This window comes from Photobacterium sp. Ph5 (assembly GCF_022129445.1).
Lineage (GTDB): Bacteria > Pseudomonadota > Gammaproteobacteria > Enterobacterales > Vibrionaceae > Photobacterium.
In genome coordinates, this window is the sequence record NZ_JADQAQ010000010.1 from 1 (window position 1) to 57,671 (window position 57,671).

The 57,671-nt window shown below is 39.0% G+C and carries 47 protein-coding genes and 1 pseudogene (1 of these 48 running past the window's edge); 27 read left to right on the forward strand and 21 right to left on the reverse strand.

Going from position 1 to position 57,671, the window contains the following annotated elements; translation table 11 throughout:
• Positions 1–55 precede the first annotated feature (55 nt).
• From I3259_RS05970 to I3259_RS05980, 3 genes and pseudogenes are all read right to left on the reverse strand, one after another.
• Positions 56–172: pseudogene (locus I3259_RS05970) on the reverse strand (Flp family type IVb pilin); the annotation flags it as partial.
• A gap of 320 nt (positions 173–492) precedes the next feature.
• On the reverse strand, positions 493–1,278 hold the full coding sequence (locus I3259_RS05975; protein WP_238028782.1) for a tRNA isopentenyl-2-thiomethyl-A-37 hydroxylase MiaE: 786 nt from the start codon (positions 1,276–1,278) through the stop codon (positions 493–495).
• Between the two features lie 90 nt (positions 1,279–1,368).
• Positions 1,369–2,130: a DNA repair protein gene (locus I3259_RS05980; protein ID WP_238028783.1), complete on the reverse strand. Its 762-nt coding sequence runs from the start codon at positions 2,128–2,130 to the stop codon at positions 1,369–1,371.
• 392 nt (positions 2,131–2,522) lie between these two features.
• Between I3259_RS05980 and cysB the strand changes: the two genes are divergently transcribed.
• Positions 2,523–3,497, forward strand: coding sequence for an HTH-type transcriptional regulator CysB (gene cysB, locus I3259_RS05985; RefSeq protein ID WP_238028784.1), 975 nt, complete (start codon positions 2,523–2,525; stop codon positions 3,495–3,497).
• A 118-nt stretch (positions 3,498–3,615) separates the two neighbouring features.
• Positions 3,616–4,806, forward strand: a complete 1,191-nt coding sequence (locus I3259_RS05990; protein WP_238028785.1) for a methyltransferase — start codon at positions 3,616–3,618, stop codon at positions 4,804–4,806.
• A 71-nt stretch (positions 4,807–4,877) separates the two neighbouring features.
• Here I3259_RS05990 and I3259_RS05995 read toward each other — a convergent pair whose 3' ends face one another.
• Positions 4,878–6,827 (reverse strand): EAL domain-containing protein, encoded by a 1,950-nt coding sequence (locus tag I3259_RS05995; RefSeq protein ID WP_238028786.1) that lies wholly within the window; start codon positions 6,825–6,827, stop codon positions 4,878–4,880.
• Between the two features lie 263 nt (positions 6,828–7,090).
• On the reverse strand, positions 7,091–8,305 hold the full coding sequence (tyrP, locus tag I3259_RS06000; protein WP_238028787.1) for a tyrosine transporter TyrP: 1,215 nt from the start codon (positions 8,303–8,305) through the stop codon (positions 7,091–7,093).
• A 426-nt stretch (positions 8,306–8,731) separates the two neighbouring features.
• On the opposite strand from tyrP, the gene I3259_RS06005 reads away from it, so the two are divergent.
• From I3259_RS06005 to adiA, 4 genes are all read left to right on the forward strand, one after another.
• Complete coding sequence (locus I3259_RS06005) at positions 8,732–9,952, forward strand: CinA family nicotinamide mononucleotide deamidase-related protein (protein ID WP_238028788.1); 1,221 nt, start codon at positions 8,732–8,734, stop codon at positions 9,950–9,952.
• A gap of 215 nt (positions 9,953–10,167) precedes the next feature.
• Positions 10,168–11,007 carry an META domain-containing protein gene (locus tag I3259_RS06010; RefSeq protein WP_238028789.1) on the forward strand — a complete coding sequence of 280 codons (840 nt, stop codon included), beginning with the start codon at positions 10,168–10,170 and terminating at the stop codon, positions 11,005–11,007.
• A 294-nt stretch (positions 11,008–11,301) separates the two neighbouring features.
• Positions 11,302–12,618, forward strand: a complete 1,317-nt coding sequence (gene potE, locus I3259_RS06015) for a putrescine-ornithine antiporter (protein ID WP_238028790.1) — start codon at positions 11,302–11,304, stop codon at positions 12,616–12,618.
• A gap of 64 nt (positions 12,619–12,682) precedes the next feature.
• Complete coding sequence (gene adiA, locus I3259_RS06020; RefSeq protein ID WP_238028791.1) at positions 12,683–14,977, forward strand: arginine decarboxylase; 2,295 nt, start codon at positions 12,683–12,685, stop codon at positions 14,975–14,977.
• A gap of 35 nt (positions 14,978–15,012) precedes the next feature.
• On the opposite strand, the gene yfaE is transcribed toward adiA, so the two are convergent.
• The 4 genes from yfaE to ubiG form a co-directional block, all read right to left on the reverse strand.
• Positions 15,013–15,309, reverse strand: coding sequence for a class I ribonucleotide reductase maintenance protein YfaE (yfaE, locus tag I3259_RS06025; RefSeq protein ID WP_238028792.1), 297 nt, complete (start codon positions 15,307–15,309; stop codon positions 15,013–15,015).
• Entirely contained in the window at positions 15,306–16,439 is a 1,134-nt protein-coding gene (gene nrdB, locus I3259_RS06030; RefSeq protein WP_238028793.1) for a class Ia ribonucleoside-diphosphate reductase subunit beta, read from the reverse strand. The genes yfaE and nrdB overlap by 4 nt, the downstream gene beginning before the upstream one ends.
• A 45-nt stretch (positions 16,440–16,484) precedes the next feature.
• On the reverse strand, positions 16,485–18,752 hold the full coding sequence (gene nrdA / locus I3259_RS06035) for a class 1a ribonucleoside-diphosphate reductase subunit alpha (RefSeq protein ID WP_238028794.1): 2,268 nt from the start codon (positions 18,750–18,752) through the stop codon (positions 16,485–16,487).
• 548 nt (positions 18,753–19,300) lie between these two features.
• The gene (ubiG, locus tag I3259_RS06040; protein WP_238028795.1) at positions 19,301–20,011 is read right to left on the reverse strand and encodes a bifunctional 2-polyprenyl-6-hydroxyphenol methylase/3-demethylubiquinol 3-O-methyltransferase UbiG; all 711 of its coding nucleotides are present in this window, start codon (positions 20,009–20,011) and stop codon (positions 19,301–19,303) included.
• Positions 20,012–20,764: 753 nt separating this feature from the next.
• Here ubiG and gyrA point away from each other — a divergent pair.
• The 3 genes from gyrA to I3259_RS06055 all read left to right on the forward strand — a co-directional run bounded on the left by gyrA (position 20,765) and on the right by I3259_RS06055 (position 27,160).
• Positions 20,765–23,428 carry a DNA topoisomerase (ATP-hydrolyzing) subunit A gene (gene gyrA, locus I3259_RS06045; protein WP_238028796.1) on the forward strand — a complete coding sequence of 888 codons (2,664 nt, stop codon included), beginning with the start codon at positions 20,765–20,767 and terminating at the stop codon, positions 23,426–23,428.
• A 441-nt stretch (positions 23,429–23,869) separates the two neighbouring features.
• Positions 23,870–24,952: a 3-phosphoserine/phosphohydroxythreonine transaminase gene (serC, locus tag I3259_RS06050; RefSeq protein ID WP_238028797.1), complete on the forward strand. Its 1,083-nt coding sequence runs from the start codon at positions 23,870–23,872 to the stop codon at positions 24,950–24,952.
• 192 nt (positions 24,953–25,144) lie between these two features.
• Positions 25,145–27,160 carry an EAL domain-containing protein gene (locus tag I3259_RS06055; protein ID WP_238028798.1) on the forward strand — a complete coding sequence of 672 codons (2,016 nt, stop codon included), beginning with the start codon at positions 25,145–25,147 and terminating at the stop codon, positions 27,158–27,160.
• Between the two features lie 32 nt (positions 27,161–27,192).
• On the opposite strand, the gene I3259_RS06060 is transcribed toward I3259_RS06055, so the two are convergent.
• Together I3259_RS06060 and I3259_RS06065 are read right to left on the reverse strand one after the other, a co-directional pair.
• Complete coding sequence (locus I3259_RS06060) at positions 27,193–27,717, reverse strand: lipocalin family protein (protein WP_238028799.1); 525 nt, start codon at positions 27,715–27,717, stop codon at positions 27,193–27,195.
• A gap of 141 nt (positions 27,718–27,858) precedes the next feature.
• Positions 27,859–28,284, reverse strand: a complete 426-nt coding sequence (locus I3259_RS06065) for an NUDIX hydrolase (protein ID WP_238028800.1) — start codon at positions 28,282–28,284, stop codon at positions 27,859–27,861.
• Positions 28,285–28,446: 162 nt separating this feature from the next.
• Between I3259_RS06065 and aroA the strand changes: the two genes are divergently transcribed.
• The 7 genes from aroA to pyrF all read left to right on the forward strand — a co-directional run bounded on the left by aroA (position 28,447) and on the right by pyrF (position 35,241).
• The gene (aroA, locus tag I3259_RS06070) at positions 28,447–29,727 is read left to right on the forward strand and encodes a 3-phosphoshikimate 1-carboxyvinyltransferase (RefSeq protein WP_238028846.1); all 1,281 of its coding nucleotides are present in this window, start codon (positions 28,447–28,449) and stop codon (positions 29,725–29,727) included.
• Positions 29,728–29,944: 217 nt separating this feature from the next.
• Positions 29,945–30,622 (forward strand): (d)CMP kinase, encoded by a 678-nt coding sequence (gene cmk, locus I3259_RS06075; RefSeq protein ID WP_238028801.1) that lies wholly within the window; start codon positions 29,945–29,947, stop codon positions 30,620–30,622.
• A 123-nt stretch (positions 30,623–30,745) separates the two neighbouring features.
• Entirely contained in the window at positions 30,746–32,416 is a 1,671-nt protein-coding gene (gene rpsA / locus I3259_RS06080) for a 30S ribosomal protein S1 (protein ID WP_005370867.1), read from the forward strand.
• Between the two features lie 79 nt (positions 32,417–32,495).
• The gene (gene ihfB, locus I3259_RS06085) at positions 32,496–32,786 is read left to right on the forward strand and encodes an integration host factor subunit beta (protein ID WP_008986714.1); all 291 of its coding nucleotides are present in this window, start codon (positions 32,496–32,498) and stop codon (positions 32,784–32,786) included.
• 129 nt (positions 32,787–32,915) lie between these two features.
• The gene (locus tag I3259_RS06090; RefSeq protein ID WP_005366997.1) at positions 32,916–33,200 is read left to right on the forward strand and encodes a lipopolysaccharide assembly protein LapA domain-containing protein; all 285 of its coding nucleotides are present in this window, start codon (positions 32,916–32,918) and stop codon (positions 33,198–33,200) included.
• A gap of 6 nt (positions 33,201–33,206) precedes the next feature.
• A complete protein-coding gene (lapB, locus tag I3259_RS06095; RefSeq protein ID WP_238028802.1) occupies positions 33,207–34,376 on the forward strand; it encodes a lipopolysaccharide assembly protein LapB in 1,170 nt (389 codons plus the stop codon).
• A gap of 154 nt (positions 34,377–34,530) precedes the next feature.
• Positions 34,531–35,241: an orotidine-5'-phosphate decarboxylase gene (gene pyrF / locus I3259_RS06100; RefSeq protein WP_238028803.1), complete on the forward strand. Its 711-nt coding sequence runs from the start codon at positions 34,531–34,533 to the stop codon at positions 35,239–35,241.
• A 63-nt stretch (positions 35,242–35,304) separates the two neighbouring features.
• Here pyrF and I3259_RS06105 read toward each other — a convergent pair whose 3' ends face one another.
• The 6 genes from I3259_RS06105 to pspF form a co-directional block, all read right to left on the reverse strand.
• Complete coding sequence (locus tag I3259_RS06105; RefSeq protein WP_238028804.1) at positions 35,305–36,129, reverse strand: ATP-binding cassette domain-containing protein; 825 nt, start codon at positions 36,127–36,129, stop codon at positions 35,305–35,307.
• Positions 36,126–37,127, reverse strand: coding sequence for an oligopeptide/dipeptide ABC transporter ATP-binding protein (locus I3259_RS06110; protein WP_238028805.1), 1,002 nt, complete (start codon positions 37,125–37,127; stop codon positions 36,126–36,128). The genes I3259_RS06105 and I3259_RS06110 overlap by 4 nt, the downstream gene beginning before the upstream one ends.
• Position 37,128: 1 nt before the next feature.
• Positions 37,129–38,016: a putrescine export ABC transporter permease SapC gene (gene sapC / locus I3259_RS06115; protein WP_238028806.1), complete on the reverse strand. Its 888-nt coding sequence runs from the start codon at positions 38,014–38,016 to the stop codon at positions 37,129–37,131.
• Positions 38,003–38,965, reverse strand: a complete 963-nt coding sequence (locus I3259_RS06120) for an ABC transporter permease subunit (protein WP_238028807.1) — start codon at positions 38,963–38,965, stop codon at positions 38,003–38,005. Before I3259_RS06120 ends, sapC begins: the two co-directional genes overlap by 14 nt.
• 3 nt (positions 38,966–38,968) lie before the next feature.
• Positions 38,969–40,588 carry an ABC transporter substrate-binding protein SapA gene (gene sapA, locus I3259_RS06125; protein ID WP_238028808.1) on the reverse strand — a complete coding sequence of 540 codons (1,620 nt, stop codon included), beginning with the start codon at positions 40,586–40,588 and terminating at the stop codon, positions 38,969–38,971.
• A 137-nt stretch (positions 40,589–40,725) separates the two neighbouring features.
• Positions 40,726–41,751 carry a phage shock protein operon transcriptional activator gene (gene pspF, locus I3259_RS06130; protein ID WP_238028809.1) on the reverse strand — a complete coding sequence of 342 codons (1,026 nt, stop codon included), beginning with the start codon at positions 41,749–41,751 and terminating at the stop codon, positions 40,726–40,728.
• Positions 41,752–41,960: 209 nt separating this feature from the next.
• Here pspF and pspA point away from each other — a divergent pair, with 209 nt between their 5' ends.
• The 7 genes from pspA to tyrR all read left to right on the forward strand — a co-directional run bounded on the left by pspA (position 41,961) and on the right by tyrR (position 48,244).
• The gene (gene pspA / locus I3259_RS06135; protein ID WP_005367014.1) at positions 41,961–42,626 is read left to right on the forward strand and encodes a phage shock protein PspA; all 666 of its coding nucleotides are present in this window, start codon (positions 41,961–41,963) and stop codon (positions 42,624–42,626) included.
• A gap of 56 nt (positions 42,627–42,682) precedes the next feature.
• On the forward strand, positions 42,683–42,910 hold the full coding sequence (gene pspB / locus I3259_RS06140; protein ID WP_006646015.1) for an envelope stress response membrane protein PspB: 228 nt from the start codon (positions 42,683–42,685) through the stop codon (positions 42,908–42,910).
• The gene (gene pspC / locus I3259_RS06145; RefSeq protein ID WP_005367018.1) at positions 42,910–43,296 is read left to right on the forward strand and encodes an envelope stress response membrane protein PspC; all 387 of its coding nucleotides are present in this window, start codon (positions 42,910–42,912) and stop codon (positions 43,294–43,296) included. Before pspB ends, pspC begins: the two co-directional genes overlap by 1 nt.
• 157 nt (positions 43,297–43,453) lie before the next feature.
• Positions 43,454–44,851 carry a YcjX family protein gene (locus I3259_RS06150; protein ID WP_238028810.1) on the forward strand — a complete coding sequence of 466 codons (1,398 nt, stop codon included), beginning with the start codon at positions 43,454–43,456 and terminating at the stop codon, positions 44,849–44,851.
• Positions 44,848–45,867, forward strand: a complete 1,020-nt coding sequence (locus I3259_RS06155) for a TIGR01620 family protein (protein WP_238028811.1) — start codon at positions 44,848–44,850, stop codon at positions 45,865–45,867. The genes I3259_RS06150 and I3259_RS06155 overlap by 4 nt, the downstream gene beginning before the upstream one ends.
• 85 nt (positions 45,868–45,952) lie before the next feature.
• Positions 45,953–46,453 (forward strand): hypothetical protein, encoded by a 501-nt coding sequence (locus I3259_RS06160; protein WP_238028812.1) that lies wholly within the window; start codon positions 45,953–45,955, stop codon positions 46,451–46,453.
• A gap of 252 nt (positions 46,454–46,705) precedes the next feature.
• Entirely contained in the window at positions 46,706–48,244 is a 1,539-nt protein-coding gene (gene tyrR, locus I3259_RS06165; RefSeq protein ID WP_238028813.1) for a transcriptional regulator TyrR, read from the forward strand.
• Between the two features lie 78 nt (positions 48,245–48,322).
• Here the strand turns inward: tyrR and I3259_RS06170 are convergent, their stop codons facing one another.
• Positions 48,323–48,823, reverse strand: a complete 501-nt coding sequence (locus I3259_RS06170) for a methylated-DNA--[protein]-cysteine S-methyltransferase (protein ID WP_039872396.1) — start codon at positions 48,821–48,823, stop codon at positions 48,323–48,325.
• A gap of 156 nt (positions 48,824–48,979) precedes the next feature.
• On the opposite strand from I3259_RS06170, the gene rimJ reads away from it, so the two are divergent.
• On the forward strand, positions 48,980–49,576 hold the full coding sequence (rimJ, locus tag I3259_RS06175; RefSeq protein ID WP_238028814.1) for a ribosomal protein S5-alanine N-acetyltransferase: 597 nt from the start codon (positions 48,980–48,982) through the stop codon (positions 49,574–49,576).
• 65 nt (positions 49,577–49,641) lie between these two features.
• On the opposite strand, the gene pyk is transcribed toward rimJ, so the two are convergent.
• The gene (gene pyk, locus I3259_RS06180; protein ID WP_238028815.1) at positions 49,642–51,087 is read right to left on the reverse strand and encodes a pyruvate kinase; all 1,446 of its coding nucleotides are present in this window, start codon (positions 51,085–51,087) and stop codon (positions 49,642–49,644) included.
• Positions 51,088–51,325: 238 nt separating this feature from the next.
• Positions 51,326–52,183: a MurR/RpiR family transcriptional regulator gene (locus I3259_RS06185; RefSeq protein ID WP_238028816.1), complete on the reverse strand. Its 858-nt coding sequence runs from the start codon at positions 52,181–52,183 to the stop codon at positions 51,326–51,328.
• Positions 52,184–52,555: 372 nt separating this feature from the next.
• On the opposite strand from I3259_RS06185, the gene I3259_RS06190 reads away from it, so the two are divergent.
• Positions 52,556–53,374: an NAD-dependent epimerase/dehydratase family protein gene (locus tag I3259_RS06190; protein WP_238028817.1), complete on the forward strand. Its 819-nt coding sequence runs from the start codon at positions 52,556–52,558 to the stop codon at positions 53,372–53,374.
• A gap of 721 nt (positions 53,375–54,095) precedes the next feature.
• On the opposite strand, the gene I3259_RS06195 is transcribed toward I3259_RS06190, so the two are convergent.
• Complete coding sequence (locus tag I3259_RS06195; protein WP_238028818.1) at positions 54,096–55,349, reverse strand: OFA family MFS transporter; 1,254 nt, start codon at positions 55,347–55,349, stop codon at positions 54,096–54,098.
• A gap of 862 nt (positions 55,350–56,211) precedes the next feature.
• On the opposite strand from I3259_RS06195, the gene I3259_RS06200 reads away from it, so the two are divergent.
• Both I3259_RS06200 and I3259_RS06205 read left to right on the forward strand, forming a co-directional pair.
• Complete coding sequence (locus tag I3259_RS06200) at positions 56,212–56,871, forward strand: TetR/AcrR family transcriptional regulator (RefSeq protein ID WP_238028819.1); 660 nt, start codon at positions 56,212–56,214, stop codon at positions 56,869–56,871.
• A gap of 66 nt (positions 56,872–56,937) precedes the next feature.
• A protein-coding gene (locus I3259_RS06205) for an acyl-CoA dehydrogenase (RefSeq protein ID WP_238028820.1) crosses the window boundary here: on the forward strand, positions 56,938–57,671 show its 5' portion. Its footprint extends 1,543 nt past the window's final position; only the first 734 of its 2,277 coding nucleotides appear in the window; it begins with the start codon at positions 56,938–56,940; its stop codon lies beyond the right edge, outside the window.

Here is a 57,671-nt window from a genome sequence, read left to right on the forward strand (position 1 = left end):
TTTTGAAGTATAGGAGATAATTTAACAGTAGCTGTTAAATAGTGGTAATCAGGTTAGCGAAAATAGCTGTAATTAATGCCGCCATTGCAATCGCAATTAAACCATATTCAATAGCCGTTACACCGCGTTCGTCTTTTTGAAATTTAGCGAAAAAAGCACGCATTGCGTTCATGAGAGATTCCTTAAAATTGAGAGTGCAGCCAAAAAAGTAGGGAGCCGCAAAAAAAGTGGTGAAACCTGACAGTAATTTGACACTTAAATTTTTATTCAGTATCTGTTCAGTTTCCGGAGGCGGAATATACGCATGTGGCATATGCATGTCAAATGATATGCGATTGGTTTTTATGTTACTGGTGTGGCTGTTTTTTGCATGTAAAGTGAGTGGAATACTGCACACTTGTTAATATGCATTGTGTTTTTTATTTTATATGCGCTTGATTTATTATTAAAGTATAGCCTGTGTAAAGACAGGCTATTTTATAAATCAGTAAGTTAGTGGCTGAATGGGGTGCCACTATGGAAACGGAAGGTATCATTAGGAGCGTTGATTAATTCTGCTTCTTTTTGTCCAATTTCTAAAATTCGATTGTTAATACATTTTCCTGAAATTTTTTCTGCTAACGTCAAATAATCTTGATAGTGGCGAGCTTCTGAGCGCAATAGCGAGATATAAAACTTCTTCAATTCAGGATCTAAATAAGGCGCAAGCTTGGCAAAACGCTCACAAGAACGCGCTTCAATATAAGCACCAACAATAAGCTTATCGATTAAAGTGGCAGGTTCATGAGTACGTACCGCTTTCATTAAGCCTTTAGCGTAACGCCCAGCATGCAAGTTAGAGTAGGGAATATCTCGTTTTTCCATGATCTCTAACACTTGCTCGAAATGGTGAAACTCTTCTTTAATTAAGCGCACCATCTTTTCAATCAGATCTTCGCCATAAGGAAAATCAGAACGTGCCACTAACGGTGCGGATAAACCATTTTTCTTGTTATGAAATAGTGCAGTAGAGCGGTTAGCACCACCGTAAACAAAATCTTCATACGGTTTTGCCCACGCAAGTAGCGCTTCACCACTGGCTTTATCAACGGCGTATTTACGCACCATAAACATCGCCGTTTGGCTGGCTTTGAGTTCACAATTACAGTGATCAACCAACAGTGCAGTTAGGTTTTCTGGCTTACGGGCTTCTTCAATCCAGCTATCTGGTGTTTCACATTGAAGAAATTGTTTAATGGGCGTCAGTAGCTCATTGATCATCTGTTGAGTGTTATCCATAAGGCGTATCTTTTTATTGTTATAAGACGTAAAAAAGGCCGCTACTGCGACCTTGGTAGATGAAGCTATTTTAAGCCAAAGTAAATCAAATCACCATTTACGCTTTGGCTGGAATAAGACATCGAGATCGTCTTGATCTTTATCGAGCTGCTGTTGGCGCTCTTGCTCGTAGTTCATTGATTGTTTGTTATCAATTTCATCAAGCATCATCTGCAGTTTTTCTCGAGCTTGGTTAGCGTAGTTATCATTTTTAGCTGAAAGTACATCAATGCCTTTTTTTAGCAATTGTTTTGCAGTACCAATTTGTCCTTTAATACGTGCTTCATTCGCACGCTTAACGACATTTTCAATATTAATACGCAGTTGAATAGACTCTAGACGGGCATTTTCATTAACGAAGGCTTGTGTGCCCATACGCCCTTTGCTGTGCTCACTTTTGATCACTGTTTTTAAACGTTTAACGAGTTGCAGCATGCCAATGGCTTGTTTGTCCGTATTCGGAACCTTAAAAGGGGTAATGTCGGCATTACTGTAATTCGCTTCTAAATGGGTAATTTGCTCGCTGACATTTTTAATACGTTGAGTTAGCGAGCGATCATTTGGTGATGCTTCAGACATTTGCTGCAGAGCATCAACAATACGCTGGTTTAAGCAGACCAATAATTCTTTGCTATATGGCAAATGGTGAGCATTGCTAATTAACTCTTCAGTCGCATCAATAATCGCAATATGTTTGGCTAATTCTTGTTGCTTGATCGACTCTAAACGCTGACGATATTGAATGATAACGTTGTAGCCAACAATAAGCGCAAGTAACAGGCCAATAAGGCCTATAACTAAAGGAATACTCATAAGATGTATTTATCTTCCATGCATTAATCTTGAATGTTGCAGGATACACTATCTCGAAAAAACAGCCTAGTGAGATGGTTATTAAATAGGAGCTTTGTTCAAATCGAGATGTAATTTGTGCTGTGCGACAAATTTAGGCGTAACAGAACATACCTAAAGTTGCTTGTTCTGTGCTCTTATTGAGATAGTAAGATATTTTCCCAGTATTAGATTACTGTAAAAACATTGAGTTCTGTAACTAAAAGACAAACAAATGCTATGAAATTTACTGATTTCAATATATAAAATGTTAATTACATGGTTGCACTATTATACCTGTCTCATTAAATACCATAAGGGCTTGATGGATGTGGTGTGAAAGGTAACGGATTATTGAGTAGGCAGGCGGTACCATGAAATTACAACAGCTACGCTATATTGTTGAGGTAGTTAATCATAACCTTAACGTTTCATCAACGGCTGAGAGTTTATATACGTCTCAACCCGGAATTAGTAAACAAGTTCGATTACTCGAAGATGAACTTGGCATTCAGATTTTTGAACGAAGTGGTAAGCATTTAACGAAAGTGACACCTGCTGGTGAAGAAATTGTACGTATTTCACGTGATATTTTATCAAGAGTGGAAAGCATTAAAGCGGTAGCTGGTGAACATACTCATCCTGAAATGGGAACGTTAAACATTGCGACAACTCATACCCAAGCACGCTACGCATTGCCATCGGTGATTCAAGGTTTTACTACACGATACCCGAAAGTATCCTTGCATATGCATCAAGGAACGCCATCACAAATTGCAGATGCGGTAGGTAAAGGTCGTTCCGACTTTGCTATTGCGACAGAGGCATTACATTTATACCAAGATATGATCATGTTGCCGTGTTATCACTGGAATCGTTCTATTGTGGTTCGCAATGATCATCCATTAGCAAGCAAAACAAACATTACAATTCACGATTTAGCGGCTTATTCTCTTGTGACGTATGTTTTTGGTTTTACTGGACGCTCAGAGCTTGATAGTGCATTTAATCGTTCTGGTCTAACGCCTAAGATTGTATTTACAGCAACAGATGCGGATGTGATTAAAACTTATGTACGTTTAGGTATTGGTGTTGGCGTAATAGCCAGTATGGCAATGGATCCTGAAACAGATAAAGATTTAGTTGCTATTGATGCCAGCCATATTTTTGAAGCGAGTACGACTAAGATTGGCTTTAAGAAAGGCACATTCTTGCGCACGTATATGTATGACTTTATGGAACGTTTTGCGCCTCACTTGACACGTAATGTGGTTGATCAAGCAATAGCATTAAAGACCAATGGTGAAATTGAAGCGATGTTTGCTTCTTTTGACTTACCTGTACGATAACGTTTTTGTTCTCTTATTTTAAAACCGCCACTCTTGGCGGTTTTGTTGTTTATGGCAAGACCTGTTTGGGTATACACTAGCGCCCCTTGTTTTTCATGTTCTTTGAAGTTGCTATTTTATGACTCACTATGCCAACACTTTTCACCAATTAGATACGTTATTGACGGAAAATAGACAATATTGGCAGTTTGTTCCTTTTGCTGATGAAGGGTTTATATGGCAACAGCAATACCCTGAATTTTGTCAATGGTTACAATCTATTGATGATCAAACGTTGCAACAGCTAAATCAAGATCATGATGCGCTATTAGCGGCGTTTGAACCTTGGATCCCTGATGCTATTACATTATCGGATTTAGCAAAAACGCAGTCGTTAAAGCAAACAGAATATACGTACCCTAAAAACTTTGATGCAGGTATTCCTGGGCGTAAATGGCAACAAATTACCGCGTTTAATCATGTATTACCGCGTCTGAATATTCCTTGGCTTGAATGGTGTGCAGGAAAAGGCTTTTTAGGTCGCGTATTATCGGTAACGCATCAGCAGCCAGTTACCAGTTTAGAATGGCAACAGCAATTATGTGTTGATGGTGAAGCTGCAGCGAAACAACTGGGATTAGATATCCATTTTGTTCAAGGCGATGCATTTGATGTAAGCAGTCAGCAATATATTCAACAGCAGCAACACGCCGTTGCACTTCATGCATGTGGTGATTTGCATGTTTCGCTTATTAAACAAGTTGTGGCGAAAAAAGGAAAGGCGGTGAGCCTATCTCCGTGTTGCTACCATTTGATCCGAGATTCACATTATCAACCGCTATCAACGGTTGCAAAATCGAGCCAACTCCAGTTATCTAAACATGATTTACGTTTGCCGTTGCAAGAGACCGTGACGGCTGGAAATAGGGTTAAGCAACTTCGTTTTGTTGAGGTTAGTTTTCGACTAGGTTTTGATTTGTTGCAACGTGAAATTAATCAATCTACTACCTATATGCCTGTTCCTAATGTACAAAAAGCATTACTGGGCGAAGGTTTTAAATCTTTTTGTTATTGGGCTGCTGAGCAAAAAGGGATTGTGTTACCTAATAATGTTGACTTTGATTATTGGCAAAAACAGGGTGAACAACGTTTTGCGATAACTGAGCGGATGGAATTAGTGCGTCAAATTTTTCGTCGACCACTAGAATTATGGTTAGTGCTTGATCGTGTTTGTTATCTTGAAGAATTTGGCTATGACGTATCGTTAGGAACATTTTGTAAAAAGCAAATGACACCAAGAAATTTATTGATTCACGCTGAACGTTTATGATTTTCTGTGAGATATGATAGTACTAGCGTGTAATCGTGCTAGTACTATTTATATTAATGATGCTTAGCTTGCTATTGAGTGAGTAGTGTTGAAAGAATTCCCTTTTCTAGCTCATTAACAGAGAGGGGTTTATCAAAGTAATAACCTTGGCAATAATTGAAATTACAGCTTTGGATATATTCTAGTTGTTCTTTTGTTTCTACCCCTTCAGCGACAATTTTAAGATTGAGTTTATTACAAATCGCTTTTGTTGCTTCAACAATGGCTTTTCCACTGTCATGTTCATTTTGAACAAAACTTTGGTCTAGCTTAACAGTACTGATCGGAAGGTTTTGTAGCTGTGATAATGATGAGTATCCAGTACCAAAATCATCAAGATAAAGCTCAAAGCCAAGGGCTGCAATAGCATCTAAACACGGCATTGCCTCACTGAACTCTTGCAGCATGGCAGATTCAGTAATTTCTAAAGCTACTTGAGCTGGGTCGATACTATATTCTTCGATGATTGATTTTAGCTCATCTAAAAGAGACATTTTTAGTTGTGCACGAGATAAATTAATACTCATTATTAATTTTGTATCGTATTGTTGATTCCACATCGCCAATTGTTTACAAGCGTTTCTAAGTACCCAAGATCCGATAGGAACAATTTGTCCTGTTTCTTCTGCTAATGGAATAAATTCAGCAGGAGATACATGACCTAAAGAATCATCATGCCAGCGAATAAGCGCTTCAAATCCTTTTAACTGCATTGTATTAAGATCAATAATAGGTTGGTAATACAATTTAAAATTTTTAATTTCAAGTGCCTGAGACAGGTGATGGCGCAAGGCATTTTTACGATAAAGTGTTTCTGCTAAATGGGGCTGGAAGTGATAGCTACAGTTACGACCATGCTTTTTAGCACAATGCATAGCCATATCAGCTTGAGTAATTAAGGTTTCAAAACTATTGGCATCTTTAGGGTATTGTGCTGTACCGATACTGCACCCAATAGATATTTCACCAATGTTTTTAATATAGAAAGGGCGGTTTAGAGTCGAGATTATTTCTTGGGTTAGCTGAACTAAATTAGAAATATTACGATCTTCTATCTGGATTATAAATTCATCTCCACCAAAACGGGCGACAAGTCCTCGTCCTCTTACTGTGTCTAATAATCTAATTGCAACAGCTCTTAATAATTTATCACCGATAGCATGACCATAGGTGTCGTTAATAAGTTTGAAACTATCGAGGTCAAGAAACAATAAATGGTATGGAAGTGAAAAGTGATGACTGGCTTTTAAAGCGGTGGAAATACCGCGTCGGTTCATTAGCCCAGTTAAAAAGTCGTGTTCAGCATTATACCGTTCGCGTTGTAAGTTTTCTTTTTCTTTGGTGATGTTAACAATTTGAAGTAGAAGTTGAGATTTATCAGAGAGCCATTTCGCTTCAATGCTAAACCAAATATGACTTTTCCCCGTCCAACAGAGTCGGCTATGTTTAAGGTTTTGATTATTTTTAGCGTCAGATATCCATTGCTGGGCAATATCACTGTCACCAACAAAGGCTGCTAAGTTACTCAGCTCAGCACCATATGTTTTGGTAAACACGGTATTGGCACTCACCAAGTTACCTTGCTCATTAAACAGAAGCGCTAAATTAGAATAATCAGAAAAAGCAAGTTCACGTCGAATGCTTGATTCATCACCGATAACTTCGACAAGCATTGCAATGCGTTTATCAGGCAAATGGATACCAGAGAAAATGCAGAGCAAATTTTTACTTACTTTTCTTGGGTCTAAATGCCACCATGTTTTGATCGTTTTATTTTGTTTAAATGTTTCGCGGTACTCTTCTAAGGTTGCTTCTACTGCGGCTGACATATCTTTGCCAAGATCGCGCGATCGAAGTTCGTTGTGAGATGAAGACTCCCATAAAGGAAGTGCTTTGTCGTTAGCCCAAATGATTTGTTTATGGTCAAAATCAAAAATCCAAATAGGACTTTGAAGATGATTTAAAGGCGAGTAAATATCCATCACCAATATCTTTTTAATTATTATGAGGGCTGGATTTTAACTGACATATAAACAACAGAATATAAATATTTTTATAAATACGTGATATTAGTCCACAATATTGCATTTCACATGCAAGCTTTTGTATAACAAAAGGTTGTTTTTTTAGAGTATGCTTAACTTATTGTAATGAAATGTTTTTTATTGTTTAAGTATATTCTTAATATGTAAATAAATAAGAAAGTAACAGGATTACTTTCTTATTCATGATGTTTATTTAGAGATTAACCAACCGCTGGAATTAAGCCTATCATCTGTAAAGTTTGCGCAGATATAATTAAAATACCAGCCATTGTCACAATAATTAAACCAAAATTACCACCCTTTACTCTATAAGATGAAATTTCATTTGATATATTATGCTTTTTTCTCTGAGATCTAACCATTGCAACAGGTAAAAATATCGCCAAAATAACTAATGCAATGGCTGCGTATCCCAATGCCATAATGAAGCCTTGTGGGTAAAAGATAGCAAAAGAAAGGGGAGGTAAGAAGGTAATCATACCTGTTTGCATACGACCACTCACTTTACTTGAACGCTTCAAGCTATCAGCCATAAAATCAAATAGCCCTAAACTGACCCCTAAAAAGGATGTTGCTAGTGCGAGATCTGCAAAAATAGAAACAGATTGGCTAACCATTGGGTTATGAAGTAAGTTACTTAAACTTGCGATAAAACTACCTAATGTTGTACTCGCCATTAATTCTGGTTGGCTCATTACGCCTTGGCTTGCTAATTGCCATAAAATGTAGATAAAAAGAGGCAGTGCAGAGCCAATAATCATAACTTTTTTTAGTGTTTTTATATCAATACCTATGTAACGCACGATAGATGGAATACTGCCGTGGAAACCAAAAGAGGTAAAAACAACGGGTAAGGCCGATATTATTAAGCCTTTTTGTACAGGCATTTCAACAAGGTGTTGTCCTTCAACATGCGGAACTAATAAGCCCAGCATAACGGCAAGTGCTATAATTTTTGCTGTAAAAAGTAAACGATTAACTAAATCAACCGTGTGGGTACCAACAGAAACTATCGCGGCAATTAAAAGCGTAAATAATAATGCGCCTAATTGTGGTGGAATAGAGATATCCAACCAGCCACTTAATTTTTCACTTAATTGACCACCACCACCTGCAATGTAGGCTGCACATAAAGAATAAAGCAGAAAGATCATGGCAAAATTAGCAATGATTTGTCCTTTGCGACCAAGAAGTTGTTGAGCCAAAGTATTTAATGTCGCATTGGTATCTGCATGTTGATGAACTTCAATCATCAATAAAGCTGTGTAAGTCATTAGTGCCCACATGCCAAACATGGCAACTAATGCGGTGGTAAAGCCGAGTCCAGCAGAGGCAAGAGGGAGGGCTAACATGCCTGCACCAATAGTCGTCCCTGCAATAATAAGCATACTGCCGAGTGTTTTATTTAAAGCCATTTGTGTTACTCCCAGAGGTAAATAATTAGATCGGGAGGTGGTCGGTATTGATCACCTATCGTTGCTCCCTATGAAAATAGAGGCCACAGAGGCGTATCGAGATGAGTGTAAAGTTTTAATTACATCTTGATAATAGCCACTGTGGCTATCGATAGGTATATGTTGTCGAGGTATGCTTCATTAAATTTGCTCTAATTGTTTTTTACTAGTGGATGTGTTGTTTTTAATAGCGTATTTCACTATGAAGTCACATTAACGATAGATATCTCTTCTGTCAACATTAGTTTAATAAGTGTAAAGTTATATTTACGTTTCTCTTGGAAAGAAAGCTAATATCGTTATTGATGAAAGGAAGACTGTATAACAAATGGTGTAAAGCATAGACTAAGAAGATTAAATGTTCGGTGAATGATTCAGAGGGATTGGATGCTTGAAATTACAATGATAAGTACCGGTGAAGAGGTTTTACTGGGCGATATAACAGATACCAATGCAACATGGTTATCTCGTCTTTTTTTTCAACATGGCTTTCCTATGACACGACGAATAACAGTTGGCGATCATTGTGAGCGATTAGCAAAAGAAATTGAGTCATGTAGTTTTAATAGCGATATCGTTATTGTTAATGGTGGGCTTGGACCAACAAGTGATGATTTAAGTGCTGCCGCGGCGGCAATGGCTGCAGATGTGGGGTTGGAGCAATCTGAGCATTGGGTTTTGGAGATGAAAGCAAAATATAAAAAGCTAAATCGAGAAATGCCAGCCGCTAATTTGAAACAAGCAATGTTACCTGAAGGGGCTGAATTAATTGATAATCCTGTTGGTACCGCTTGTGGTTTTTCGATTAAATTAAATCGTGCTTGGATATGTTTTACCCCAGGTGTGCCCAGTGAATTTAAGTTTATGGTTAAAGAGCAAATACTGCCATATTTACAATCTCAATATCCTCAGATCCAATCGCTACATTGTCATCGATTATTTACTTATGGTTTGTCGGAATCGGGAATAAGTGACACCTTTAAACATATTGTTTTACCGCAAGGTTATGAATTGGGGTATCGTTCTTCATTACCTTTTATTGAGGTGAAATTATTTGCCCCATCTAATGATCGCTATGCACTAGAACTATTAAATGAAATGGAGCGGTTGTTAGGCGATAACATTGTGGGTAAAAATTTAAGCTTACTTGATAACCTATCTTACCTTCTTGAAAAAAAGCAAAAAAAAATAGGATTGTTGGAGTATTCAACGGGTGGTTTTGTTGTCAATTGGCTTAATCAGCGATCTAGCTTGAGTGAATATATTACTTCAGCCACCGTGAATCATAATGCTGCAAAAGAAAAGATCAGCTCTGATATGTTAATGGCTGAAATGAATGATCAATTATCCTTTATTCATCATCAGTCAAAAGTAGATATTGGTTTATATACAGGTGTTATAAAAGGTGACTGTTTTACTGTAGGGATAATCACTTCGGAAGGTCGGTGGTATCAACAATTACAGTTTAAGCGTGAATATACACATAATGATCAACGTTGGATTATTGCAACAGTGCTTCTTGACATGCTTCGGCGACAACTTGAGGGTATCGACGTTTTTGGTCACTATGAATCGTTAAATAGGATTTTGAAAAATCATAGTCTATAACTGTTTATTAATTATAACGTTGATAAGTAAAATGCAAGCATAATATTGGTATGGGTTATAAAGATTGCACCTAATATTGAATGCTGTATTATTAGTTTGTATTGAGCAAAATTTAATTGCAAATCAGTATGCTATCTTGCTGATAGCAAAGTTAACTGAGTAACATTTTTCGTTGCTATGGTTATGATTTGAAAATCGTAAAGGATATAAGATAAATGACTTTTAAATTAAAAAAGCTAGCGTTAGCTACTTCAGTTGTATTTTCTGCATTTATGCTCCAAGCCTGTAATGATGCTGATACTGCGGCAAATCAAAACCAGCAACAAACAGCATCAACGGCGAAAACAGAGAAAGCTGAAATGAAATCATTAGATGTTAATGTTATTTACCTTGATCGTCGTATGTTACCACCAGGTGCTGTATTAAATGTTGCATTAGAAGATGTGTCTCTTGCTGATGCACCATCAACGACAATTACAAGTGAATCAATGGATGTTGCAGGTGCACCACCGTATTCTGTAACACTTCAATATGATGCAGCAAAAATCCAAGATAAGCATCGTTATAACGTACGTGCAACTATTAAGGTTGGCGATAAGTTAGTTATGACATCAACAACCAATAATGATCCATTTGCTGCTGATGTAAAACAACCAATTGAAATTAAATTAGACCGTGTTGCCCATCAACAAACTGAACCAACAGAGAAGACTGCGCTAGTTGGTCAGCAATGGAATTTAGTGACGCTTGAAGGTGAAACTGTAAAACCAGGTGCTGGTGGTAATGTTGTATTCATCCAATTTGATATGGATAAAAAATCGGCTCATGGTTTTTCTGGCTGTAATAATTTCCAAGGTGCATTTGAAACATCTAATGGCACATTAACGATGGGGCCTGCCGCTGCAACACGTAAAATGTGTATGGATGGTATGGAGCTAGAAAAGTCATTTTTAGAAACTATGCCTAATTTTGCAAGCTATGTGATTGTTGATAACGTACTTACAGTGAAAGATAAGCAAGGAAAACAGATTGCTACCTTTAAAAATGGTAAGTAATAGTTAATATAGTAAATATTAATAGCTAATATTTTGATAAAGCGTGTAAATTGTAATTTTTAATTACAATTTACACGCTTTTTTTTATATGAATTTAAGCTCTCATTGAATATCTCAAATAAGACTGTAGTTAAAACTTAATATATTTTTTAGGTATTCTAAGAATATACATCTATTCTATTATTATATTTATTTGTACGATCTTAAATTTAAATTATTACTAATTAAAAGGTTATATAAATAGTGAAACATTAAATTTTAATGTAATTAATAACTTAGAAGGCTGATAATTTTATGAGTTCTACCAGTAATAAAATGGGGTTAATGGGGTTAACAACCATTGTCACCGTTAATATGATGGGATCTGGGATTATATTATTACCATCAAGTCTTGCTGCAACAGGAGGGATTGCCCTATTAGCATGGGTTGTTACAGCATTAGGTGCACTTGCAATTGCCTATGCTTTTGCTAAGTGTGGTATGTACTGTACGGATGATGGCGGGATGTCCGCATATGCTGAAAAAGCACATGGTAAATCAAGTTTTTTTATTGCCTCTTATACTTACTATGTGTGTTTAGTTATTAGTGCTGTAGCAATTGCTGTCTCGTGTGTTGGTTACTTGGAATACTTTATTCCATGGCTAAAAGAAACACCATTCCAAACATTCATTGGCGTAGTGGCAATTTTAATTATCACTATGTTTGCCAATGTTAGAGGGGCTAAAATAACAGGGCAAATATCGACGGTAACCGTATGGGGAATTATTATTCCTGTGCTTGGTTTATCTATTATTGGTTGGTTTTGGTTTGATACTAAAATATTTGCAGAAGCTTGGAACCCAAACAATATCTCGGTTGGTAGTGCGATTTATGCTGGTATGGCACTAACGTTGTGGGCTTTCTTAGGGATAGAGTCAGCAGGGGCTAACTCAGGTACTGTTGAAAACCCTAAACGTAATGTGCCTCTTGCTTGTATGCTTGCCACCGTTTTTTCTGCAGCAACGTATATTGCGTCAACAACTGTTATTCAAGGCATTATTCCTAACGAGGTTTTAGCTAAATCTGATTCTCCTTTTGGTCTTGTTTTTGCTCAGATGTTTAGCCCATTCGTTGGGGAAATTATTACTGCAATGGCAATTATGGCATGTGTTGGCTCTTTATTAGGTTGGCAATTTACTAATGCTCAAGTGTCTAAAGTTGCTGCAGATATGCGATTATTCCCGAAGATATTCTCTGATGTAAATAAGCATGATGCACCCTTTAAAGGCATGATGATTATGTTGGCATTAGAATTACTGTTAGCGGTAATGACGATTTCTCCAACATTGCTAAAACAATTTAATGTATTAGTGAATCTTGCTGTATTTATTAACATGGTACCTTATATTCTCGCGTTAACGGCTCTTGGCATTATTATGAAGCAAAGTCAGGTTGGCCAGAAAGAATATAATACTGGTATTTTAATCGGTTCTGTTGCTGTTATTTATAGTATTTATGGTGCGTATTCAACAGGTGAGGAGGCTGTATTTTATGGCACCGTCATTACATTATTTGGTTATTTCTTCTATGGATTTATTGCGAGCCGAGATGCGGTGACGAATAAAACCTAACGTTGTATTTAATTTAAAAGCAAATGTTCTATCGGTATAAATTTTATTATAACAGGACCATATTATGCTTAATTACGGAAAACATAAGAGAGTTTTAATTTTTGATAACTCGCAAAAAACAGGGGTTATTGCTAATGCTATTGATCGTTTAATTGAACAATTTAAAAATGAATCAATTACAGTTCTTAGCGCCTCTTCTTATGATGATTGTTATTCTATTCTAAATGTCAATTTAGCGATTGATTGCTTAATGTTGACGTCGAGTATGACAGGGCAGCAACAAGAAGAGAATGACATGTTTTTTTCGTTGATTGAAAAATTAAATCAACGGCAAGAAGGGGTGCCAGTATTTTTATTAGCGGAAAGAAAAAAAGTGACTTTAACGATTAACCGAGAATTAATGTCTCAGGTTGATGAGTTTGCATGGATATTAGAAGACACGGCTGACTTTATTGCTGGGCGTGCAATGGCAGCGATGGAACGTTATAGAGAACAATTATTACCACCACTGGCATCAGCGATGATGAAGTATGATGATATTCATGAGTATTCATGGGCTGCGCCAGGCCATCAAGGTGGTGTTGGTTTCCGTAAAACACCTGCTGGGCAACGATTCTATAATTATTATGGCGAAGGTCTATTTCGCTCGGATATGGGGATTGAACGTGGCTCATTAGGATCGCTATTGGATCATACGGGCGCGTTTGGTGAAAGTGAAGAATATGCAGCGAAAGTTTTTGGCGCTGACAAATCTTATTCTTTGGTAACAGGTACATCTGGTGCCAACCGAACGATCATGCAAATTTGTATGAGAGAGGATACCCTTGCTATTTGTGATAGAAACTGTCACAAGTCTATTGAACAGGGCTTAATGCTAACAGGTGCATTGCCTGTTTATATGGTGCCGACCCGAAATCGTTACGGCATTATCGGTCCTATTTATCCAGATCAAATGTCGCCAGAAGGCTTAAAGAAATCAGCAGAAAGTAGCGACTTAACCAAAGCAAAAGCAGGTGGACAGGCAACCTATGCGGTGGTAACTAACTGTACTTATGATGGTTTGTGTTATAACGCCAAGCGTGCGCAAGATATATTAGCTGAAAGTAGTAATCGTATTCACTTTGATGAAGCATGGTATGGCTACGCACGTTTTAACCCTATTTATACCGATCACTTTGCGATGCGTGGTGAGCCAATAGAAGATCCTGATGCGCCAACTGTATTTGCGACTCATTCAACGCATAAGTTATTGAATGCATTATCACAAGCATCATGGATCCATGTACGGTATGGTAAAGATCATATTAATTTTGAGCGTTTTAATCAGTCTTACATGATGCATGCGACAACATCACCCTTGTATGCAATTAGTGCATCTAACGATATTGCTGTATCACAAATGGATGGTCCTCGCGGTCAATCGCTCACCCATGAAGTAATTAAAGAAGCGATTGATTATCGTCAGGCGATGGGGCGTTTACACCGAGAATTTGCTGCCGATGGTGAGTGGTTCTTCAAACCTTGGAACGCAGAAACAATCACTGATCCTGAAACAGGTAAGGTTTATGATTTTGAAGATGCACCTGCTGAGCTCTTAGCTACGCATCAAGATTTCTGGGTGATGAAGCCGGGTGATAAGTGGCATGGTTTTGAGGACATGCCTGCTGATTGGTGTATGCTCGATCCAATTAAAGTCAGTATTTTAGCTCCTGGTATGGGAGATGACGGTAAGTTATTGGATACAGGTGTACCAGCAGCACTTGTTACACAATATCTTACTCGATTTGGCATAGTACCAACCCGCACGACAGACTTCCAAGTGATGTTCTTATTCTCAATGGGGATCACCAAAGGTAAATGGGCAACGCTTGTTAATACTTTATTGAGCTTTAAAACACACTACGATAACAATACGCCACTGAAAAACGCTTTACCGGAGCTTGTTAATGCTCACCCAGATGTGTATGGGCATTTAGGGCTAAAAGATCTTGGTGATAAGATGTTTGGCTATTTGAAACAACATACACCATCGGAAATGCTTAATGCCGCATACTCAACCTTACCTAAGGCTGATATTACACCACGAGCGGCGTTTGAAGCGATTGTTGATGATAATGTTGAGATGGTACCTTCTAATAAACTACAAGGTCGTATAGCAGCAAATGCGGTTATCCCATATCCACCGGGTATTCCAATGTTGATGTCTGGTGAGAACTTTGGTGATGATAGTAGCCCGCAGATTGGTTACCTTCATAGTCTTGAAGTATGGGATAAAGAATTTCCAGGGTTTGAGCATGAGACTGAAGGGACAGAAGTTGAAGATGGTGTTTACCACGTGATGTGTGTGAAAAATAAATAACGTGATTGAGCACTAAAAGAAAAGGTAGCTCTCAATTATTGAGCTACCTTTTTTGCTGTTTCTTGATTTGCCGTAACTTGGTAATTAAATTCGATTTCAACATTTGATTTAGGTACTGACCGACAGGTCAAAATTTCATTTGGTGCAATAAAAGCGAGCGCATCATGCTGATCAACAGCACCTTGCTTTAATTTACAGCGACAAGCTCCACACATCCCATTACGACATTGGTATTCAGGTTGAATGCCGGCTTGTTCGAGTTGCTTGAGCAGAGGCTCATGGTTATTACCATGAACCTCCACACCATTAACCTTAATGGTTAATTGACTCATAGTTCGAAGTCACCAAGATCATCGGCACTTACATCGTTGTCAATTTGACCAACAAGGTATGAACTGATCTCTGCTTCTTGTGGTGCAACCTGTACGTTATCAGAAGATAGCCAAGAGTTAATCCACGGAATAGGATTTTGTGTTGCACCTTCATAGGCTGGACGTAAACCCACTGCGACCATGCGTAGATTGGTAATATATTCTACATATTGGCAAAGGATTTGCTTATTTAAGCCAATCATAGAACCATCTTTAAATAGATAATCCGCCCATTCTTTTTCTTGCTCAGCCGCCGCTTTGAAAATATCAAAACATTCTTGTTCACATTCAGCCGCAATTTCTGCCATTTCAGGATCGTCGTGACCATTACGCAGTAAGTTCAGAATATGCTGAGTACCTGTTAGGTGTAATGCTTCATCACGAGCAATTAACTTAATGATTTTTGCATTACCTTCCATTAACTCACGTTCAGCGAATGCGAATGAACAAGCGAAACTTACGTAGAAACGAATCGCTTCCAATGCGTTTACAGACATTAAGCAAAGGTATAACTTTTTCTTCAATTCACGAAGGTTAACCGTGAACGGAATACCATTTGCTGAATGATTACCTTCGCCAAATCGATGATAATCGTTAGTTGCTGCAATTAGCGCATCATAGTATTTAGAAATATCACCTGCACGTTTGATAATATGCTCATTCTCGACAATATCGTCAAATACCACTGAAGGATTGTTAACGATATTGCGGATAATATGCGTATAAGAACGAGAGTGAATCGTTTCAGAGAACGACCAAGTTTCAATCCATGTTTCTAATTCAGGAAGAGAAACAATCGGTAATAGTGCCACGTTAGGGCTACGACCTTGAATCGAATCAAGTAGTGTTTGGTATTTTAGATTACTGATGAAGATATGTTTTTCATGATCTGGCAAGTTGTTGTAGTTGATACGATCGCCAGAAACATCAACTTCTTCTGGACGCCAGAAAAAGGATAGTTGTTTCTCGATAAGTTTTTCGAAAATTTCAAATTTTTGTTGGTCGTAGCGAGCAACATTCACTGATTGACCAAAGAACATTGGTTCTTTTAATTGATCATTACGTGTTTGACAAAAAGTACTGTAAGCCATGATTTCCTCAAATCAAAGGGGAGCCATGCGGCTCCCATTTAATAATTAAATTTTACAACTGGTGCAATCATCTGCTGCCATATCACCCTGACTATCAGAGGCACCGTCACGGGTGTTATGGTAGTAAAGTGTTTTCACGCCAAGTTTGTAAGCATTTAGTAGATCTTTAAGTAGTAACTTCATTGGAACTTTACCGCCAACTTGCTTACTTGGATCATAATTAGTATTCGCCGAGATCGCTTGGTCGATAAATTTCTGCATGATACCCACAAGTTGTAGGTAACCATCGTTACTGCCGATATTCCATAGTAGCTCGTAGTTCTCTTTATACTTAGCGTACTCAGGAACAACTTGCTTGAGAATACCATCTTTTGATGCTTTTACCGATACGAAACCGCGCGGAGGTTCAATACCATTTGTCGCATTTGAAATTTGCGATGATGTTTCTGATGGCATTAATGCCGATAGGGTTGAGTTACGTAGACCATGTGTTTTGATCTCTTCGCGTAATGTTTCCCAATCGTAGCGTAATTCAGCAGAGCAAATATTATTGATATCTTTTTTATACGTATCAATAGGTAGTATGCCTTGTGAATATGTTGTCTCATTAAAGGCAGGACAAGCACCTTGCTCTTTCGCTAAGTTTACAGAAGCTTTCAATAAGTAATATTGAATCGCTTCGAAGGCTTCATGTGTTAGGTTATTTGCGCTGCCGTCTGAGTAACGAACACCATTTTTCGCTAAGTAGTAAGCAAAGTTAATAACACCCACACCTAATGTACGGCGATTCATCGTTGAGCGACGCGCTGCTGGAAGTGGGTAATCTTGGTAATCTAATAACGCATCAAGCGCACGAACCGTCAGCTCAGCTAGCTCTTCTAAATCATCAAGGCTATCGATAGCACCTAAGTTAAATGCAGACAGCGTACATAGTGCAATTTCACCATTTTCGTCTTCAACGTTGTTCAGTGGCTTAGTCGGTAGTGCGATCTCAAGACACAGGTTAGACTGACGAATAGGAGCAACAGCCGGATCAAATGGGCTGTGTGTATTACAGTGGTCAACGTTTTGGATGTAAATACGGCCTGTTGACGCACGCTCTTGCATTAGTAGTGAGAACAAATCAATCGCTTTAATCGTTTCACGCTTAATGCTGCTATCTTGCTCATACTTCAGGTATAAACGTTCGAACTCATCTTGATCAGCAAAGAACGCATCGTACATTCCTGGTACATCAGAAGGAGAGAACAGAGAAATGTTTTCGCCTTTGATCAAACGGGTGTACATCAGTTTATTGATTTGAACGCCGTAATCCATATGACGAACACGGTTTTCTTCAACACCACGGTTATTTTTAAGTACTAGTAGTGATTCAACTTCACGGTGCCAAATAGGGTAGAACAGTGTTGCAGCACCACCACGTACGCCACCTTGAGAACAGCATTTAACAGCGGTCTGGAAGTATTTGTAAAATGGAATACATCCTGTATGGAAAGCTTCACCACCACGAATTTCTGAGCCTAATGCACGAATACGACCGGCATTAATACCAATACCAGCACGTTGCGATACGTAACGAACAATAGAACTTGCCGTTGCATTGATAGAATCAAGGCTGTCATCACACTCAATAAGTACACAAGAACTAAATTGACGTGTTGGCGTACGAACACCTGACATAATTGGTGTTGGTAGTGAAATTTTAAATAGTGACGCCGCATCGTAGAAGCGCTTAATGTAATCAAGGCGTGTTTCTTTTGGATACTTATTAAATAAAGCAGCTGCAATCAGGATGTATAGGAATTGGGCACTTTCAAAAATTTCACCTGATACACGGTTTTGAACTAGGTATTTACCTTCAAGTTGTTTAACCGCTGCGTATGAAAAGTTCATATCGCGCCAGTGATCGATAAAATTATCCATCACTGCAAATTCTTCTGCTGTGTAATCTTCTAATAAGTGACCGTCGTACTTACCTTTTTCAACAAGGTTTTTAACGTGGTCATATAGTTTTGGTGGCTCAAATTGACCATAGGCTTTTTTACGAAGATGGAAAATCGCCAAACGAGCAGCAAGGTATTGGTAATCTGGCGTTTCTTCTGAGATTAAATCTGCTGCTGCTTTAATAATGGTTTCATGAATATCATCAGTGCGAATGCCGTCATAAAATTGAATATGAGACTTTAATTCAACTTGTGATACAGAAACATTTTCTAAACCTTCTGCCGCCCACTCAATAACTCGGTGGATTTTATCTAAATCGATACTTTCAGTACGACCGTCGCGCTTGGTAACTGTTAGTTGTTGAGTCATTTTTCGTTAGTTTCCCAATTTTCCTTGGCTATGAGCTTTTTTTATAACTTTTATAAGTATCTTAGCAAAGAATGTGATCTTTGATTGAAATATTGTCAGACAGAAACACTACATCTTGGGGTGTTCTGTCAAAGTGATTACAAGATAGTGTTGATTTTGGATTATTGCAAGATGACATTTTTTAAGCGGCTGTGGATAAGATGGGGATTTTTATAGAAAAGTCAGTACCTACTTACTTAACTCGCTAATGCCATCAATTAGATAGCAAAAAGCAACATTTTAGGGTGAGATTTAGATGATAAAAAAAATATTTTTTTATTGAATTTTCGTGATTTTAGAGGTTCAAAAATTGGTGTGATTGATATCAATAAATACTAAGTAACCCTTGATCTAACAAGATATTTTTGAGTGATTATGTACACAGTATATTGGTCTAATGTTATTGATATGTTTATTGCTAGGGGAGTAGAATGCATGAACTGGAATAACAAAGCATGGCTTCAATATTGAATACACAATGTTGAAGCCAAAAGCATCATTTATATAGGTTAGCTTGCTTTTTGGGTGTGAACGATGTAGTTCACATCAACATTGCTACCTAAACTATAAGAGTTAGTAAGAGGGTTATAGTGCAAACCGATAATATGACGATCTTCTAGGTCTGTTTTATCAATCATTGCTATTAATTCTGAAGGTCGAATGAACTTGTTATGATCATGTGTCCCCTTAGGTACGATACGCATAACATGCTCTGCACCGACAATCGCAAATAGATAAGATTTTATATTACGATTTAAGGTTGAAAAGAAAACGTGTCCGCCAGGTTTAACCATTTTAGCGCAAGCTGCAATAATTGATGCAGGATCAGGAACATGCTCTAACATTTCCATACATGTAATGACGTCATAATATTCCGGACGTTCATCTGCATGTTCTTCTGCTGTTGATTGAATGTAGTCTAACTTTGTCCCTGTCTCTAATGCATGTAAACGAGCAACTGTTAATGGTTCTTTACCCATATCGAGACCAGTTACTTCAGCACCTTCAATTGCCATGCTTTCAGCTAAGATACCACCGCCACAACCGACATCGAGTACCTTTTTACCAAATAGACCATTAGCGTGATCAATAACGTAATTTAGACGAAGGGGGTTAATTTGATGGAGAGGTTTAAATTCACCTTCTAGATCCCACCAGCGAGAGGCCATATCTTCAAATTTACTGATCTCTGCTGGATCAACATTTAGTGGTTTGCTCATTACATTGATGCCATTTTCCTTAATTGATACTGCACATTATGCGAAATAATTGAAACGTTGCAAAGCAGTAAAATAAGGGGAAGGTAGATTCAGAAAAGAAATAGCCAAACTAGATATGCTCGGCTATTTGATTATGTATTGGTCGAAAACTAATCATTAAAAGAGGTCAAGGTAGCAGGAATAAGCTCCGGGCTTACAGAGCCACCAAGAAAAGTGAGTGTCGCGAGTATTGCCATTAATATGTACTTTCCAATGATTATCGATAGTCCAATCATATTTATTGCTGTACCCATCAGCGTATCCTCATATATTCATGACGTAGGCGTATATAGATAGGTTGTGTTCTAAAATCCGCCTGTGATTGTATATTGGTTAGTAACCACATTATTTTGATGGGTATAGGCGTTGTAAAAGTTGAGTCATCTCTCAATCCGATGATTCATTAATCAATTGCAACGCGTACAGTTAAAAATTAAGTTATCACTCTAGTTTTTACAAACCGTTACATATTCGGTAAGTTAGAATAGTTACATTATAGTTTGAGTTGTTTTTCTAATAGTGTGTAATTTATAAACAGGTACATATATTCAATTCACAATTGTGACATCGTTTATTTCTGTTTTATTTCATTTCCGCTAAATTACTCACAACATAAGTCGTGAAAGGTGTGCCTATTAGGGCTGTAATATGCTATATTCTTACGCCTTGCACGTATAAAAATACGACAGAAATTACCTGAGGGATATTGGCTCCATGAGCGATCTTGCAAAAGAGATCACGCCCATAAATATTGAAGATGAGCTGAAAAGCTCTTACCTCGACTATGCGATGTCAGTAATCGTTGGTCGTGCTCTTCCTGATGTGCGTGATGGCCTTAAGCCAGTACACCGCCGCGTTTTATTCGCGATGAATGTACTAGGCAATGACTGGAATAAAGCATATAAAAAATCTGCCCGTGTGGTAGGTGATGTTATCGGTAAATATCACCCACATGGTGATAGTGCTGTGTACGATACAATTGTACGTATGGCTCAACCATTCTCGTTGCGTTACATGCTCGTAGATGGTCAGGGTAACTTTGGTTCAATCGACGGCGATTCTGCCGCTGCGATGCGTTATACCGAAGTTCGTATGTCTAAAATCGCACATGAACTACTTGCCGATTTAGATAAAGAAACTGTGGATTATGTACCAAACTACGATGGTACAGAGCAAATCCCTGCAGTATTACCAACAAAGATCCCTAACCTATTGGTGAATGGCTCTTCTGGTATCGCTGTAGGTATGGCAACAAATATTCCGCCGCATAATCTAGGTGAAGTGATCAATGGCTGTTTGGCTTACATCAACGATGAAGACATCACCATTGATCAGCTAATGGAATACATTCCAGGCCCAGATTTCCCGACAGCTGCATTGATCAGTGGTCGTAAAGGGATTGTTGACGCTTACAAAACGGGTCGCGGTAAAGTTTACATGCGCGCCAAAGCGGAGATTGAAGTAGAGAAGAATGGTAAAGAAACCATTGTTGTTCACGAAATCCCATATCAAGTTAACAAAGCTCGCTTAATCGAAAAGATTGCAGAGCTAGTTAAAGATAAGAAAGTTGAAGGCATTAGTGCACTACGCGATGAATCTGATAAAGATGGTATGCGTATTGTTATTGAATGTAAGCGTGATGCTGTAGGTGAAGTTGTTCTTAACAATCTTTATGCACAAACTCAGCTACAAACAACATTCGGCATCAACATGGTTGCACTGGATAACGGTCAGCCAAAAATCTTTAACTTAAAAGAAATGCTGAAGTGCTTCGTGAATCACCGCCGTGAGGTGGTAACACGTCGTACTATTTACGAATTGCGTAAAGCGCGTGATCGTGCACACATCCTTGAAGGCCTTGCTCTTGCTTTGGCTAACATTGATGAAATTATTGAGCTTATCCGTCGCGCTCCAACGCCAGCAGAAGCAAAAGCTGGGTTAATTGCTCGTGGCTGGGATCTTGGTAATGTAGCAGCAATGCTTGAGCGTGCTGGTACAGATGCTGCACGTCCAGAGTGGCTTGAAGAGCAATTTGGTATACGTGATAACCAGTACTACCTAACAGAGCAACAAGCACAAGCGATTCTTGATCTTCGTCTACACAAGCTAACAGGGCTTGAGCACGAGAAGATTTTAGAAGAGTACAAAGCGCTACTTGATGAAATCGCGGAACTAATGTACATCCTTTCAAGCTCTGAGCGCTTGATGGAAGTGATCCGTGAAGAATTAGAGCTAGTGAAAGAGCAGTTTAACGATGAACGTCGTACTGAAATTACTGCTGCTAGCCACGACATCGATATGGAAGATCTGATCACCCAAGAAGATGTTGTAGTAACACTATCTCACGAAGGTTACGTTAAGTATCAAGTATTAAGCGACTATGAAGCACAACGTCGTGGTGGTAAAGGTAAAGCTGCAACGCGAATGAAGGAAGAAGACTTCATTGAGCGTCTGTTAGTTGCTAATACCCACGATACGATTTTATGTTTCTCTAGTCGTGGCCGTATGTACTGGCTGAAGGTATATCAATTACCATTAGCAAGCCGTACTGCACGCGGTAAGCCAATTGTGAACATTCTACCTCTTGAAGAAAATGAGCGTATTACCGCGATTCTTCCTGTACGTGAATACACAGAAGACAAGTTTGTCTTCATGGCAACCGCTGATGGTACAGTGAAGAAGACACCATTAACTGACTTCAGTCGTCCGCGTAGTGCCGGTATTATTGCCGTTAATCTACGTGAAGGTGACTCATTGATCGGTGTTGATGTTACTGACGGTGACTGCGATATCATGCTGTTCTCTGCATTTGGTAAAGTTGTTCGCTTCTACGAAAGCCCTGTAATTGATGCTGAAGGCAACGCGAAAGGTGGTGTTCGTGGCATGGGTCGTACAGCGGCAGGTGTTCGTGGTATCAAGCTTGCTGAAGGCGATAAAGTGATTTCACTTATCGTTCCTCATAACGATGGTGATGTACTAACAGTAACTGAAAACGGTTACGGTAAGCGTACAGAACTGGCAGAATACCCAGCGAAGAGCCGTGCAACACAAGGTGTTGTATCAATTAAAGTTTCTGAGCGTAATGGTAGCGTTGTTGGTGCTGTTCAAGCCGAAGACGGCGATGAATTCATGATGATCACTAACGCTGGTACGCTTGTTCGTACTCGTGTTTCTGAAGTAAGTCGTGTTGGTCGTAACACTCAAGGTGTAACGCTTATTCGTACATCTGAAGGCGAAAAAGTTGTTGGCCTTCAACGTATTGATGAACCAGAAGAAGAATTAATTGAAGATGCGGAATTAGTTGAAGGTGAAACTGTAGAAAATACAGAGCTGCCAGCAACTGATACCAGTGCTGATGATTCAACTGAACAAGAATAAGTTACCTTAACTTGTTGATGATATGAGATGGCGATTACTCCTAGAGTAGTCGCCATTTTTTTATCTCTATATTTTGATTTTATTCAGAATGTATCAATATAGTTATTAAAACGCTCAATACGTGAGTTTTTGAATAAATCTACGTTGTCGTATTTGAAATATTTCAGGAACACTCAATAATTCCAAATATTCTTCTGCTCGCTATTTTTTTATTGGTAGGCTTTTTGTACTTTGTTTATTCATCAAGCTAGTAATTTAGAATAAAAACTTTTAAGTTGCTTAATAAAGGTGTAAAAACAAAGCATTGACATTTGCTGTAGTGGCAATGTTTTCTCTTATGTTGTTTTATAATGCTAAAAACGTTATGTGTTTGGTGTTATTAGCTTTATGAAGCAATAGGCATTTATTTTTATTTCCCCAAGCAGGAGCAAGGTCAAAATTATGGATAAGGTTTATAACTTTTGCGCAGGACCCGCAATGATCCCCGCAGATGTTCTCGCCAAAGCTCAACAAGAATTGATTAACTGGAATGGTTTAGGTACTTCTGTGATGGAAGTAAGCCACCGTAGTAAAGAGTTTCTTGCTGTTGCAGCACAATCAGAACAAGATTTACGCGATCTTTTGAATATTCCTGCTAATTACCACGTACTGTTTTGTCATGGTGGAGCACGTGGTCAGTTTGCTGCTGTACCGTTAAATTTACTGGGTGATGCAGAAACTGCTGATTATATGGATGGCGGTTTTTGGGCGCACAGTGCGATTGAAGAAGCAAAGAAATATTGCCAGCCAAATGCGATTGATATTACCTGTGAAAAAGACGGTAAAAAGGCAGTATTACCAGCTTCACAATGGTTACTATCTGACTCTGCGGCATTTGTGCATTTCTGTCCTAATGAAACGATTGATGGCATTCAAATTCGTGATTTACCTCAGACGGATAAACCAATTGTGGCTGATATGTCATCAACAATCTTATCTCGTAAGATTGATGTTTCAAAATACGGTGTGATTTATGCTGGTGCACAAAAGAACATTGGCCCTGCTGGTTTAACGATTGTTATTGTGCGTGATGATTTGCTTGGTAAAGCTAAATCTATCTTACCAAGTATTCTTGATTATACGGTTTTGGTAGAAAAAGAGTCGATGTTTAATACACCACCAACATTTGCATGGTACTTAGCTGCTGAAGTCTTTAAGTGGCTAAAAGCTGTCGGTGGGGTAGAAGCAATGGAAGAGCGTAATCTGGCTAAAGCTAAATTATTGTATGACTTTGTTGATCATTCTGACTTTTATATAAACGAAGTACACAGTGATAACCGTTCAATTATGAATGTGCCGTTTCAATTAAAAAATGCTGAGTTGGATAACTTGTTTTTAGAGCAAGCAGATTTGGCTGGCTTAAAAGCATTGAAAGGACATCGTGCAGTAGGTGGTATGCGAGCATCTATCTACAACGCGATGCCATTAGAAGGAGTTCAAGCATTAGTTGATTTTATGGCTAAGTTTGAAAAAGAAAACGCGTAAAATCGAATAAAAGCTATAGCCATAGTAGTTGATATTATGGCTTTTTTAATTTTAAACATTATAACAATTGTAGTATAACGATATAAACAGAGGTATTAATTCTGTTACTTCTGCTAACAGTTTTATTATTGATGAAAAGCTTTTCATATATATAATCACGATCTCATACTTTTGCATGGCCATTATCGTTATATGTGGAAAATGACGTCAATTAAGTCATATTACAACAACTATATTAAAGATATATCGATTGTCTTTTTATTGTTATTGCCATTAACGATTTGTAACGCAATAACTATTTTTGTTGGCCACTCCTTAAATATCGCAGGTTTAACCCAAGCTGCGAGTACGTTTTTCTATTTCTCAAATTTACTAATAGGTATTTACCCTATTACGTTGTGTATTATCACAAGCTATTACATTTCAACGAAACATGGTGTGAATGCCATGGTTGTTGTGCCGTATTCATTGCTTATGTACATTGCGATTTCGGTGCCTAATGGTCTTGTTGCAGCAAATACAGGATTACCTAATAATCCGCTTATTGCGTTGCTGACGGCAATTATTTCAGCAATATGTTGCGTGTCGTTTCGGTTATTTCCTCTTGATCCATCTCGTTTAGATTTTGTAAAAACACTTTATAAACAAGTGGCACATTTTTTTACATTTTTATTGCTAACTCTTGCACTCGAAAAGTTAATGGAAAGTTTCCTTGTTTTTAGTACTGGTGCGAGCAAATTTATAACATTAAATCCATTAACTTTTTTAGGTGGCCTTGCATACCAATTTATTTTGGGACTATTGGGCGCGGTGGGTATTAATGGACATAACTTTTTATTTCGTTCTAAACAGCAGCTTTTTGAAAATACACAAATAAATATTGCAGCATGGCAAGCTGGAGACGCACCATTAAATGTCTTAGGGCAAGGTTTTTATGATGCTTTCTTATCAATGGGAGGTTCGGGAAACGCGATTAGCCTTTTAATCTGTATTTTATTGTTTTCAAAAGATCGTCGCCATATCACGTTAGCAATATCTGCGATCCCATTAGTTATTTTTAACATTAATGAGCTATTGCTATTTGGTTTACCGATTATCTTTAATCCAATACTAATCGTGCCTTTTGTGTTTGTGCCGTTAGTGAGTTTTGTTGTCGTTTACAGTGCTATTTCATTAGGTATTGTTAATCATGTTGGAACGATTGTTGACTGGATGACGCCACCATTTTTAAGTGGCTATATTGCGACTCAAAATAGTCTTGGTGGCGTTGTCTTACAATTTGTTGTGATAACCCTTGGCGTAATCATTTATCGTCCGTTTTATTTGAATTATGTTGGACGAAGCCGTCAAAATAGTATGACGATGAGCCGACAATCAGAATTAGAAAGTTCAACTTTGAAAACTTTCTTAGGTGATATTAACCAAATGATGGGTAGTTACGTGAGTAAGCACGATATAAGCCGTCGGGTTAATCATATGCTTAATCACGGTGAATTTGTGATGCATTATCAGCCACAGGTGAATGTAACTAATAGTTCACAATTATCCTTTGAGGCGTTAGTTCGTTATAAAGATAAAACGGGTAAGCTAAATCCGCCAATCTTTATTAATGATTTCTATCAGCTTGGCGCAATTAAACAATTAGATCAGATGGTTATCGATCTTGTTTTAAATGATATGCAAACTATGCCCTTAGTTAACGGTTGTAAGGTGTCAGTGAACATTTCGGCTGAGAGCATTGCAGATCCTGCTATTATTCATCTGATTATGGAGCGTTTACGCTTCTATAATATTGAGCCTGAAAATTTAGAAGTCGAGATCACAGAAGAAGCTATTATTACTGAAGACAAGCAGATTTCTAAAAATATAGAGGCACTACAAGCATTAGGGATCACTGTTGCTATCGATGATTTTGGCTCTGGTTATGCGTCATTTCCGCACTTACTTAAATTTAACTTTGATAAGGTAAAACTTGATCGGTCGTTACTATTGAATACGCACAATGAACGAGAAAAGAACCTTTATCAATTGTTAGCGAAGATCAGTGAAGTGACTGGTTGCGTGCTGGTAGCTGAAGGGATCGAAACAGCAGATGAGCAGCATTTTGTTGAGCAGTGCGGTATTGATATTTGCCAAGGCTATTATTTTGCGAAACCTATGCCATTAGATGAGGCACAGGTTTGGGTTAACAATAAGCTCCGGATTTAACAAAAAGCCACAGCTTGACTTTGGCTTTTTGTTTATTGTTTTGGATATATCAGTTTATCTGTATCGAAACCTGCTTTTTTAGCGATGTTGATATAACGTTCTAATTGCTTTGGACTTATTTGTTTTTGACGAGATAGCAACCAAAAGTAATCGTAGTTGTAACTGCTGATCAGCGCGGTTGAATAGTCAGGCTCTAAATAGAAAATAATATAGCTACCATAAAAAGGGCCAAAGAAAGAGACTTTAAGGTAGCCAACATTATTATTTTCTACAAATTTGGCTTTACCAATGGCTTCTTTCCATTCTTTTAACTGAGTGTTAAATCCACGATTAACGACTTTTACGCTGCCATCTTCATTCATACTGTAAGTTGCAGTGACATAGTCTAAATCACGCTCAAAGCTATGATCCATTCTTGCTATTTCATGCCAAGTCCCCAGGTATTTATTAAGGACAAAAGGTGTTACTGCTTCAATATTGTTGGGTTTACCTGTTGTGCATCCAAACATGGTTGCTATTAACACGATAAAGCTTAATGATTTGATATATTTTGCCATTAATTATTCCTTAATTATTTGGCGGTAAAAATCTGACACTAACAGTAAAGCTGATATTGTCATTCGTTATATGGTAAGGCCAATTCATCCTTTCACGGACTCACTGAACAATAACTAAAAGCACCTAAGGGTGCTTTTAGTTTATTCACTGACACAAAATCGATTTTCTAAATAGCAGCGAATTGCTTGTTCGCTAGCATCAAATTGTGGTGATGGGACATGATGAGGATCGACCCATAACCAATGCTCACATTTATCAGGTTCTGTTAGCTGCAATTCGCCTGTAAATGATGTCGCTAACAAAGTAACACTAATATAATGCTTTCCACATTCATCATAGGTTTCTAAGTTGTTAGTTACTGCTATAACCTCAGGATCATAAATCGTTAAATTTGTTTCTTCTTTAACTTCACGAATCGCGCATTGACGAAATGTTTCGCCAACCTCCATATGGCCGCCTGGAATGGAATAGTAGGGAGCGTGACTGTTTTTTCGTTTTCCTATCAAAATCTGGTTTTGCTCATTCACAATGATGATACCGATCCCGACCATAGGAGTTGTCGTCATGACTGCTGTCCTTTAATTCACTGTTGCATCCTATTGATTTTACCAAATAATAAATCAAATATCGTTATTGTTATAGCTAGCAATGAACGGGTACTAGCTAACTGATGCAATATTCGTTAATCTGCTTAAAGGTTAAAGAATTAGGATTGGATGAATAATCAAATGGAAAGTATAACGTTACAGCCGATAGCTAAGATCAATGGTGAAGTAAATTTACCGGGCTCAAAGAGTGTTTCGAATCGCGCCCTATTATTGGCAGCGTTAGCAACAGGTACCACACGCCTCACTAACTTATTAGATAGTGATGATATTCGACATATGCTTAACGGATTAAAGCAGTTAGGTGTGAATTACCAATTATCTGAAGATAAAACGGTCTGTGAGGTTGAAGGGGGGGGCCGTGCATTTTCACCTAATGAGCCCCTTGAATTATATTTAGGCAATGCGGGGACAGCGATGCGTCCGCTTGCAGCTGCATTGTGTTTAGGCGGCGGTGAATTTGTTCTAACGGGTGAGCCGCGAATGAAAGAGCGTCCTATTGGTCATCTTGTTGACGCGTTGCGTAGTGCTGGCGCGGACATTACTTATCTCGAAAATGAAAACTATCCACCATTAAAGATTATTGGTACTGGTTTAAAAGGTGGTGAGGTTGAAATTGATGGTTCTATTTCAAGCCAGTTTTTAACTGCCTTCTTAATGGCTGCACCTTTAGCACAAGCAGACACCGTTATACGCATTAAGGGTGATTTGGTATCAAAACCTTACATTGATATTACACTACATATTATGGCGCAATTTGGTGTTGAAGTTGAAAACCGTAATTATCAAGAGTTCGTTGTTCGAGGTCATCAAACCTATGTTTCACCGGGTGAACTACTTGTTGAAGGCGATGCGTCTTCAGCGTCGTATTTCTTAGCAGCTGCTGCGATTAAAGGCGGTGAAGTAAAAGTCACTGGTATTGGTAAAAAGAGCATTCAGGGTGATATTCAATTTGCTGATGCGCTTGCTGCTATGGGGGCGGATATCGAGTGGGGTGATGATTATGTGATTGCTCGTTGTGGAGACCTCAGCGCAGTAGATATGGATTTTAACCATATTCCTGATGCGGCAATGACTATTGCAACAACCGCATTGTTTGCCAAAGGCACAACATCGATTCGTAATGTTTATAACTGGCGTGTAAAAGAAACCGATCGTTTAGCAGCAATGGCTACAGAGCTTCGTAAAGTCGGTGCTGAAGTTGAAGAAGGTGAGGATTATATCACTATCGTGCCACCAACCACATTACAGCACGCAGCTATTGATACTTATGATGATCACCGAATGGCGATGTGTTTCTCGCTGGTGGCATTGAGTGATACACCAGTGACCATTAATGATCCGAAATGTACATCGAAAACATTCCCTGACTACTTTGATAAATTGAAGGGATTAAGTTGTTAAGACTGTAATAAATTTGTCTGATAACTGAGATTACATTTTTAAAAGCCTGATCTTCTTGTATCAGGCTTTTTTATTGTCGTAAATAAGGAACATAAGGTTAGGACATTACACTATAAATTGTGATTTTTTTTCCGTATAATGTGCCACCGTTTGAAGGCACAGAGAAACCTTTGGTGCTGTCTTTCATCTGTTACGGAAACTACATCGGAGAAAACCTATGTCTACTCATGCTCCAGTCATCACTGTTGATGGTCCAAGCGGCGCCGGAAAGGGGACGCTATGTATGCTATTAGCAGAAAAACTGGGCTGGAATTTATTAGATTCTGGTGCAATTTACCGTGTTTTAGCATTAGCGGCTATTCATCATGGTGTTGATATCGAATCAGAAGACGCTTTAGTCCCTCTTGCTGCGCACCTAGATGTTCAGTTTATTGCAGAAGGTGAGTTGGTTAAGGTTATTCTTGAAGGTGAAGATGTTTCTGACACACTTCGTACCGAAGAAGTAGGTAATACAGCATCAAAAGTGGCTGCTTTACCTCGCGTTCGTGAAGCGTTACTACGTCGTCAACGCGCTTTTAGTGAGCATCCAGGCCTTGTGGCAGACGGTCGCGACATGGGAACTGTTGTTTTTCAAGGCGCAGAAGTGAAAATCTTCCTTGATGCAAGTGCAGAAGAACGTGCAACTCGACGTATGAATCAGTTGCAAAAAAAAGGCTTAGATGTTAACTTTGGCAGCCTTTTGAGCGAAATTCAGGAGCGAGACTACCGCGATCGCAATCGTGCTGTAGCGCCTTTACGCCCTGCTGATGACGCATTAGTGCTGGATTCAACCGAATTATCGATTGATCAAGTACTTGAGAAAGTCTTAGCGTATGTTGATGCTAAGCTAAAATAACGAATCCATATTTAGTTGTGTAAACAGCTAAATAACGTCAGTGTCATGGATGATAACTGACTTTATTATCAACCCCATGCGGTAGGATACCCATGGTTGTTTATCATATTGAAGATTAATTAAATGACTGAATCTTTTGCTCAACTCTTTGAAGAGTCGCTAAACCAAGTTGAAACTCGCCCAGGTGCAATCGTTAAAGGTACTGTAGTAGCTATCGAAAACGGTTACGTACTAGTTGACGCTGGTCTAAAATCTGAGTCATCTATTCCTGCTGAAGAATTCAAGAACGCTGCTGGCGAACTAGAAATCGAAGTTGGTGCTCAGGTAGACGTTGCTCTTGATGCGATCGAAGACGGTTTCGGTGAAACTAAACTTTCTCGTGAGAAAGCTAAGCGCCACGAAGCTTGGATCCAGCTTGAAAAAGCTTACGAAGATGCTGAAACAGTTGTTGGTATCATCAACGGTAAAGTTAAGGGCGGCTTCACAGTTGAACTTAACGGCATCCGTGCGTTCCTACCAGGTTCACTAGTAGACGTACGTCCAGTTCGTGACACTGCTCACCTAGAAAACAAAGAACTTGAGTTCAAAGTAATCAAGCTAGACCAGAAGCGTAACAACGTTGTTGTTTCTCGTCGCGCAGTTATCGAGTCTGAGAACAGCGTTGAGCGTGATGAACTACTTGCTTCTCTACAAGAAGGCATGGAAGTTAAAGGTATCGTTAAGAACCTTACTGACTACGGCGCATTCGTTGATCTTGGCGGTGTTGACGGTCTTCTACACATCACTGACATGGCTTGGAAGCGTGTTAAGCACCCTTCTGAAATCGTTAATGTTGGCGATGAAATCAACGTTAAAGTTCTTAAGTTTGACCGTGAGCGTACTCGCGTATCACTAGGTCTTAAGCAACTTGGCGAAGATCCATGGGTTGCAATCGCTAAGCGTTACCCAGAAAGCACTAAGCTTACTGGCCGCGTAACTAACCTAACTGACTACGGCTGCTTCGTTGAAATCGAAGAAGGCGTTGAAGGTCTAGTACACGTTTCTGAAATGGATTGGACTAACAAAAACATCCACCCATCTAAAGTTGTTAACGTGGGCGACGAAGTTGAAGTTATGGTTCTTGATATCGACGAAGAGCGTCGTCGTATCTCTCTAGGTCTTAAGCAGTGTAAAGCTAACCCATGGCAGTCATTTGCAGAAATGCAAGCTAAGGGCGACAAAGTTACTGGTAAGATCAAGTCTATCACTGACTTCGGTATCTTCATCGGTCTTGAAGGCGGCATCGACGGTCTAGTTCACCTATCTGACATTTCTTGGAATGTTTCTGGTGAAGACGCAGTTCGTGACTTCAAGAAAGGCGACGAAATCTCTGCAGTAGTTCTAGCAGTAGACGCTGAGCGTGAGCGTATCTCTCTAGGTGTTAAGCAAATCGAAGAAGACCCATTCAACTCTTTCGTTGCTGATACTAAGAAAGGTGCTCTAGTAACTGGTAAAGTTACTGCTGTTGACGCTAAAGGCGCAACTGTTGAGCTAGGCGAAGGCATCGAAGGTTACCTACGCGCTTCTGAAGCATCTGTAGACCGTGTTGAAGACGCAACTCTAGTTCTTTCTGTTGGCGATTCTGTTGAAGCTAAATTCACAGGCGTTGATCGTAAGAACCGCGTAATCAACCTATCTGTACGCGCTAAAGACGTTGCTGAAGAGCAAGAAGCAATGGCTACTCTGAACAAGCAAGATGATGCTGCGTTCGGTAATGCTATGGCTGACGCTTTCAAAGCTGCTAAAGGCGAATAATTGAGCATAGAGGGAATAGGCTTAGCTTTTTCCCTCTAAACGGCTATACTATTGAGAAACTTACTAAAACGGAGTGTTTATGACAAAGTCTGAGTTAATTGAAAGACTATGTAGTCAACAAACACATCTTTCTGCTAAACAAGTAGAAGATGCAATCAAGGATATCCTTGAAAATATGGCGAACACGCTTGCTGAAGGCGATCGCATTGAGATCCGTGGCTTTGGTAGCTTCTCATTGCATTACCGTGCTCCTCGCGTAGGCCGTAACCCTAAAACTGGTGATAAAGTTGAGTTAGACGGTAAATACGTTCCTCACTTCAAGCCAGGTAAAGAATTACGTGACCGTGTTAATGCATCAATTGCTGCTTAACCGCGAATAGAACAAAAAAACGGCATACTCTCAGTATGCCGTTTTTTTATGTCTTTTGATCATGGTCTGATGAGCAAAATTACTGCATAATCAAGCTATCATATTGTTGATTTAGTGAGAGGATTCACGATGAAAATTTTGGGTATTATTGTTTTAGTTGCTGCATTCTTAATAACACTGGCTCTCGGTGCGCAAAACCAAATTTTAGTAAACTTTGACTATCTAGTTGCTCAAGGCGAATTCCAATTATCAACGCTATTAGGTATTGCATTTGGTTCTGGCTTTATCATTGGCTGGTTGATCTGTGGTACGTTATATCTAAAAGCACGTTTTGCTAAAAATCGTTTAGCGAAGAAAGTGACAAAACAGCAACAAGAACTAGATTCTCTACGCGCACAGCCTGTAAAGGAATAAGTATTAATGCTTGAACTGTTGTTCCTACTATTACCCATTGCGGCAGCTTATGGCTGGTATATGGGTAACAGGAGCGCAAGTAATAATCGACAAGAGCAGTCTCATCGCTTATCTCGTCAATACGTGACAGGTCTTAATTTACTGTTATCTGATCAATCAGATAAAGCGGTTGATCTGTTTATTGAGCTGCTTCAAGTTGATAGCGAAACTATCGATACTCACCTTGCTTTGGGTAACTTATTCCGAAGCCGAGGGGAGGTCGATCGTGCTATTCGCATTCACCAAAACTTGATTGCTCGTCCTAACTTGACGATAGAACAACGTAACTTGGCGCTTCAGCAGTTAGCAAAAGATTACATGGTTGCCGGTTTTTTAGATCGTGCCGAACGCATCTTTGAACAATTACTGGATGAGCCTGAATATAAAAAACCTGCCTTACAGCAGTTATTGTCTATCTATCAGCAAACACGAGAGTGGGAGAATGCGATAGATATGGCTTCCCAACTTGTTAAGTTAGGTAAAACCAAATTAAAGCATGATATTGCACATTATTGGTGTGAACTTGCCATGCTTGAGATGAGTGCACAGAATCAGGATAAAGCGATTCAGTGTTTGAAAAAGGCACTCTCAGCGGATAAACAGTGTGTCCGCGCTTCGATCACTATGGCTAAAATTCAGATCAAAGATCGAGAATTTAAGCAGGCAGCCAAAACGCTTGAACGTGTTCTTGAGCAAGATGCTGAATTTATTGGCGAGGCTTTACCTCTGTTATTAGAATGTTATGAAGCATTGCATAATGAATCGGGATGGCTGAAATATCTACAGCAATGCGTTGAAGTTAAAGCGGGCGCTTCAGCTGAACTCATGTTAGCAGACGAAATTGCGAAAAATGAAGGAGCCGTTTCTGCTCAAGCATTCATGACTCGTCAGCTACAAAAGAACCCGACCATGAAAGGCTTCTACCAGTTAATGGAATATCATTTAGATGAAGCGGAAGAAGGTCGAGCAAAAGAAAGTTTGACCAGCTTACGACATCTCGTTGGTGAGCAATTAAAAATTAAACCGCGTTACCGCTGTCGCCAGTGTGGGTTTGCTACCCACTCATTATATTGGCAGTGTCCATCTTGTAAGAGCTGGGGACAAGTTAAACCCATTCGTGGATTGGATGGCGAATAATGCTTGTTATGAATAAAAAGACCAGACCATATGTTCTGGTTTTTTTATGTCTAATGAAACGTTAATTTTATTCGTAAACGTTTGCGTTTGATGTAAAATCTGCGCGCGGCTGGATTGCTGCAGTAGGAAACAATTAGATATCACAGGAGACTCAATGCTAGACGCTAAAGTAATAGACCCTAAAGTAATCGTAGCCCTTGATTATGATAATCAGAATGAGGCACTCGCTTTCGTCGATCGTATTGAGCCGGGAAGTTGCCGATTAAAAGTCGGTAAAGAGATGTTCACTTTTTTTGGTCCTGATTTTGTGCGTCAATTGCATGAAAGGGGACATTCTGTATTTTTAGACCTGAAATTTCACGATATACCAAATACTTGTTCAAAGGCTGTAAAAGCGGCTGCTGAGCTTGGGGTGTGGATGGTTAACGTTCATGCAAGTGGTGGTGAGCGTATGATGACGGCTTCGCGTGACATTCTTGAGCCTTATGGTAAAGACCGTCCGTTATTGATTGGTGTTACGGTTTTAACGAGTATGGAAGCATCTGATCTTGCTGGTATTGGTATTGAGCGTGAACCTCAACAACAGGTTTTAAATCTAGCGAATTTAGTTAAAAATAGTGGGTTGGATGGGGTAGTTTGTTCTGCACATGAAGCACATAGCTTGAAGCAAGATTTGGGTCAGAGCTTTAAGTTGGTAACACCAGGTATTCGCCCTGTAGGGAGTGATGCGGGTGATCAACGTAGAATTATGACACCAGTAGAGGCGATGGCTGCTGGTTCTGATTATCTTGTGATTGGACGACCAATTACACAAGCTGCGGATCCTGCAAGTGTCTTGGCTGAGATAAATAGATCGCTTACGTAGTTACCGTTATATAAATGAAGAAGCCCGCTTTGATGCGGGCTTTTTGATCTTAATTGACACCGATTATGTGCTAATTTTTGGTGTTGAATTATTAATACGTGTACTTTTATCTTTCTTTGGAGAGCTAAAGTGGCTATCTAATAATTTCTGTGTCAGTGGATGTTTTGGGTTGTTAAATACATTTGTAGTGCGGCCTTTTTCCACCACTTCACCGTCTTGCATTACCATTACTTTGTCACTGAAGTGTTTTACCACTCCCATGTGCTGTGATACATAGATATAGGATAACCCCATTTCTTCTTGTAATTCTAATAACAGATTTATCATCTGAGAGCGCATGGACATGTCAAGTCCGTTAAGCGCTTCATCAGCAACGATAATACAGGGCTGAAGAATGAGAGCACGGGCTAATGAAACACGCTGTTTTTGACCCGTTGCCAGCATTTGTGGATAAAAATAAGCATGTTCAGGGAGTAAGCCGACGCGTTTGAGCGTATCCATAATACGTTTTTCACGCGCTTGCGGCGTCATATTGGTATTACGTTTTAATGGGCCTTCCAGAATACGACCAATTTGAATACGAGGGTTAAGTGACGTATTCGGATCTTGGAAAATCATTCGGATCAGCTTACAGCGCGTTTGGTAATCACCACTTGATAAGGTGTCACCATTTACACGAATAATACCGCTGGTTGGTTCGATAACACCGGATAGCATTTTTGCTAAGGTTGATTTACCTGAACCATTTTCGCCCAGTAACGCAATTGTTTCACCTGCTTCAAGATGAAAAGAGACTGGTTTTACTGCTTCGATGGTACGTCTACGGAAAAAACTTGAGCGGTAGTGGTAATCTTTCTTAAGATTTTCTACTTCCAGTAACGAACTCATTTGTTGTCTTCCTCCATGTTTAGCGGGAAGTGGCAGCTAAACTTATGGTTTTTAATTTTTCTACGTTTAGGCACTTCAACACATTTACGTTGGGCGTGAGGGCAACGAGGACCTAATCGGCAACCAATGGGTAAGTGTTGAAGTGGAGGAATCGACCCCGGTAATGTTTCTAGTTTTGTCTTATGGCTAATGTTTTCTAAACTAAAATCAGGCATAGCACGCATTAACGCGGCGGTATAAGGGTGGTGTGGTGATTCTAACAATTGCTTAGAAGTACCTGATTCAACTGATTGTCCACAATACATTACCGTAATTCTATCAGCCCACTGAGTAACAGTCGTAAGATCATGACTGACTAATAAAATAGTGGTATTACCTAACTGATTCATTCGACTTAATAAGCGAAAAATCTGCGCTTGAGTAATAGGATCTAAATCGTTGGTTGGTTCATCAGCAATCAATAAACGAGGACGGTTCGCAATCGCCATTGCAATCATGACTTTTTGACATTCACCATCTGTTAATTCATAAGGGTAGCTACGCATGACACGTTTGTGCTCTTTGATTCCGACTTTATGCAAAAGTGCGATAGCTTGTTTTTGGCGCCAATGAAAGCGTTGCCAAAAATGCCCAGTGAAAGAGGATGAAGGAATTGCTTCTTCCAGCTGTTCCCCAATCGGCTCTGAAGGATCAAGACAGGTTGATGGCTCTTGGAAAATCATTGCCATCTCGCGTCCAACAATTTTACGTCGCTCACGATGAGATAGTGTGAGTAAATCAATATCGCCTAAGCGCATGCGATCAGCACTTACACGCCAATTATCTTTACACACGCCAGCAATTGCTTTCGCAACAAGACTTTTACCTGAGCCTGATTCACCCACTAAACCACGAATTTCACTTTCGTTAATCGTTAAGCTCATTCTATCAACCGCTTTCACCATACCTTGTGGTGTATCGATTTCGATAGTGAGATTGCGTATATCGAGTAATGGCATATTAATCAATCCCCGCATTAAGTGCTTGGCGAAGGCCATCACCGACTAAATTAATCACTAGAACGCTAAACATAATGGCAAGACCTGGTAATGTGACGGTCCAAGGTGCAAGGTAAATAAGTTCAACAGAATCACCCAGCATTGCACCCCATTCGGGTTGCGGTGTTTGCGCACCTAGCCCTAAAAAACCTAATGCGGCAATATCTAAAATGGCAATAGATATTGCACGGGTCATTTCAGTAATGATGGTGGTTAAAATATTGGGTAAGATTGAGTTCCACAAGAGATAAAAATTATTTGCGCCATCTAATCGTGCCGCTATAACGTAATCTTTAGCCACTTCAGTATGAACTGCAGTGTACACAGCTCGAATAAAACGAGGGATTAATGCTAGCCAAATAGCGAGTAGGATATGTGTTTCCCCTGGCCCCATATAAGCCACCACAATGATAGCCAGTAGCAGAGAAGGGATAGACAGGACGGTATCTAAAATATGGTTTAGAAAGCTTGATTTTAAACCTTGGCTCATTCCGGCAAGAATACCGATCAGTAAACCTATAACGCTGGATGCAAAGGCCACTAATAAGGCATAGCCAAACGTGAGCTGTGAACCAATGATTAGGCGAGATAAAATGTCACGGCCTAAATCATCGGTACCAAAGAAAAAGTTCACATGGCCCGAGTTGTCCCATGATGGTGGCATGAGAAGCTCACCAACTTGTTTTATCGGAGAATAGGGCGCTAGCCATTGTGCTGTTAGGGTGATAATAAGCAAAAACAGCAAACACCATAGACCAAACATTGCCAGTGAGTTTGCTCTGAAATTTTGCCAAGCACGCTCCCATTGGGTTGGGATTGTTTCTTCTTGGTAAACACTATTTGATGGCATACCATTCCTTCCTTACTAATGGGTTCACCATAGCACCAGCCAAATCAGATAAAATATTAGCCAATAATATGAAACTGCCGACTGTTATTACACCAGCTTGAATGGCAACATAATTTTGCTCTGCAATCGCATTAAGTAACCAACGACCAATACCCGGCCAATTAAAAATAGATTCCGTAAGCATGGCAAAGGTCATCATTGCTGCAAACTGCATCCCTAGTTTAGGAATAATCGGGGGCAGGGCATTTTTCATGGCATGGCGACGAACGATTTCAAAGGTCGATAAACCTTTTGTTTGGGCAACTTTGATGTAGTTTTTTGTCATTACGTCTGAAATTGAGGCACGGGTTAAACGTATTACTTCCGTTGTTGGTGCCATCGCTAACACAATGGTTGGTAATACCAAATGTTGTAGTGCATTAATAAATGCATCCATGCGGTATGGCTTATTTGATAACAAAATGTCAACTAGAGCGAAGCCTGTGACATGATCAAATTGATATAACAAACTGTAACGCCCAGAAACAGGTAGCCAGCCCAAATTTAGTGAAAATAATAGAATCAATAGCATCGCTAACCAAAATAGTGGGATGGAATAGCCCAGCAAGGTTATTGATGAAATGATAGTATCAAGAGGCTGTCCTCGGTGTACACCTGCGATAGTACCAAGTGGAATTCCAACGATTAAGGATAGTATAAAAGCAAAAAAGCAGAGCTCTAACGTTGCAGGGAAAACCGTTAAAATTTCACTGCTAATTGGTACGCCATTAGCCGTGATACCAAGGTTGCCTGAAAGTAAGTTGTCTAAATATAAAATCCAACCACTGAAAAAGCTTTGATGTGCCCATTGCAATTGGGTGTCTAAACGCAAAATACTAAAACCAATCAAGGTCAGTATTAACAACGTAATTACAAATAAATTTAGGCGACGTATCGTATAAATAAACATACTTTACTCAATTCGATAAACACTGGAAAAAGATCGCGAGCCAAATGGATCCATCTGCAAACCACCCAACGATTTATTATGAGCTTGGAAATGGACACCATGAGCGAGAGGGATCACAGGTATTTGTTGATCCAAAATATTTTGCGCTTGCTGGTAATATGCTTGGCGTTGTTGTTGCTTATTTGTGCGTAGTGCAATTTCAAGTAAATTATCAAAACCTAGATCACACCAGTTAGCTACATTGAGCCCTGCTTTTTTAGCATTACATGATAATAATGGTCTTAAGAAATTATCAGGGTCACCGTTATCTGCGATCCAACCAGCAAGAACCATATCGTATTGAGTGGTATCAGTTAAACCAACACGTCCAATCGTTTCTTGATGATGTAAAGACACATTGATACCAACTGCTTTTAAATTAGCTTGAATTAATTCAGCCGTTTTACGAGGGCTTGGGTTATAAGGTCGAGGTTCAAGTGGTACCCACATTGTCAGTACTTGTTTGTAATCATAGCCTGCGGCATCAAGCAGTTGCTTTGCTTTTTTAGGATTATAAGAAAGTGCTTTACTGTCGTGATTATAAGCCCAAGACATTGGTGGTAATAAGCTTTTTGCTTCGGTTGCAGTGCCGTAGTAAACTGAATTTAGTAGTGTTTTTCTGTTTATTGCATAATTAATTGCTTCACGTACTTCTAACTTATTCAACGGCGGGCGTTCTGTATTTAATGCCAGAAAGGATACATTCATCCCCGTTTGCGCAAGTAGTTTATAGTTATCGTTATTTGAAATAACCGGTAACTGGCTAGCAACAGGAGATGAGAGAACATCACACTCAGAGCTTAGCAACTTAGCAAGATTACCCATACCACGGGCTGAGATATCAAATACCACTTGTTCCATTGGCGCGGCACCTTGCCAATAATCTTTGTTACGTTTTAAACGAATAAGATCATTGGGTATAAACTGATCAACGTAAAAAGGCCCAGTGCCAATAGGTTTCGTGTCAATAAGATCGATACGTCCAGATTTTAGTAGTTGTTGGCCATACTGCTGAGAATAAATCACCGCATAGCTGGTCGCTAAGTTAGATAAGAAAGAATTATCTGGGCGGTTTAAAGTAAATTGAACCGTTAGAGGATCTTTTGCTGCGATGTTATCAATTAAATTAGCGAACCCAAGACTTTCAAACCATGGGTAACGACCACCTGAAATATTGTGAAAAGGGTGGTGGGGATTAATGATTCGCTCAAAACTAAAAATAACGTCGTCAGCATTAAGCGGACGTGTTGGAGTAAACCAATCAGTATGTTGGAATTTAACGTTATCACGCAGCTTAAAGGTATATACCAGACCATCGTCACTGACTGTCCAACTTTTCGCTAGATCTGGAAGTGGTTTATGGCTGATAGGATCGAGTAACAGCAGGCGATCGAAAATTTGAGCCGAGAGTGTTTCTGCTGTTAATCCACCATCTGTTAGCTGTGGATTTAATGTTGTCGGAGTATCTTGACCACAATAGACAAAGCCATTGCTTTGCTTAGCGGTATCATGTGACGGCTCTTTACAACCTAAAAGGCCAAGTAAAGTGAAGCCGGCAATCAAAAGACGACTGTAAGCGCTCATATTTAATAGGCGTTAAATGAAATTAAGTCGTTAAATTTAACATTTTTCTTTTACCGCCACCAAGCTATCCTGCTTTATTTATAAGGAATTAGTCTAAAACCGTTACTTATCTTTAATTATTACGCTAATTTGGTTGATTAATCACCGTTAACGTTAATGTCATACTTTCGGATTAACCCTCTTAACTGATGATAACTTAAGCTTAAAAGTTCAGCAGCTTTCGTTTGATTAAAACGAGCTTGTTTAAGCGCATCATTAATTAGCATGATTTCTTGATTTTGGAGATGTTGTCGTAAATCAAGTGGTAATTCAATGGTTGCTGGGTGTTGTTGAATCGTTGTTTTCTCAGCCGATGCGGCATGTTGTTGTGGCGTTGCTGCACGAGATTGCCAAGCAGTGGCAAAAGGATCGGTATAAATTTCAGCTATGGGTTCATCTTCGGTGCTATGACGAAATACAGAGCGCTCGACAACGTTTTTTAACTCACGAATATTCCCTGGCCATTGGTAATCGAGTAGTTGTTGTTTTGCGTGTTGTGAAAAACCTGCAAAATAGCTGTAGCCTAGTTCTCGACACATACGAACAGCATAATGCTCTGCTAGTGGTAAAATATCTTCTTGTCGTTCACGTAAGGGTGGAAGATGGATGATTTCAAAAGCCAGTCTATCAAGTAAATCTGCTCGAAATTTTCCTTCAGCAACGAGTTTAGGTAAATTTTCATTAGTTGCACAAACTAGGCGCACATTCGCTAGGCAAGGTTTATTGCCGCCTACGCGTTCGTACTCACCGTATTCAATTACGCGTAATAATTTTTCTTGAACCCCCATCGGGGCGGTCGCTAATTCATCTAAAAAAAGTGTGCCATTTTCTGCACGTTCAAAGCGTCCTTGGTGGCGACCTTTCGCCCCTGTAAAAGAGCCAGCTTCATGACCAAATAATTCAGAATCAATGACGCCTTCGCTGAGTGCGGCACAGTTAAGTGTCACTAAAGGTTGATCCCAACGCTTTGATAAGTAGTGAACGCGTTGGGCGATTAACTCTTTACCAGTACCTCGCTCACCAAGAATAAGAATGGGGCGATTGAGCGAAGCGAGGCGTGATGCTTGGTCTAGAACACTTAGAAAAGCATCAGATTCACCGATTAAGTTTTCCGTCTTACGCATTGGTTAATCTCACTATTAATTAGTTAAATTAACTATATCATAGCTTGATTAAAAGTTGTTGATAAATTAAGTTATTGATATTTAATAGTTTAAAAGTTGGCACAGTACTTGATATATCTAAGTGGTAACACAATAACATTAAGTTAGTATCACTATATAAACCTGTAAGCGTGATTACTGTGAAATGGGTTTAATCAAGGAGTTTAATGATGGGTATTTTTTCTCGTTTTGCTGATATCGTAAATGCCAATGTGAATTCGTTACTGGATAAGGCTGAAGATCCACAAAAACTGATCCGTCTTATCATCCAAGAGATGGAAGATACATTAGTTGAGGTACGTACATCTTCAGCTCGTGCATTAGCTGATAAAAAAGAGTTACATCGTCGTATTCAAGCGATTGAATCACAAATTACAGATTGGCAGGAAAAGGCGAGCCTTGCACTGCAAAAAGGTCGTGAAGATTTAGCCCGTGCAGCACTGATCGAAAAGCAAAAATTGGCCGATGTCGCATTAACGCTAAATGAAGAATACAAACTAGTAGAAGAGACAATTGAAAAATTGTCATTAGAAGTCGCTGAGCTTGAGCGTAAATTGCAAGAAACACGCGCTCGTCAACAAGCGTTAGTGACACGTCATAAAGCAGCAGGCACTCGCCGTGATGTTCGTCGTCAGCTAGATACAAGTAAAGTTGATGAGGCGATGTCGAAGTTTGAGCAATATGAGCGTCGCATCGATGAAATGGAAGCAGAAGCAGATAGTTATAGCTTTGGTCGTGGCAAAAGCTTAGAGTCAGAATTTGCTGATTTACAAGCACAAGACGAAATTGAAAAAGAACTTGAGCGCTTAAAAGCGAACATCAAGGATAAAGAGTAAGTACAACGAAGTTATCGTCGTTGTTTCATTGATTCTGCGCGAAAGGAGAACAAATAATGTCAATGGGTTTTATTAGCGTTCCATTAGTGGTGTTCATGATTATTGTCGCACCGCTATGGTTAATCCTTCACTATCGCAGTAAACGTCAAGCAGGTGAAGGGCTGTCAGGTGAAGATCAGAAAAAGTTAGAGACCTTGGTGGCACGCGCAGAAGATATGCAAGAACGTATTGTAACGTTAGAGCGTATTCTTGATGCTGAAGTGCCAAGGTGGAGGCAAAAATAATGAGTAAGACCTTATACCGTGATCCTAAAAAAGGAAAATTGGGTGGTGTGTGTGCTGGCTTAGCGGAATATTTCGGTGTTGAAATTTGGTTAGTACGTATTCTTGCTGTTTCGGCCTTCTTACTTGGTTTAGGTTTTTTTGCCACGATTGCTTATATCGCCGCCTGGTTGATTTTAGATAAAATGCCACCACAGCGAAAAGAGCAACAAGATACTTATACCGAGCATAACGTAAAACAGAAACCATGGCAGGCAGGTCGCTCAGCGCATCAAATTCTACAAAAAGTTGAATCAGAATTTGATACAGCAGAAAAGAAAGTACAACAGATGGAAGCGTATGTTACATCATCTGCATTTAAAGTTGATCGCGAGTTCAATAAGCTTTAATTATCAATAAAATTTAGCGTAATGAGGCAGGTACTGATCAATGTCAGACCTGCTTTTTTTCGCTATAAAGGCGTAATATAGTTAAATCACTTTATTGATAAATATTAGAATAAAGTTGTTAAACCTAAAACAAAAATGAAAACAACTAGGGTTAATCATGAATCGAATCAGTAATGAGTTGAATAAGCTCGTCAATCGAAGTTTAGACCGACATGTACGACTGGCGGTTACCGGATTGTCTCGCGCAGGTAAAACGGCCTTTATTACTTCTCTTATAAATCAATTACTGCATGTTAGTACTAACGCTCGTTTACCGATGTTTAGTGCAGTGCGTGACGGTTATTTGCTAGGAGCGAAACGTGTTCCTCAGTTAGATTTGCATGTGCCTAAATTTGGTTATGATGAGGGAATGCAATCTATCTTATCGGCGCCACCTGAATGGCCAGAGCCAACACGAGATGTTAGCCAAACACGTCTAGCATTGCGTTACAAACCACAAAAAGGGGCATTAAAGCTGTTTCAAGAAACCGCTACATTGTATTTGGATATTATTGATTATCCTGGTGAGTGGTTACTTGATCTACCGTTACTTGATTTGGACTTTTTGCAATGGTCAAAACAGCAAAGCCAAGTATTAAAAGGTAAACGTCTTGAATTAGCAAAAAATTGGCTTACGAATACTGAAACGTTTGATCCTTTTGCTCCCGCTGATGAAAAAGTAATAGAAGCAATATCTAAATCTTTCACCGCTTACTTGCACCAATGTAAAGCTGAAGGGGGATTGCACTGGGTTCAGCCAGGACGATTTGTGTTGCCTGGTGAATTGGCAGGCGCGCCTGTATTGCAGTTTTTCCCACTATTGTGGGAGCAAAAGTATACTGAAAAACAACTGTTAGATGCTGATGAGAATACCAATATTGGTATGTTACGCAGTCGCTATAAGTATTATCAGCAACACGTTGTAAAAGCGTTTTATAACGATCATTTTTCTAAGTTTGATCGCCAAATAATCTTAGTTGATTGTTTGCAACCATTAAATGCAGGGCCAGAATCATTTAACGATATGCGCCAAGCATTAGATCAGTTGATGCAAAGTTTTAAATACGGACGTAGCTCGTTACTGCGCCGACTATTTTCACCGCGTATTGATAAAGTACTCTTCGCTGCAACCAAAGCCGATCATATTACGCCCGAGCAGCACCCGAATTTAGTCGGATTATTACAGCAGCTAGTAAATGAAGCATGGCAAACCGCCTCCTTTGAAGGTATTAATATGGACTGTGTGAGCTTGGCGTCGATTCAAGCAACAGAGCCAGGGTTTGTCGTGCATCAAGGTCAGCAAGTGCCGGCATTACGTGGGACAGATATGTTAGGTAGTCCACAGACTCTTTTTCCTGGAGAAGTGCCGAAGCGATTGCCGAGTGATAATTTCTGGCAACAACAGAGCTTTGATTTTATTAATTTCCGTCCATTACCACAGCAAAGTGACGAACCGTTACCGCATATCCGAATGGATAAAGCGCTTGAGTATTTGCTGGGAGATAAATTGCAATGAGTGATCAACTTAAAAGTAAAATTGTCTTTGATGAGCCTACTGCTCAAGTTGAGCAATTAAATATTGCGTCAAAATTAGAGTTTGCAGAAAAATCTGACTTTCTACCGGATGTGACTCAAGAACCAGAAGTTGAGCAAGACTTAAAACAGGTATTAGCAGCGAAACCTAAACGTCGTTATGGCTTTTTAAAAGCGTTAGCGGTGGCGGGTGCTGCAATGGTTGGGTGGCAAACAGTTGATCACGTTGTTACTGCGTATCAAAGTGCAGATTGGTTATCACTAGGCTGGAGCGCCATTGTTGCAGGTGTTGCGGTAACGGGTATTAGCGCTCTTGGGCGTGAATTCTTTAAGTTACGTCGATTGAAATTACGCCAAACTGAGCGTGATGAAGCACAAATCTTGTTGGATGGGGACGGTATTGGTCATGGTAAAGCATTCTGTACCAAGCTTGCTCAGCATAGCCATATTAGTAGCGATAATCATGGTTACGATCGTTGGATTAATTCATTAGATGCAACCCATAACGATCGTGAAGTTTTAGAGCTATACGATCATTTAGTGGTAAGTCAGCAAGATAAATTGGCACGCAAGCTGGTGGCGAAATACTCCAGTGATGCTGCAGTCATGGTGGCATTAAGTCCGTTAGCGGTGGCTGATATGTTGCTGGTGGCATGGCGTAATTTACGATTAATTGAACAAATTTCCCGTGTTTATGGGGTGGAATTAGGCTATTGGTCGCGAATTAAATTGCTGAAGTTAGTATTAGCTAACATGGCATTTGCTGGTGCATCAGAGGTGATCACCGATTTAGGTATGGACATGCTATCGATGGATCTAGCGGGTCGTATGTCAACGCGTGTAGCACAAGGAGTAAGTATTGGCTTACTAACAGGGCGATTAGGACTCAAAGCGATTGGTTTAATGCGCCCATTACCTTGGTTACCAGGGGAGCAGCCTAAGTTAAGTGAGATCAGAAAAGATCTTGTCGCTCAGCTCACGCATAAAAAAGATGATTAAAAGATAGTATTTTCAAATAATTAACACATAAGCTTATCGGTAACGGTAAGCTTATTTCTTATTTGAAGAATTATGTGGAATGAAAATGAAAAAAACGATGCTGCTATTGCCATTAGCCTTTTTATTCTTTGGCTGTGATGCGCAAACATCTACAACGAAAACAATAGCTACATCAAGGGTTGAACAATGTAGCGAAGGTGAATACGCCTATTCATTGCCTGTTGATATTGAAAAATATACACACGCCATGGCGCTATTTAGCCAAGAAGGTGGTGTTAATCCTTATTCAACGACACAATTTAAGCAAACTTGTCACTCATTGCCGCAAGTTGAAGACAAGTTAGCGTATATAGCAGAGCAAAGTGCGCAAGCAACGTTACCTTACCCAGAAGCTGGCAAAGTGCTTTATTTCAAACAAGTTGATGATACGGTTTATGTTGTATTAGAAGCGCAAGAAGATGGATGGGCTGGGGTATCAGCCGCCATGGCAGCTGCAGAGCCTGTTATTACGCGTAATATTCAATTGAACAGTTCAATGAAGCATGTCATGTTTAGCTATGCACCTGGTGATGAAAAGCAAAGCTAATGATGATTTTTGTCAAATACAGACTGCGTTATTATCTAATGAGAATAAGTGGTGAAAATTGACTTACTCATCACCATTTAATCTCATATCTTAGATTTCCATCTTGACTATAAATGGGCTTAATAGCACACTGCTTGAATGTCACGTTAAGTTGACAACTCGAATGTTACCTCTTCTAAGTTATTATAATTTCATTGATTTTTTAAAACTTAGTTGAGTCAAGAATAGGCTACATCTAAGAAGGCGACAAGTATGAGGCTACAGGTATTTTGTGAAGATCGGGTTGGGATGACTCGCGAGCTACTCGATATTCTGACTAGTCAGGAGATTGATCTTCGAGGAATTGAAATTGATCGCATTGGTATTATTTACCTCAATTGTCCTGAAATTGAATTTGAACAGTTTAGTCAGCTAATGTCTCAAATCAGACAATTAGATGGCGTAACAGATGTTAGAAAAATACATTTCATGCCGAGTGAACGTGAACATACAGAGCTTTCTGCGTTACTTCAAACGTTACCTGATCCTTTTTTTTCCATTGATTTAAATGGAAAAATTGATTTTGCAAATCAAGCTGCTGAAAGATTATTAGTCCATCATCATGGTGCACTCCATCATGAAAATGTTCATACGCTATTTGGGTTTAATGTTCAGCGGTGGTTAGAAACAAAACAGGCTGAAAAACATATCGAAATGGTGGTAATTGCAGGTTTAGATTACCAAATGGAAGTCATGCCCGTTTATATTAAAGATGAAACGGATATTCCAGTCTTTGCTAGTGCCCTTATTCTTCTTAAATCACTTTCTGAAGCAACTATGCCAATAGTGACTCGCCAATTAGATGGAGACAGTGGTTTTGAGCATTTAGTCGGGCAATCATCGCGTTTTAAGCATTTATTAGCACAAGCGAAAAAGTTGTCGTTATTAGATGCACCATTATTGATCCAAGGTGAAACGGGAACAGGAAAAGAAATGTTAGCCCGTGCCTGCCATCAACGTTCAATACGTCGAGAGAAACCATTTTTAGTTGTTAACTGTGTGTCTATGCCCGATAACGCTGCTGAAACTGAGCTATTTGGTTTTGCTGGGAGTGCAACTGAGCCAAGTAAAAAAGGTATTTTTGAGCAAGCTGACGGCGGTACCGTTTTTTTGTATGAAATTGGTGAGATGTCAAAACATCTACAAATTAAATTATTACGCTTTTTACAAGATGGGACGTTCCGACGCGTAGGCGAAGAAGCAGAGAAAAAAGTTAATCTTCGCGTTATTTGCTCTACACAGAAAAAGTTACCAGATTTAGTTGCTGCAGGTGATTTTCGTGAAGATTTGTATTATCGCCTAAATGTTCTTGCTTTAGTTGTGCCACCATTACGTGAAAGAACGGCAGATATAGTACCGTTAGCTGAATTATTCTTGAACCAGTTATCACAAGAGTTACATCAGCCTAAACCTCAAATATCTGAGGAGTTGGCTGAATACTTAAAGCAATATGCATGGCCTGGTAATATTCGCCAATTACGTAATGTGTTATTCCGTGCGATGACACAACTTGAAAATACGGTCATGACGTCAGATGATGTACAGTTACCTGAAAATGAATCAAGCAGCATTATCAGTGATGAAACATTAGATGGTTCTCTTGATGAAATAATGAAACGTTATGAATCCGGTATATTATCGAACCTATATCGTAGTTATCCGTCTACCCGTAAGTTAGCGAAACGCTTAGGGGTCTCACATACAGCCGTTGCTAATAAATTACGAGAATACGGTTTAAGTAAGCGCAGTTAATGACTGTGGATATAAAAGAAAAAGAGATAATACTATTATCTCTTTTTTATGATCTCGAATATCAACCTAGAATTAGCGTTATGCTATTTCATGTTGTGGTTCTTTAATGAGAATGGCATTACCTGACTCTAATGCAAGTAATAGTTCTACCATTTCAGCACCATAACGATAGCCGCAAAGATTTTGATTGCTATTAAGTACACGGTGACAAGGGATAATGATAGGGATAGGGTTTACATTCTTTGCCATGCCTATAGCTTGGCTTGCAGCTGAATTGCCAATATCAAGCGCGATTTGTTCGTAACTGGATGTTTCACCAAAGGGAATATCAGCAATAGCATGCCATATTTGCTGTTGAAACATCGTTCCTTGAGGAGCGAGAGGGAAGGTGAAGCGTTTACGTGAGCCTAAGAGATATTCTTTCAGTTGCCTTATAAAGGGTCTCATAAAAGAGGGGTTATGCTGCCATGACTCATCGGGGTAATAGCCTGGACTATTGACAGTTAACCTTCTTAAGCCTTGATGGTCGGCAAGCAACATAATGCTGCCTAGTTCAGTTTCTATACAATCGTAATACATCCATAACTCACTAAATGCGTTAGTAATTAATAACATTGCTAAGCTAAGATTAACAGATAACAGTTTGATAACATATAACAATGTGTTTATTAGTTATGCTAATCTTACGGCAATGCTCAGCACCTCTTATTAACATCCTTGTGTCGAGGTAATAGTTTGTTCCATTCAATTATAAACCGTTCATCCACAATTGCGCTTGATGATATAAAAATTAGGCTTATTTCAAGTCAGGATGTGGCAAAGATAACAACGTATTATCAAAAAAACCGTGATTTTCTGAAAGCTTGGGAGCCGATGCGTAATGAATTGTTTTTTTCAGAGCTTGGTTGGCAAAAAAGAGTTGAACAAATAGCGACGTTACACCGCCATGAAATGGCCTTTTATTTTGTCATCGAAGACAGAGAAACTGACGATATTATCGGGGTCATTAACTATAGTAATTTGGTTAAATTTCCATTTCATGCGTGTCATGTTGGCTACTCCCTTGATCAAGATTATCAAGGTCGAGCTATTATGCGTCGAGCATTAAAAAAGACGGTGAATTGGATGTTCGAAGAAAAAGGTTTTCATCGTATTATGGCTGCGTACATGCCACATAATAAAAAAAGTGCTAGCGTTTTACATTCAGTAGGATTTGAAGAAGAAGGACTGGCGAAAGCGTATTTATTGATTGATGGAAAATGGCAAGATCATGTTCTTACTTCATTGATTAATCAGCAGTGGACAGCACCCGTTACGTGGTCAGCGTCTTAAAAACAAGCAATAAAAAGGCAACGCGAATGTTGCCTTTTAGTGCATTTTTGTATGAGATCAATCGATTACTCGACAGTTAGAATCCGCATATTGTTGGTTGAGCCAACGGTATCCATCACATCACCTTGAGTGATGATTACAAGATCGCCCACTTTAACAAATCCAGCATCACGAAGCACATCTAACGCATGTTTTGCCGCTTCTAAGCCAGCATCGCTGTCACGATTGAAAAATACAGGTGTTACACCACGGTATAATGAAGCTTGGTTTAACGTATTTTCGTTACGAGATAGTGCGAAAATAGGTAGGCCTGATGAAATACGAGACATCATTAATGGTGTACGACCAGACTCAGTCATTGCCACCATCGCTTTTACACCTTCCATGTGGTTTGCAGCATACATGGTTGACATTGCAATCGTTTCTTCAGGCGATGAGAAGAAGCGATCTAAACGGTGGTTAGAGACGTTTATGCTAGGCTCTTTTTCTGCACCTAAACAAACACTTGCCATTGCTTTTACGGTTTCTTCAGGAAATTGTCCCGCAGCTGTTTCAGCTGAAAGCATTACCGCATCTGTACCATCTAATACAGCATTAGCAACATCCATAACCTCTGCACGTGTTGGCATTGGGCTAGTGATCATTGATTCCATCATTTGCGTTGCTGTAATAACCGTGCGGTTTAAGCTACGAGCACGACGAATAAGTTTCTTTTGTACACCAACTAGCTCAGGATCACCGATTTCAACACCAAGATCACCACGAGCAACCATAACAACGTCAGATGCAAGGATGATATCGTCCATCGCTTCGGTTGTTGCTACCGCTTCTGCACGTTCAACTTTAGCGACTAGTTTTGCATTCAGACCTGCTTCAGTGGCTAATCGGCGCGCATATTTCATGTCTTCGCCATTACGTGGGAATGATACTGCAAGATAATCAACGCCCATTGCCGCAGCCGTTATAATATCTGCTTTATCTTTATCTGTTAGTGCTTCTGCTGAAAGGCCGCCGCCTTTTTTATTGATGCCTTTGTTATTTGATAATGGGCCAGCCACAGTCACTTCAGTGTGGACTTTATTACCTTCAACTGCTGTTACTTTTAATTGTACACGACCATCATCTAATAGCAGGATGTCACCGGTTGTTACATCTTTAGGTAATTCTTTGTAGTCTAGACCGACAGCAAACTGATCGCCTTCGCCTTTAGGTAAATCACTATCTAGGGTGAATTTATCACCAATAGCGAGTTGGATTTTATCTTCTTTAAACGTAGAAACACGAATTTTAGGTCCTTGTAGATCACCTAGAATCGCCACGTTCTTGCCTAGTTTTGCTGCAATTTCACGTACTTGCTTAGTGCGCTGAATATGATCTTCTGGGCTGCCGTGAGAGAAATTCATACGTACAACATTGGCACCTGCCGCAATGATTTTTTCAAGGTTATTATCGCGATCAGTTGCAGGACCTAATGTGGTTACAATTTTTGTACGTCTTAGGCGTTCTGTCATGTGAAACTCCAATTTATAGAAACGGGCTTTATTGAGTACTTGGATTGGGAATGATGATTACCAAGTTGGCAATAAAATATGAGATAGTTTTGATACCATATCTTGCTTATTTTGCTTAATGATGTATATCAAAAGCCAATAAACTGTCACTTATTTGATTCTTTTTTGTTGTAACAAAAAATATGTAATGAAAACGTTGTGAATAAAAAAGCGAAGCTGAGGCTTCGCTTTTAAAGTGTTACAGCGATGAACCATCTTTAGAAAAGCGAGAGTCTTTAAGCGACTCTTTTACGCGTTTTAAGTTATCTCTAAACCCTGCACCACGACGAAGAGTAAAACCTGTCGCGAGTACATCAATAACTGTCATTTGTACAACACGGCTTGCCATTGGCATGTAAATATCGGTGTCTTCTGGTACATCTAGACAAATAGATAATGAACACTCACGCTCTAATGGTGAATCTTTTGCTGTAATACCAATAACAGTAGCGCCATTAGCACGTGCCATTTGTGCAATTTCAACCAAGCTCTTTGTACGGCCAGTGTGGGAAATAACCACGACAACATCACCATCAGAGCAGTTAATAACACTCATGCGTTGCATCACAATATCATCAAAACAGACAATAGGAATGTTGAAACGGAAAAACTTATTTTGCGCATCGTGAGCAACAGATGCAGAAGCGCCTAAACCAAAGAAAGAGATTTTTTTCGCCTGTGTTAATAGATCGACAGCACGGTTAATTTGCATCGAATCAAGACTATTTTTTGCGACATCTAAACATGCCATCGTCGATTCAAAAATTTTAGCCGTATAGGCATCAGGTCCATCTGTTTCTTCAACATTACGGTTTACATAAGGTGTACCGTTAGCCAAACTTTGTGCTAAATGTAGTTTAAAATCAGGGAAACCTTTAGTATCTAAGCGGCGGCAAAAACGGTTAACGGTCGGTTCACTCACATCAGCCATTTTGGCAAGGGTTGCAATACTAGAGTGGATAGCTGTTTGTGGAGAGGCAATAATAACTTCGGCGACTTTGCGTTCTGATTTACTGAAGTGTTCTAAGTTATTTTGTATTTTTTCTATGGTATTCATAGCTAATCATGCACTTCGTTATTGAATTTCATTTGTAGCAAACTTGTCATCAAGATGCTTGTTTAATGAAACTATACTACTTAATTTTGACTATATCCTAGCTAATCAATGCTTTTTGAAGGCTAATTTTATTAGTTTTTGACAGGGATCGACTTTTGGCTTTCAGTTTTGAAACTCTATTCGATGAATAATTACAAAAAAGCAGTAGATACAGTGAATTTTTGTATATTCCTTTCATATCTAAGGAATTATTTTACAGCATGAAAAAATAGAGTGATGTAATTTGTTATCATTTTTTGACTGAAACTTAAAGCGACATAGTATTGGTGTTATTTTTCTTATATGGATCTGATGTAATTAGGAGGTGAAAAAATGAATGTTGCGGTATGTGGTTGTGGTTGGCTTGGTTTGCCTTTAGCAAAGGCGTTATATAAACATGGGTATAACGTTTACGGTACAAAAAGAAATGAGATTGATACGAACGCGTTAACTTCATTTGGCATACATGGTGTGCCAATGCAGCTACCATTAACTGAGGATAAGCAATTATCGTCTTTAGTACCGATATTATCAAGTGACGTGATGGTGATTAATATTTCTGCTGGTCGTCAATGTATTGATAAAGAGCAACATTATCAAAATGTGTTATCTCTTTCTAACGCAGCTTATCAATCAGGTTGTCAGCGTATTATTTTTATCAGTACAACGTCTGTTTATGATGGGCGACAAGGACGTGTAATTGAGAGTGATGAGGTGATGCCATTAACCGAATCAGCATTAGTTCATGTAAATCTTGAGAATCATTTGCGTGAGCAGTGGGGAGATAAATTAACGATATTACGGTTATCGGGACTCATTGGTGACGATCGCCATCCTGTTAAATTTTTAGCGGGCCGAAAAGAGTTAAAAGGAGGGAGTAGTCCTGTAAATCTAATTCACTTAGAAGACTGTGTTGCTGCGATTGTACAATTAGTTGCTCAGAAAAAGATTATACCAGTCTTACATTTAGCATCAGACTTTCATCCAACTCGTCGTCAATATTACACTCAAATGGCGCAACAATTGTCATTACCGTTACCTAAGTTTTTACCTGATGATGAGAACAAGAATGCAAAAGTGATTGATGCTTCAGAAACGTTGTCTGTACTGGATTATGCTCTGCAATATCGTGATCTTATGTTAAACGATTAGGTAAAAAAAACGCTGAACAGATGTCCAGCGTAAAAATATGCAACTAAAGAATAGTTGCAGTGGCAATTAGGAGCATTGGAAGAAGTTCGACGGCCAGTTAAACAATTCTCACCAATATTATGAATTCTATATATTCAGACGCCGAATTTTAGAATTGGTTCAAAAAAAGATTAAAAAAAATCATATTCAGGTAAGAAAAGTTAAATCGACAAGGTTTTTACTACTTAAGTTGCTTGTGAAGGCAAAAAAAATCCCATTAAAAAAATTAATGGGATAAAAAGTTCCGTAAATATTTCACAAAGTTCAGCAGTAGTGGACATCTAACACAAATAAAAAATCTGTAAGAGACTGATTCAAAACCTAATGCATAGTAGGTCGTATCCTGAATCATATTAGTATGACTGACATTAAAATGGTTAGTTCAATAAAAATGAAAAAAAGTTATATTTTTTTTCATAGTGAAGGTGAAAGGCTTTTTTGATAAAAGAAAGCCCGCTAAAACGTAGCGGGCAAAAATAAAAAAATACAATTAGGAGTTAAAGCAGTAGTGGCATTTACAATGATAAAAATTGGTGAAACATGTCCGTTTTGCGAAATCTTTATCAATATGAATACATTAATTAAGACTCAAGGTTTACCAAAAGGTTCCTAAATTTTTAAATATTTTTATAATAAAAAAAGGAATAATTATAACTCATTGTTTTTATAATGCTTTTAATTTTTAAGCCGCTACTTTTGCGTTTAGTACGTCATTCGTCTCTGTATCTGAAGCCGCTATTGATTTGCTCGCTGGGTTCTTTGTTAAAATGGAGAACACGAATGCAATTCCCATGATAATTGCTGAATAGAAATAAGCGAGGTTGTAATTACCTGTAGTATCAACAGCAACAGCAGCAATCACAGGGCCAATGAAACCACTGACACCCCATGCAGTGTATACGACACCATAATTTGTACCATAGTTTTTCAAGCCATAGAAACCTGCAGTTAATGACGGGAATACTGCTGGCAATGTGCCGTAACATAGGCCAGCTGTTGCCATACCGATGATAAGCCCAATATGGCTAGTGTAATGAGGGAACAATATCATATTAGCGATCGATAGCAGAAATGACAGTGATAATGTTTTAAGACCACCTATCTTGTCGCATAGCATGCCGGCAAACACACGACCTGATGTATTAAACAAAGCCAGAATAACGACAAGGTGAGCAGCATCTGTCATACCAGCCTGTGCCGATGCGATAGAGGTAATATTGCCAATGATCATTAAACCAGTTGATGATGCACAAAGGTACATAACCCAAATGCTATAAAACTGAGTGGTTTTCAGCATAGCAGTCCAACGTAATTCTTTTTGTGGAGCCGCAGCTTTTTTATCTGCCTGTTTAGATGAGGCTACGGGTACGTAATTGGCTGGTGGATTGGTAATAGTAAATGCTAATGGTGTTGCAATGCATAAAAGCGCCACACCTAAAATAATAAAACTGTAGTTAATGCCGTAGCTTGCAATTAAAGACGTAATTAACGGTGCAAGGTAAACACCTGCAAGACCAAAACCAGCAGCGATAAGACCATTCACTAGCCCACGCTTTGATGGGTGAAACCATTTCATTGCTGCAGGGCTTAGACAGGCATAACCAAAACCAATACCACCACCTGCAAGAATACCAAAGGTAAAAATAAGTTGAATAGGACTTGTGATGTAACCGGATGCGATTAGACCTAAACCAGAGCAGATTGTACCTGCGATTAATACACGTTTAGGGCCAAATTTATCTTGTAAAATACCAGCTAATAGAAGGGTTACAGAGAAAGTAATAATAGCAACAGTATAAGGTAGAGATGCTTCAGCGTTTGTCCATCCTAAGTCAACAACAAGCGCTTTTTTAAATACACTCCAAGTAAATAGAATACCAATACATAAATTAATACAAAAACCAGCAATAAGAATTTGCTTTGCTCTATCAAACATGAATTTCTCTCTAATGATATTTAGACGGTGAAACACCGAATAAATAGATCGTTGTAATATTAAAATGCTTATTAAATATTACCCGCTAATACTGTAGGGGAATTTTAGCGATAAAAATAGTGATAGCAAGTTAAAATGTAAGTAAATATGAAATAAAATAAGTTGTTGATTATATTGGCTTTATTTGAAATATTTGTCATTCAAATAAAGAGTGTAAAATCATTATTTGTATTATGTATTATAAATTAATGCAGGTTAATTTTAATCGTTAAAATAATCTTATAATGAATTTTAATTATAATTAACAGAACTAAAAACAAAGATAATTAGATATCATGTTATTTTTTTAATTAATTAATTAATTAATTTGAAGAATGGTTATTTATATATTTTGATGAATTAAGAGTTATTGTTGTTGGTATTATAGTGTTGTGTATAAAAGTGACTCGCCTTTCAGTTATATGAATGAGGTGTGTGTAGATGTGAATAAATATGTGTAGGTGCGAATGAAAGGTAGGGGCAATAGAGCCTGCTGAATATAAGTTAGCGCTGAAATAATACCTACTCCAATTATAGGAGTAGGCTATGAAGGAAAATCTTCAACAAAAAAGTAGTGGCATTTAATCAGACTCAGTCGATGCGGTTAAGTTCCACCAATATATGTTTTTTCTATTATTTTTTATTGGTTATCAATTTTACGTATGACTTTTGTTGTTAATTTATTGATATATAAGTACTTATTGTTGTTTTCTCTATTTTTAATATCTAAATAGATTTCACCTCTCAAAATGAGATAGCGAACTTGTTAAAAGTGTTAACGAGTTGTAGTATTTAAACATGTGTTTAATACGGGTGAATGAAAATGGCTGGAAAAGGTGAAACTAAAAGTCGTATTCTAGATGCCGCAGAGTTGCTATTTGCCGAGCATGGCTTTAATGAAACATCGCTGCGGACCATCACGAGCAAAGCAGGAGTGAATCTAGCTTCTGTTAATTATCACTACGGAGATAAGAAAACATTAGTACGGGCAGTACTCAGCCGCTACCTTGATATCTTTATGCCAGCTCTGCAAAGTGAATTAGAAAGGCTATTAACCCGTGATGATTTTACGATGGAAGATGTTTTCCACTGTACCAAGTCACCGTTGGTAAGCCTTAATGATTGTCGAACTAATGGCGCGACAGTTTTTATGTCATTGCTGGGGCGGGGGTATACTGACGTACAGGGACATTTACGGTGGTTTATTGTTACCCGCTATGAAAAAGTGCTTTCTCTTTTTGTCACTGCAGTATGCCGTGCTAATCCATCTTTAGATCCAGAAACCCTTTTCTGGCGCTTACATTTCACATTAGGTGCATCAGTATTTACGATGGCATCAAGTGCCGCTTTATGTGAAATAGCAGAAAACGACTTTTCTAGTCATGTTAAAACTGAAGATTTAATTGATCGTCTTGTGCCTTATCTTGCGGCAGGAGTCGGTGCGCCAATTGAACCGAATCTTTCGCTAGTTAAGCAAGTATAAAGCCTTATAACAAATGTATACCTACCTAATCATTATAAAAATAATCGAAGCAAAAGGATCTGAACTATGAGCACTCTATCTACAATGCGAAAACGCTATCTCAGCGATCCCGCTTTTAAGATGTTTAAAAAAGTGTTGCCACCGTTGTCTGAAACTGAACGTGAGGCAATGGAAGCAGGGAGTGTATGGTGGGACGGTGAGTTATTTAGCGGTCAGCCTAATTGGAATACATTATTAACATACCCTAAACCTAAGCTGTCTGATGAAGAGCAAGCTTTTATCGATACTAAGCTTGAAACGTTATTAGCCATGTTAAATGATTATCAGATTGTACAAGAAGATAAAGATTTATCGCCTGAAGTGTGGCAGTACTTACGCGACGAAAAGTTTTTTTCGTTAATTATTGGTAAGGAATATGGTGGTCTTAATTTTTCAGCACATGCGAATTCAACTATTGTTGCCAAAATTGCGACTCGGAGTTTGAGTGCAGCGGTGTGTGTCATGGTGCCTAATTCCTTAGGGCCGGGTGAATTACTGACTCATTACGGGACAGAAGAGCAGAAGGATTATTGGCTACCACGTTTAGCTAACGGGAAAGATATTCCATGTTTTGCGTTAACTGGTCCAGAAGCGGGATCTGACGCAGGTGGGATCCCTGATGAAGGTATTGTGTGCTATGGCGAGCATGAGGGTGAAGAAGTATTAGGTTTACGCCTAACATGGAACAAGCGCTATATCACCTTAGCACCCGTTGCAACAGTATTAGGTCTGGCTTTTAAAATGAAAGATCCTGATGGCCT

Excerpts from the sequence above, each read along its gene's own strand:
- I3259_RS05975 (WP_238028782.1), bottom strand. The coding sequence starts at position 1,278 with ATGGATAACACTCAACAGATGATCAATGAGCTACTGACGCCCATTAAA.
- I3259_RS05980 (WP_238028783.1), bottom strand. The coding sequence starts at position 2,130 with ATGAGTATTCCTTTAGTTATAGGCCTTATTGGCCTGTTACTTGCGCTT.
- cysB (WP_238028784.1), top strand. The coding sequence starts at position 2,523 with ATGAAATTACAACAGCTACGCTATATTGTTGAGGTAGTTAATCATAAC.
- I3259_RS05990 (WP_238028785.1), top strand. The coding sequence starts at position 3,616 with ATGACTCACTATGCCAACACTTTTCACCAATTAGATACGTTATTGACG.
- I3259_RS05995 (WP_238028786.1), bottom strand. The coding sequence starts at position 6,827 with ATGGATATTTACTCGCCTTTAAATCATCTTCAAAGTCCTATTTGGATT.
- tyrP (WP_238028787.1), bottom strand. The coding sequence starts at position 8,305 with ATGGCTTTAAATAAAACACTCGGCAGTATGCTTATTATTGCAGGGACG.
- I3259_RS06005 (WP_238028788.1), top strand. The coding sequence starts at position 8,732 with ATGCTTGAAATTACAATGATAAGTACCGGTGAAGAGGTTTTACTGGGC.
- I3259_RS06010 (WP_238028789.1), top strand. The coding sequence starts at position 10,168 with ATGACTTTTAAATTAAAAAAGCTAGCGTTAGCTACTTCAGTTGTATTT.
- potE (WP_238028790.1), top strand. The coding sequence starts at position 11,302 with ATGAGTTCTACCAGTAATAAAATGGGGTTAATGGGGTTAACAACCATT.
- adiA (WP_238028791.1), top strand. The coding sequence starts at position 12,683 with ATGCTTAATTACGGAAAACATAAGAGAGTTTTAATTTTTGATAACTCG.
- yfaE (WP_238028792.1), bottom strand. The coding sequence starts at position 15,309 with ATGAGTCAATTAACCATTAAGGTTAATGGTGTGGAGGTTCATGGTAAT.
- nrdB (WP_238028793.1), bottom strand. The coding sequence starts at position 16,439 with ATGGCTTACAGTACTTTTTGTCAAACACGTAATGATCAATTAAAAGAA.
- nrdA (WP_238028794.1), bottom strand. The coding sequence starts at position 18,752 with ATGACTCAACAACTAACAGTTACCAAGCGCGACGGTCGTACTGAAAGT.
- ubiG (WP_238028795.1), bottom strand. The coding sequence starts at position 20,011 with ATGAGCAAACCACTAAATGTTGATCCAGCAGAGATCAGTAAATTTGAA.
- gyrA (WP_238028796.1), top strand. The coding sequence starts at position 20,765 with ATGAGCGATCTTGCAAAAGAGATCACGCCCATAAATATTGAAGATGAG.
- serC (WP_238028797.1), top strand. The coding sequence starts at position 23,870 with ATGGATAAGGTTTATAACTTTTGCGCAGGACCCGCAATGATCCCCGCA.
- I3259_RS06055 (WP_238028798.1), top strand. The coding sequence starts at position 25,145 with ATGTGGAAAATGACGTCAATTAAGTCATATTACAACAACTATATTAAA.
- I3259_RS06060 (WP_238028799.1), bottom strand. The coding sequence starts at position 27,717 with ATGGCAAAATATATCAAATCATTAAGCTTTATCGTGTTAATAGCAACC.
- I3259_RS06065 (WP_238028800.1), bottom strand. The coding sequence starts at position 28,284 with ATGACGACAACTCCTATGGTCGGGATCGGTATCATCATTGTGAATGAG.
- aroA (WP_238028846.1), top strand. The coding sequence starts at position 28,447 with ATGGAAAGTATAACGTTACAGCCGATAGCTAAGATCAATGGTGAAGTA.
- cmk (WP_238028801.1), top strand. The coding sequence starts at position 29,945 with ATGTCTACTCATGCTCCAGTCATCACTGTTGATGGTCCAAGCGGCGCC.
- rpsA (WP_005370867.1), top strand. The coding sequence starts at position 30,746 with ATGACTGAATCTTTTGCTCAACTCTTTGAAGAGTCGCTAAACCAAGTT.
- ihfB (WP_008986714.1), top strand. The coding sequence starts at position 32,496 with ATGACAAAGTCTGAGTTAATTGAAAGACTATGTAGTCAACAAACACAT.
- I3259_RS06090 (WP_005366997.1), top strand. The coding sequence starts at position 32,916 with ATGAAAATTTTGGGTATTATTGTTTTAGTTGCTGCATTCTTAATAACA.
- lapB (WP_238028802.1), top strand. The coding sequence starts at position 33,207 with ATGCTTGAACTGTTGTTCCTACTATTACCCATTGCGGCAGCTTATGGC.
- pyrF (WP_238028803.1), top strand. The coding sequence starts at position 34,531 with ATGCTAGACGCTAAAGTAATAGACCCTAAAGTAATCGTAGCCCTTGAT.
- I3259_RS06105 (WP_238028804.1), bottom strand. The coding sequence starts at position 36,129 with ATGAGTTCGTTACTGGAAGTAGAAAATCTTAAGAAAGATTACCACTAC.
- I3259_RS06110 (WP_238028805.1), bottom strand. The coding sequence starts at position 37,127 with ATGCCATTACTCGATATACGCAATCTCACTATCGAAATCGATACACCA.
- sapC (WP_238028806.1), bottom strand. The coding sequence starts at position 38,016 with ATGCCATCAAATAGTGTTTACCAAGAAGAAACAATCCCAACCCAATGG.
- I3259_RS06120 (WP_238028807.1), bottom strand. The coding sequence starts at position 38,965 with ATGTTTATTTATACGATACGTCGCCTAAATTTATTTGTAATTACGTTG.
- sapA (WP_238028808.1), bottom strand. The coding sequence starts at position 40,588 with ATGAGCGCTTACAGTCGTCTTTTGATTGCCGGCTTCACTTTACTTGGC.
- pspF (WP_238028809.1), bottom strand. The coding sequence starts at position 41,751 with ATGCGTAAGACGGAAAACTTAATCGGTGAATCTGATGCTTTTCTAAGT.
- pspA (WP_005367014.1), top strand. The coding sequence starts at position 41,961 with ATGGGTATTTTTTCTCGTTTTGCTGATATCGTAAATGCCAATGTGAAT.
- pspB (WP_006646015.1), top strand. The coding sequence starts at position 42,683 with ATGTCAATGGGTTTTATTAGCGTTCCATTAGTGGTGTTCATGATTATT.
- pspC (WP_005367018.1), top strand. The coding sequence starts at position 42,910 with ATGAGTAAGACCTTATACCGTGATCCTAAAAAAGGAAAATTGGGTGGT.
- I3259_RS06150 (WP_238028810.1), top strand. The coding sequence starts at position 43,454 with ATGAATCGAATCAGTAATGAGTTGAATAAGCTCGTCAATCGAAGTTTA.
- I3259_RS06155 (WP_238028811.1), top strand. The coding sequence starts at position 44,848 with ATGAGTGATCAACTTAAAAGTAAAATTGTCTTTGATGAGCCTACTGCT.
- I3259_RS06160 (WP_238028812.1), top strand. The coding sequence starts at position 45,953 with ATGAAAAAAACGATGCTGCTATTGCCATTAGCCTTTTTATTCTTTGGC.
- tyrR (WP_238028813.1), top strand. The coding sequence starts at position 46,706 with ATGAGGCTACAGGTATTTTGTGAAGATCGGGTTGGGATGACTCGCGAG.
- I3259_RS06170 (WP_039872396.1), bottom strand. The coding sequence starts at position 48,823 with ATGTATTACGATTGTATAGAAACTGAACTAGGCAGCATTATGTTGCTT.
- pyk (WP_238028815.1), bottom strand. The coding sequence starts at position 51,087 with ATGACAGAACGCCTAAGACGTACAAAAATTGTAACCACATTAGGTCCT.
- I3259_RS06185 (WP_238028816.1), bottom strand. The coding sequence starts at position 52,183 with ATGAATACCATAGAAAAAATACAAAATAACTTAGAACACTTCAGTAAA.
- I3259_RS06190 (WP_238028817.1), top strand. The coding sequence starts at position 52,556 with ATGAATGTTGCGGTATGTGGTTGTGGTTGGCTTGGTTTGCCTTTAGCA.
- I3259_RS06195 (WP_238028818.1), bottom strand. The coding sequence starts at position 55,349 with ATGTTTGATAGAGCAAAGCAAATTCTTATTGCTGGTTTTTGTATTAAT.
- I3259_RS06200 (WP_238028819.1), top strand. The coding sequence starts at position 56,212 with ATGGCTGGAAAAGGTGAAACTAAAAGTCGTATTCTAGATGCCGCAGAG.